The organism is Streptomyces africanus (genome assembly GCF_030816955.1).
Lineage (GTDB): Bacteria > Actinomycetota > Actinomycetes > Streptomycetales > Streptomycetaceae > Streptomyces > Streptomyces africanus.
The window spans coordinates 4431709-4488491 of the sequence record NZ_JAUSYP010000001.1 but is presented as its reverse complement, the minus strand read 5'-3'; the positions used below and the strand labels follow the sequence as shown (position 1 = coordinate 4488491).

Genomic DNA, 56783 nt, shown 5'->3' with positions numbered 1-56783 from the left:
GCCCGTCTCCAGGGCGCACTCGCCGAGCCCGAGCAGCGCGGCGGCCTGTTCCCCGGCCAGCCCCTGCGTCTCGGCCTCGACGAGCAGCTCGGCGTACTGCTCCGCCGCTGCCTCGGCGTCACCGACGGCGAAGACGCGCTGGGCCTCGGTCAGCCGCAGCCGCAGCTCGGTCACGCGCCGCGCCGAACGGCCGGTGGCGAGTTCGTCGAAGGCGACGCCGAGCCGACCGGCGAGATGCCGCAGGGCGTCGTCGGAGGGCCGCACCCGGCCCGACTCCAGGGTGGAGATGTAGGCGGGGGTGTACACGGGTTCCGCCAACTGCCGCTGGGTCAGCCCCTGTTCGACACGCAATCGCTGCACCCGGCGCCCGATGGTCCCCGGATCGTCACGCTCCCCCACGCCGGCTCCCCCTGCCCCTCTTGCCGTTCGGCTCGGACAGCCCCTAGGTTAAACCGAGAGTTAAGCGTGCTTAACACGCTGCTGTCATAGCCACCGCCCCAGTTGCGAGGTCGCCGTGCTCGAACGCACACGCACCGCCGAGCGGTACGCCCGAGGTTTCGCCGCGGCCGTCGTCGCTGTCGCGACCCTACTGCTGGCGGCGAACGCGGGGCCGGCGAGAGTCGAGGAGCCCCAACAGGGCCCGCGGACGGTCGCGGACAGCCGCTGACGCGACGATCCCGCCGCGCCCCAACCGCCCCTTCAAGCAGGCGTCTTGAAACCCGGTTCCCGTGTGTCAGTGGAGTGCTCTAGCCTGCGCAGGCTGATCACTTCTTCCTGCTGATCACTTTCGTTCCGGGGGGTTCGACACACCGTGCACAGACGCACTCTCTCGACCGCGACGGCGCTCGCGGTCCTCTTCGGCTCGGTCACGCTCGTCGCGGCCGGTGCCGGTTCGGCGGCGGCCGACTCCAGCGCGCTCCTGCCCGTGAAGTCGACCGGCGACATCGTCGTCGACGGGGTACACCAGCGCGTCTTCATCAGCGATCCGACGGCCGGCCAGGTCGTCGTCACCGACTACGCGGGCAAGGTCGTCGCCACCGTCGGCTCGCTGCCCGGCGTCCAGGGCCTGGAGCTGTCACCCGACTCGGGCACGCTGTACGCGGCCCTGCACGACGGGGACGCGGTCGTCGCGATCGACACGGCGAAGGCGACCGAGACCCGCCGCTGGTCCACGGGCCAGGGCGGCGGCCCGGCGTACGTGGCCCTGGCGGGCGGCAGGCTGTGGTTCAGCTACGGCGACGGCGGCGAGGGCAACATCGGCTCACTCGACCCGAACGCCGCCGACCAGGGCGTCACCCTGGGCCAGGACACCGGCCGTACCTTCTACGAGGCCCCGATCCTGGACGCCTCCGCGGGCGCCCCGGGCACGCTCGTCGCGGGCGCGCCGGGCCAGAGCCCGGTCGAACTCGCCGTGTACGACGTCTCCTCCGGCACGGCGAGCCGTACGGCCTACCGCTTCGACCCGGGCAACACGGGCGGCGGCAACCTCCAGGACCTGGCGGTCACGCCGGACGGCAGAGACGTCGTCACGGCCAGCGGTGCCCCGTACTACCAGGCGGTCTACAAGCTCACGGACCTGTCCGCGGACGGCAAGTACGTCACCAACACGTACCCGAACGCGGTGGACATCGCCCCGAACGGCGATGTCGCGGCGGGCACGTTCTCCTGGTACGACCCGGACGTCCATGTCTTCAAGCCGGGCACCTCGATACCGCTGAAGCAGTACGACTTCCCCAACACCGGCACCAGCAGCGGCGCCGACACCCTGGCTCCGGCGGGCCTGGCCTGGGCGCCGGACGAGAGCAGGCTGTTCGCGATCTCGGAGAACGACAGCAACGTCTACTCGCTGCGGGTCCTCGACGCCCCCACCAAGACGTCCACCACCCTCACGGCGACTGCCCCGGCCACGGCCGCCCGCGCCAAGTCCCTCACCCTCACCGGCACGCTGTCCTCGTCGGCGGCGTTCCCGGCGGGCACGAAGGTCTCCGTCACCCGCACCGACGACGAGTCCCCGTCCGGCAAGCCGCTCGGCACGGCGACGGTCGCCGCCGACGGCTCGTACTCCTTCACGGACGCGCCGCCGGCCGGCGGCAAGGTGACGTACACGGTCGTGTACGCGGGCGACTCGAACCGCGCGGGCGCCACGGCCTCGGCCTCGACGACCGTGGCGAAGACGGCGACCACGCTGACGCTGAACAACAACGGCAAGGTGTACGACTACGGCCGTGACGTCACCTTCACGGCGCACCTCGGCACGACGTACAAGAACCGCACGGTCGAGATCTGGGCCGACCCGTACGGCTCCGACAAGCCGAGCACGCTGGTGAAGAAGGGCACGGTCAACTCGGCCGGCGACCTGTCGGCGACGGTCCACCTGACCCGTGACACGAAGGTCAGCGCGAAGTTCACGGGCGACACACGGTACGCGCCGAAGACGGTCACCAACTCGGTCTACACCAGGGTCAAGATCTCGACGTCCCTGAGCGGCTACTACAAGTCGGCGACCGCCTGGAAGCAGAAGTACTACTACTTCCGGAAGTCGAAGGACCCGGTCCACAACACGACGATGTCGATGTACCCGGGCCGCAAGCACCAGCTCCAGGTCCAGCGTTACTCCGACGGCGCGTGGCGCACCACGACCGCGGAGTACTTCGCGCTCGACCGCTACGGCAAGGACGCGGTGACGCTCGACGGCACGCCGCCCGTCGGTCCGCGTTTCCGGGTCCGCTCGTCCTACATCGACTCGAAGTCGGGCGACAACGTCAACACGACGACGTACGGCGCGTGGAAGTACTTCGTCTTCACCCGCTGACGTAGCCCACGAAGGCGGCGTGAGCCTCCGAAGAGACGGTGAGGATCCCGACCTCGGGGTTCTTGGAGACCGTCGGTCATGAGGGCCACGTCCGCCCGCTCCGCGAACTCCCTGGTCGGGACCTTGTGCGCGGTCTCGATCCGGCCTACCAGCGAGCTGTGCGACCTCGCCCGTCTCGCCCTCACCGAGCTGGTCGCCGACGTCGTACGCCACACGCCCGACCGGCGTGCCGCGGTGCTGATGACGCGGCGGCCGGACGGGCGTGGGGTGCGGGTGGAGGTCACGGACACGCGCCCGCGACCGCCGCTGTCCACAGCTGTGGACGAACTCGCCGAGGACGGACGCGGCGAGCTGCTCGTCGACGCCGTCACGGACCGGTGGGGATGGACTCCCCTCCCCGACCGGCCCGGCAAGACCGTCTGGTTCGAGTGCGACGTGAGCAAGGAATTCGGCGAGTGAATTCAGCGAGCGAATTCACTCGCCCGATTCAGTCAGCGTGAATTCTCGCGGGAGCGCATATAACGCCAGCCGAAATAACAAACCCCGACCGCTCCACCGGCGGCGCCGACCGCACAGGTCGCCGTCGCCCACGTCGCCATGTCCCGCGTAATCCACAGCAGGCTCACCACGACCAGCGCTATGGAGAACAGCAGGCGTTCTCCATAGCCCGGGCCGCGCCGGCCGGTCAGTCCCCGGTCGCCGTGCACTTGTACGTCACGCCCTTCATCTTGATGTCGCGGTACCCCACCTTCACGGTCGGGTTGGCGGGTGCGACATCGCCGCCGCCACCACCGCCGGTGTCCTTCTTACGGCAGTAGTAGCCGAGTGCGTCGAGCTTCTTGATGTCGCTCATCGCCTGGTACTTCTTGTAGGACGCGATCATCGCGGCCCGCCTCTCCGCCGGCGTGGCCTCCTTGGCCTTCGTGTAGGCGTAGCACCCGATGCTGGCGCCGATGCCCACCCACGAGGCTCCCTTGGCCAGTGCCTTGGTGAGGCCCGCCGCGCCGCTGCCGATCCCGAGGACCGCGCAGATCTCGTCCGCTCCGGCACGCAGTTCCGGCTGGGCCGGAGAAGCCTGTGCCGCCTGCGCCCCGACGCCGCACAGCGCGCCGGTCATGGCGAAGGTGATGACGGCAGAAATTCCCTTGCTTCGTATCGTCACGAAGTCCATCCCCGTTTTTTTAATTGTCCGGCCGGATTGTCCGGCCGGATTGCATGGTCAGTGCGAAAACGACGCTACCCACGGGGACACACGTAAGCAATGGAGGAAATGTGAACATCACCGGGAGGAGATTCAACCGGGTAAAATTTCGTTCAGCGCCTCGTCAAGGCTTTTCGCTACCTCCGCGTCACCGGGCCGGCTTCCGCCCGGCCCCTTCGGCGGGCCGTACAGAGCGTCGAGTTCGGTGGTGATGGTGTGGGTCACCGCGCCGTAGAGCGGGGTGCGGGGGCGGTGGACCGCCTCGCTCAGGGCCGGGAGCAGGATCTCGCGGGAGTAGCTGGTGCCGTCGGCCATCCGGTCGGGGGCCAGGCGGGCGGTGCTCTCGCCGCCGGGCGACGCCGAGGGGCCCTCGGCGTACGCGGGGGCGTGCCCGCACTCCGGGGCGGTGCCGGGCTCCTCGTAGGCCGAGGTGCGGGTCGCGGCGAACCCGGCGCGCAGCAGGCAGCGTTCGCTGTCGGGGTCGGTGAGGAACGCGATCAGTTCGGCGGCCTTCGCGGCACGCTGCTCGGACGTGGAGGAGGTGACGGCGAGGTTCTGGCCGCCGAGCACGGACTTGCCGGGCAGCCGGGCCACCCCGAGATTGCCCCCGAAGGTCTCGTGCAGGGTCGGGTAGACGTACGGCCAGTGCCGCAGGAAGGTCGTGCGGCCCTCGGCGAAGGCGCTGAGCGATTCGGCCTCGCGGAACTCGGAGGACCCGTCGAGGGCGTACGGCGACGCCGTGCGCTCCCGCAGCTCGCTCACCCCCGCCGTCAACTGCTCCTCGGTCGCGACGTACTCGCCGTCGTCGTCCGTGATCCGGAAACCCGGTACGGCCGAGGCGAAGGCCTCGATCGCGTTGACGGTACGGCCCTCGTAGGGGGCGAGCTGGGTGGTCCAGATCGCCTCGTAGTCCTTGATCCCGGCGTCGTCGAGGGGACCGAGCAGTTCCCGCAGTTCGTCCCAGCTGACGTCTTCGCCGAGGTCGGTGCGGGAGGCGCTCGCCTTCACCAGATGGTCCTTGCGGTAGTACAGCAGGCCCGCGTCGCTGTTGAAGGGGACCGCGTACCGCTTGCCGTCCCAGTACGACGTGCTGTCCACGGACTTGATGAGGTCCCCGGGGTCCTTGACGGCCGTGTCGCTCAGCGGCCGGATCAGGCCGGCGTCGGCGAACTCCGGGATCCAGGTCACGTCCAGGTTCACCACGTCGTACTCGGCGCTGCCGGACTGGAGGGCGCCGAGCAGCTGGCTGCGCTGCTGGTCGGCGGAGCCGGGCAGCTCCACCAGGCGGGCCCGGTAGCCGTGTTCGCCCTCCTTGGCGTTCCAGGCGTCGATGAGCTGCTGGCGGATGCCATTCTTGCCGGTGACGTCCTGGCCGCTGGCCACCACGATCCGCGGGGAGGGGTCGGTGCCCGTCGGCTGCTGCTGCGCGTCACCGTCGGTGCAGGCCGTGAACGTCAGCAGCGACAGCAGGGACAGCGCGGCGGCCGTCAGGCGTCGGGCCATCATTCCTCCCCCGTTCCGGTGCGGGCGACCTCGTCGCGCAGGGCGGGCACGAGGTCGTCCCCGGCGTCCAGGCAGCGGCCCCGGCCGGCCTCCGCGATCCGTGTGCCGGGGCGGTCCCGGTCGCAGGCCCCGTTCTTCAGGGTCACCATGGTCATGGGCACGCCGGCGGTCCGGGCCCGGTCGATCACCCGCTCGAGTGCGTCGCCGGTCAGGCGGTTGTCGTCCTCGCCGTCGGTGAGGTACACGATCAGCTGCGGCCGCTCGTCGTCGGCGCCGCGTTCCCGCAGGAACGCCAGGGCGTCCCGCAGGGCGGCGGACGGGTCGGCTTCCGCGTCCCGCACCCGGGCGGCGTCCAGGGCCTGCTCGGCCTCCCGGCGGGCGTGCGTGCCGAACCTCAGAAGGTCGGTGTGCGTACGGCCCTTGAGACCGTACACGGCCCACACCCCGTACTCGTCCTCCCCGCCGAGCCCGGTCAGGGTCTGCTTGAGGATGCCGGGGCCGCCGCTGGGTCCGTCCCACAGACCGGCCATCGAGCCGGAGCTGTCGAGGAGGAACAGGACACGGCCGGGGCCGTGCGCGTTGCCGTAGCGCTCCAGTGCCTCGTCCATCTCCGCCGGGTCGGCGGAGCCCGCCGGCGGGACCTCGTCGATCAGCCCCTCGGGGGCCGACTTCGCAGCCAGCAGCCGTCGCTCACCGTGCGCGGACCTGAAGCCCTGCTCGCCGAGCACCCCGCGGCCCTCGTCGCCGGTCAGCCAGGAGCGGAAGCGGTCCACCTCGGCGTCCCGCGCGTCGGCGTCCCGCTCACCGTCCTCCCAGCGCACCCGCACGAACGTCGGCTCCAGACCGGGGACGTCGTCGGGGTAGACGGCGGAGCGCGGGGCGCGCGTGGCCGGGTGGCAGCCGACGCCGCTGCGCAGCAGGAACTCCGGGACCAGGGCCGCGCTGCGGTCGTCCACGGCGTCGGCGTCGGGCAGCGTGCACAGCAGCCCGGCGGCGGAGGGCTCGGGCCGGCCGGACTGGGTGAGGCGCCGTTCCGCGTTGCGCGCTTCGGCTCCGCCGCGGTACAGGCCCGTCGTCGCCAGCAGCGCCGCGTCGGCGAACTCCGGGTCGGGCCGGTGCACTTCGGCCTCGCCGGGCGCCTGTTCGAGGCCGGTGACCAGCTGCGACAGCGACTGCCCGGTGGGCTTGACGGCGTCGTCCAGGCCCTCCGGGACGGCCAGGACGACCGGCGAGTACACGAACGGCCCGGTGTCCGGGTACAGCCGGGCGAAGACGCGGTCCTCCTGGGCCGCGGTGACCCGGCGGACGTCCGCGCGGGTGCCGGGGATCCACACGTCCGGCTGCGGGCCGATGTCCCGCTGCGGGTTGTCGTCGTCGCGCGGCTGCTGCCAGGCGTCCGTCCGCTTGCCCAGCGCGGTCACCACACCGGCGGCACCGGCGCTGTAGACGGTGACGCCGCTGCGCCGGCAGCCGTCCTTCGTGGTGTTGGCGTCCGAGGCGACGTAGGCGTCCGCGGCCGCCTTCATCGCCTGCTCCAGATCGGGGTCGGTGAGCAGACGCAGCTCCAGTGCCGGGGCGCAGGAGCCCGAGTCGCCGGTCAGGACCAGGACGCCGTAGCCGCCGGCGCCGGTGGCGAGCAGCGCCAGCAGAATCGCCAGGCCGGTACGGCCGAGCCGTTCGAGGGCCTTCCGGGCCCGGTCGAGCGTGCGCTGGAACCATCTGACCTGGGGGTCCGGGTGGTCGATCACCGGGCCCGCCGCCAGCAGCACGTCCGCGTCCGGGTCCCAGGGGGGAGCCAGCGCCTGCGGCCGCTGCGAGTCGTCGTCCTCCGCCTTGTACTTCGCCTCGGCCATCCGCTGCTTCACCGCGGCGTACAGCCGGGAGAGCCACACCTCGCCGCCCTCGTCGAGGACGTGCACGAGTTCCCGGGTGAACGGCGTCGGGGCGTCGGCGTCGCCGCCCAGGATGCAGCGGTTGGGCTGCACGCTCATCAGCAGCAGGACCTTGTGCTTCTTCCGCTTCGGATCGTCGAAGCGGTGCCAGATCTCCGCGGCGTTGCCCGCGTAGCAGCAGTCGAGGATCACCACCACCTGCTGGGCGCGGCTCTCGACGAGTTCGCCCAGCACCTCGCTGAAACTCACCGAGCCGGGCAGCCCGTCGCCCGTGAGCACCCGGGCGGTACGCATCTGGAGGTGCAGCTCGTTGCCGGAGGTGGAGGTGACGGCGTGCCCGGCGAAGTAGAGCAGCAGCAGTCCCCTGGCGTCCTGGCAGGCGCGGCGCAGTGCCCCCGTGAACTCGTCCGGGGTCGGCGAGGCCAGAGCCCGCACCTCGTGCGCACCGAACACGTTGCCCCGGTGCAGCGCGTCCTCGAGTGTCCTCCGGTTGTGCCGCACGGCGGGGAGCTGGCCGGTGACGCCCTGTGGGTCCGGTGCCGTGTGGTCGTACTCGGACACACCGACCAGCAGCGCCCGGTTCACTTCGCCGCGCGGGTCGAAGCGGCTCACCGGCCTACTCCCCGTCGGTGTCCAGCGGGCGGATCTGTGGCTGGGGATCGCCGCCCTGGAGCCTGCGGCGGTTGTTCGTCCAGGTCTTCACCGCGCGTGCGGTGTACTCGGTCAGTGCCGCGATCGTGACGACGTCACCGAGCACTTTGAGGACGAGTTCGAGGTCGGGCCCCAGCCGCCCCTTGGTCCCGTCCGCGCTGGTCTGCGCCTCGATGCTCAGCTTCTTCTCGGACAGCAGTTCCGCGAGCGGCTCTTCCCGCTCCAGCCACGTCTTCAGTGCTCTGACATCGTCCACGGTCCCGCCGGCGCCCAGCCGGACGCGCACGCCTAAGACAGCCACTTCGTCCCCCTCTGTCATCCCGACATCATGACACCGGGTCAGGCCTCGGCGGCAGCCCTGTGACGCGACCTGAGCAAGCGATTACACGCCCCCTTCACGCCAGGCGCACACGGCGCACGCGTGTTCAGGCCGGGGTCTGCAACTGCCGTAGCTGCCGCTGCACATGGTCGAGCGCCCCCTCGCGGCGCCCGGGGACCCGGCCGCGCAACTCGGCGAGCGCCGCTCCCAGTTCGCGGGCGCGGGCGGGGTCGCGGATCTGGCCCCACTGGTGGTGGGCGCGGTCCACGGCGGCCTCGACGGCGGGCGCGTCCGGCGCCTGTCCGGCGTTCAGACGGAGGGTGGCCACCGTCAGCCAGGTGTGGCAGCTGCGGCCCGCGTCCCCGGCGAACATCGCCAGGTCGGCCCGGACCTCGGCCCAGTGCAGGGCCTCCTCGGAGGCGGGCCCCTGCGCGGCGACGGCCGCCTGCTCGTGCCGGGCGGCGAGCGCGTCGGCGTCGGCGTGGCGGCCGGACTGGACGGCGGCCGTGATGGCGGCGTGCGGGTCACCGGCCGCGGGGCCCGGCGTGCTCAGCACCAGGTCGGTGCCCGCGCTCTCCGGCGCGATCCGGGCCAGCGCCTGCTGGTGCAACTGCTCCAGCGGCGGCCGGAACCCGCTGCGCAGGATCGTCGCGACGGCCTTCATGTACGCCGGTGCCGCGACCGTGCGTCTGGACGGCGGGGGCGCGATGCGGCCGTGCACGGCGTTGCCGCGGCCCGCATCCAGCGGGGTGCCGCGCAGCAGCTCCCAGGTCTCGGCGTCCGCGTGCAGGTCGAGCAGGAGGGTCGTCGCGCCGGCCGGTCTGAGGCGCAGTTCGTCCCGGAACCAGTGCCAGGGGAAGGCCGTGTAACGGGCGGTGGACGCGGTGGTGCGGGCCAGCGCCAGGTGGGGCAGGCGCTGGCGGCGGTCGAGCTGCAGCTGGCCGGTGACGTACACGGTGAGCGGGCCGGGGGCCGCCGCGGCGGCGCGGAGCCGGGTGAGGACGGCCTGCGGCTCCAGCGGGTCGGCGAGTTCGACGACGTTCGCGGTGTCCGTGCCGGCCAGCACGCCGGGCGGGACGGCGGCCAGGACGGGGAGCACGGACGCGGCGTCGACCAGGCGCCCCTTGCCCACCGGCGAGGCCGCCAGCAGCAGCACGGTTCCGGGCATCTCGTCCCTCCCCCTGTCGATCACGTACGTCAGCACGGTAACTGCTGCGGCTGCAAAGGGGGGCCCCAGGCCCCTAAACGTCCGCCTTCGGGGGCTTCGCCCCCCTCCTCGGCGACGGTGCGAAGGGCACACGGCGAGCAGCGCGTCGTGTCCGCCGACTTGCCAGGCGGTTCCCGGCGGTGTGCCCTGGGAGGCAGGGGCAGGGAGAGAGGAGAGCTCTCATGGCTCATGCGGCACCCGCCTCACGCAAGGTGACCAGGCGACGCCGTACCCCCGATGTCTTCGGCCCGCGCACCCACGCCATGGCGAAGGTCGCGGTACCCGTCGTCCTCGGGCTCGTCTACGGCTACTGGGCCGCGGCCAACCGGCGCGACGCCGGGCCCATCACCGGCTGGAACCTGCTGTTCGGCTTCCTCACCGCGCTCGTGTTCGCCGTACTGTTCGCCGCCGTGTGGGAGGTCGCCCCGCGGCTGCGGCGCGAACAGCACGCGCTGCTCTGGTTCGCCTTCACCGGCTGCGCGATCGGTTTCCTCTACAGCCAGTCCGGCGTGTCCGTGCTGCGGTCCACCGGGGCGGGGGTGGTGGTCGGGGCGGGCGTCTTCATAACGATGTTCTACCGCTACTACACCCACGAGGACGCCGCCGGCCGGCGCCTGGACTGACTCGGTACCGGCACGACACGTTCGGCTCGGCACGCGGGGCCGAATGCAGTCACGCCGGTCGCGGTCCGGGCCTGTGGAGCCTTGTCTGGAAGGGTGTCCGAGCGCGACCGGGCGCCGGCCGAGCAGGCGCCCTTCCGACCGCGGAACGCCCTGTCGGCCGTTCTGCTGGCCCTCGCGTGCCTGCTCGTGCCGTTCGGGACGCTCGCCTCCTGGGCGGCGCACGGGCTGACCGACACCGGCCGCTACGTCCGTACGATGGCGCCGCTCGCCGCCGACCCGGACGTGCGGCGCGCGATCGCGGACGCCCTCGGGGACGGCGTCATGCGGGAGGCCGGGCACGAGTTCGACACCGGTCCGCTGCGCGGCGCGGTCGGACCCTTCGTGCACGACGCGGCGCGCTCCTTCACCCGGACCGAGGCGTTCCGCACCGGGTGGGACGCGGCGAACCGGGCCGTCCACGACGCCGTGCTGCGCGCCCTGCGCGACGACGGCACCCGGGCCTCCGCCGTCACCGTCGACCTCGCGCCGGTCGTCGCCCGGGTCAAACACCGGCTCACCGCCGACCACGCGCCGTTCGCCCACCGCATCCCGGTCCCGCACACCCGGATCCCGGTGCTCCCGGCCGACGACGTGGACCGACTGCGCAGGGGATACCACGTGCTGGACACCGCCGCCTTCTGGCTGCCGCTCACCGCCGCCGTGTGCGCCGTGGCCGGGACCGCCCTCGCCGCGTGCCGCCGCCGCGCGGTCACCGCGCTCGGTTTTGGCACGGCCCTGGGCGGCGGGCTGCTCGTCCTGGCCGTCGCGATCGGCCGCCGCCTCACCCTCGCCGACCTGCCCGACGCGCTCGACCGCCCGGCCGCCGGCGCCGTCTACGACGCCCTGACGGCCACCCTGTCGACGGTGTCCTGGCTGCTGCTCGCCTTGGGCCTGACGGTGGCGCTCGGCTCGTGGCTCACGGGCCGGTACGGTCCCCGGCTCGCCGCGCGGCGACGTGCCCGAGCGTCCGCAGCGCCCGCCGCAGAACCGGCTCCGGAACCGAACCGAGCCCGAGCCTGACGGCGTCGGGCGTGTGGCCGGGGGAGACCGCGAAGGCGGGGCCGGGCGTGACGGCGATGCCGTGCGCGGCGGCGGCCGCCGTGAAGGTGTCCGCGCGCCACGGGGCGGGCAGCTCCCACCAGGCGAAGTAGGCGCCCGGCTCGGACCGTACGGCGAAGCCCGCGAGTTCCTCGGCGAGGATCCGCTGCCTGCGCGCCGCGTCCGCCCGCTTGGCCGCCACCAGCCGCGCCACGACCCCCTCCCCGGCCCACCGCACGGCCGCCTCCAGCGCGAACCGCCCCGCACTCCACCCGCCCGACCGCACGGCACCGGCCACGGCCCCGACCCGGTGCGGCGGCACGACGAGGAAACCCGCGGTGAGCCCCGGGGCGACCCGCTTGGAGAGACCGTCGACGACATGAGTGAGGGCCGGCGCGTGAGCGGCGAACGGATCACCCTGCTCCCGCAGGAAGGACCAGATGCGGTCCTCCACCACCGGCAGGTTCAGGTCGTGGACCAGCTGGGCGAGCTGCAGCAGGCGAGGGCGGCTCGTGGTCAGCGACGTCGGGTTGTGCAGCGTCGGCTGCACGTACAGCGCGGACAGCGGCGCCGAACGGTGCGCGGCGGCGACGGCCTCCGGGAGCAGCCCGGCCGCGTCACCGGCCAGCGGCACCAGGGTGATGCCCAGCCGCGCCGCGATCTCCTTGACCAGCGGATACGTCAGCTGCTCCACCCCCCGACCCGGCCGCCCGGCCGGACCAGGGAGGCCAGCGCGGCGGCGATGGCCTGCCGTGCGTTGCCGGTGAACAGCAGCCGGTCCGGGGCGGGGCGCCAGCCGGGAGTGGCGAGGAGCGCGGCCACGGCCTCCCGGGCGGACTCGGTACCGGTGGCGGCGGCCGGCAGCAGCGCCTCGGCCAGCACGTCGGGACGCAGCAGCGGCGCGAGGACGGGGGCGAGGAGCTCCGGCTGGCCGGGCGCGCTGGGGTAGTTGAGCTCCAGGTTGACGAGGGCGTCGCCCGGGCCGGGCTCGGCGAGCGCCCGCCCCGCCGGCCCGTCCGGTGCGGCCCGTACGAAGGTGCCGCGCCCGACCTCGCCGACGACCAGCCCGCGCCGCACGAGTTCGCCGTACACCCGCCCGGCCGTCGACGAGGCGATTCCCCGGCGCCGGGCGAACGCCCGCTGCGGCGGCAGCCGTTGGCCGGGCTTCAGCCGCCCGCTGGCGATGTCGTCGGCGATCCTGTCCGCGATACGGCGGTAGTCACCCATCGGTCGGCCTCCCCCTTGGATTGCACCGAGAGCAAAGATCTTATTGCACTGAGTAGTTGGAGCTGCCTAGGGTCTTCACATGGCACCCTTCCTCGCATACGAGGACAAAGGCCCCGTATCCCCTCGGCAGCCCCTTGTCCCCCTGGTTCTCGTCCACGGCCACCCCTTCGACCGCACGATGTGGGCCCCGCAGCTGGGCACGTTCTCCGCGGCCCGCCGCGTCATCGCCCCCGACCTGCGCGGCTACGGCGCCTCCCCGACCGCCCCGGCCCTCACGGACTTCGCGCGGTTCGCCCGGGACATCGAGGCCCTGCTCGACGAGCTGGGCGTGGAGTCCTTCGTCCTCGCCGGGCTCTCCATGGGCGGCCAGATCGCGATGGACTGCTACCGGCAGTTCCCCGGCCGCGTCCGCGGCCTCGTCCTCGCGGACACCTTCCCGGCGGCGGAGACCCCGGACGGCGTCCGCACCCGCGACGCCATGGCGGACCGCCTGCTGCGGGAGGGCATGCGCGGCTACGCCGACGAGGTCCTGGAGCGGATGGTCGCCCCCCACGCCCCCGCCGACGTCAAGGCCCACGTCCACCGCATGATGACGGCCACCTCCCCCGAGGGCGCCGCCGCGGCCCTGCGCGCCCGCGCCCGGCGCCCCGACTACACCGCCCTGCTGACCCAGGTCCGCGTCCCGGCCCTGGTCGTCGTCGGATCCGACGACACCTACACCCCCGTCTCCGACGCCCGCGCCCTGCACGCGGCCCTCCCGGACGCGGACCTGCACATCATCGAGGGCGCGGCCCACATGCCGAACCTCGAACGCCCCGCGGAGTTCGACCAGGCACTCGGGGAATTCCTGGCCCGCGTCGACGCCCGGCAACCTTCCCCCGCCCCACCCCGTCCTTGAGGGAGGATGCGGGCATCCCACCCCGCGAACGGAAGGCCGGGCCTTGGACACCGCCGCTGCCGAGTGGACCGCCACCGACGAGCCGGACCACCGTCCGCCCCGCCGGCGGCCCGGCGCCTGGTGCGCCGCCCTGCTGCTCGCCGCGGTCAGCGTGGCCGTCGGCTTCCGGACCGCCGACAGCGACGGCATCACGCCCGTCCCGCAGATCCTCGCCTTCCTCCCCTGGCTGCTCGCCCCCACCGGCCTGGCCCTGCTGTTCGCCCTGCTGTCCCGGTGGTGGCTCGGGACGGTCTGGGGCGTGCTCCTGCTCGGCCTGCTGGCCTGGTTCATCGAGCCGTACGGCAAGGTCGGCGACCCCGTCGGCCGCCCGGTCGCCGACCTGCGCGTGCTGACCTCGAACGTCGAGTTCGGGCAGGGCACCGGGCCCCTGGTCGCCGCCGTCCGCCGCGAGAAACCGGACGTCCTCTTCGTGGAGGAGTGCGACTACGCGTGCGACGCACGCCTGAAGCAGGATCTGGCGCGGGACTATCCCCACCGCCGGGCCGTCGAGGGCGGCGGCTCCGAGGGCTCCGTCATCCTCAGCCGCTTCCCGCTGCGGCCCACCGACGGCGTCCCCGGCACCATGGGCATGCCCGGGGCGATCGCCGACGTCGACGGCCACGCCGTACGGCTCCAGCTCGCCCACCCCATGCCGCCGCTGCCCGGCCGGCTCGACCTCTGGCGCACGGAGCTGGACGCCCTGCGCGACGCGGCCGCCACCAACCCCGGCACCCCCCTCGTCCTGGCCGGCGACTTCAACGCCTCCCAGGACCACGCCGCCTTCCGCCGCATCCTCGACACCGGCCTGAGCGACGCCGCCCGTCTGGACGACGCCGATCGCACGGCCACCTGGCCGGCCCGGACCGCGCCGACGTTCGGCACGCAGATCGACCACGTCCTGGTGTCGAAGGACTTCGCGGCCGACCGCACGCGCTTCCTGGACCTGGCCGGCACGGACCACCGGGCGGTGGTCACGGACCTGACGCTGTACGGGGAGAAGTAACGGAACAAGTAAGGGGGACGCCCGACGGGCGCCCCCCCATGGATACGTCTGCGGCTCAGACGCCGATGTCGCAGCCGTCCGCGCGCCACACGGCCACGACCGCCGGCCGGACGTACGTCCCGGGACCGTCGGGCCAGCTGCTGGCCGGCTTCTCCACGGACGCGCCGTCGATCTCGCCCGGGTGCTGCACCGCGACCAGGACACGCCGGTCCTGGATGATCGGACCGCAGGTCTCCGCCCCCGTCGGCACGGTCAGGAACTGCTTCAGCTCACCGCGCCGCTCACCCCGCGTCGCCACGCCGAACAGGCCGTCGTGCGAGCCGAGCTGGGAGCCGTCGGTGGAGATCCACAGGTTGCCGTAGGGGTCGAAGGCGACGTTGTCCGGGCAGGAGATCGGGCTGACGCCGTCCTTCGGGAACCCGGCGAAGTAGGTCGCCGGGTCGTCCGGGTCACCGGCGACGAGGAACAGCGACCAGGCGAACCTCGTGCTCTCGGGCCGGTTCCACCGCTCGGTGAGCTCCAGGACGTGCCCGTGCTTGTTGGCGTTGCGCGGATTGGCCTCGTCCGCCTTGGCGTTGGAACCGACGCCGCGGTTGGAGTTGTTCGTCAGGGCGACGTACACCTTGCCGGTGACGGGATTGGGCTCGATGTCCTCGGGCCGGTCCATCTTCGTGGCGCCCACCTTGTCACCGGCGACACGGGTGAAGACGAACACCTCCTCGGCGCTCATCCCGTCCACGTGCGAGACCGCACCCTCGGCGGTGGCGGTGGCCAGCGGAATCCACTCGCCGCTCCCGTCGAACTCGCCGTCGCCCGGCAGCTTGCCCGTGCCGTCGATCTCGATGGCGGGGGAGTCACCGGTGAGCTTGGCGACGTACAGCGTCCCCTCGTCGAGCAGGGAGAGGTTGTGCTCCCGCACGGCCCTGCCGCTGCCATGCCTCATCCGCTTGCTGCCGACGAACTTGTAGAAGTAGTCGAACCGCTCGTCGTCGCCGGTGTACACGACGGGCCGCCCGTCCGCCGTCATCCTGATGTTCGCGGCCTCGTGCTTGAACCGCCCGAGGGCGGTGTGCTTGCGCGGCGTGGAGCTCGGGTCGTACGGGTCGAACTCCACGACGTACCCGAACCGGTGCACCTCGTTCGGCTCCTGCGCGACGTCGAACCGCTTGTCGAACCGTTCCCACTTCCGCTCGCTGGCCCCGGTCCCGATCCCGTACCGCTTGTCGGTCGCCCGGCTGCTGCCCGCGAAGTACTGGTTGAAGTTCTCCTCGCCGTGCAGGGTCGTGCCCCACGGGGTCACGCCGCCCGAGCAGTTGTTGAGGGTGCCGAGCACCTTGGTGCCGGTCGGGTCGGCGGAGGTCTTCACGAGCTCGGACCCGGCGACGGGCCCGGTGAGCCGGAACTCGGTGGTCGCGGTGACGCGCCGGTTGAGCTGATGGCGCGGAACGGCGGTCAGTTTCCCGGTCTTCCGGTCCCCCTCCACGACGACGGCGGACAGCCCGTGCGCGGCCCACGCCACCTCGACCTGCTCCCGGGTCGGATGGGCGGCGTCGTACCCCCGGAACATGAGCACCTCGTCGGTGTACTCGTGATTGGCGACGAGCAGCTGCCGCCCACGCTCACCCGGCAGCGGAAGCAGCGCGAGAAAGTCGCAGTTGTACCCGAACTGTCCGGCCTGGGCCTTGGCGGTCTGCTTCTCCGGATCGAAGGCGGGTGCCCCGCGCAGGATGGGCTCGCCCCAGCGGATGACGACGTTCTGCCGGTACCCCTCCGGCACGGTCACGGCGTCGGCGGTATTGGGCGCGACGGGCGCGAACCGCAGCCCGCGCGCGCCCTTGTTCTTCCGCCGGGCGGCTTCGGCGGCGGCACCGGCCGACGCGCCTCCGGCCGGAGCGGCGCCGGCCTGCGGAGCCTGCGCGACACCCACGGCCCCCGCGCCCGCCGCGGCCACGGTCACCACGGCCGCGGCCCGCATCATCGACCGCCGGCTGAGCGCACCGGCGATCACATCACCGACGTACTCGTTGGAGCTGGTGTTGGGCACCTCGTGGAAGCAGGCGTCACCACACCGGAAACGACAGGTCAGGGCGGACCGGCCGCCAGGATGCGATCCGGACGGCGTTCCGATCAACGGCAGCAGCTTGCGCACTTTGCTCTCTCCTTGGATGCCCTTGGTGTCAGCGTGACCGTAGGGGCACATATGTGCGGCAGCCGGGCGCGAGGATGAACAGCGGGTGAACCTGCGGCAGCCTTACGGCAGTTACGGCGATTCAGCACGGCGACACCTTGGCAGGCCGGATGTCCCTCTTGACAGCGCGGACCGCCCACCCCCGACCCTGCCCAAGATCACCCAGGAGGGCCGCTAACCTTACGTGTCCGTCCTGGCCAGGGATTGACGGGCTTCAACTCACGCGAAGGGTTGCGCGCACATGGGCATTCTCACTCTCTTGCGGAACGCGTTCGGACGGTCACGCAAGTCACGGACCGCCGAGGCGGAGGGTGCGGCGCAGACTGCGACGACGACGCCCGAAACCCCGACGCCCCCCGCGACGGACCCGAAGGTCCCGTCCCCCTCCCCGGAACCCACCCCCGCCGCCCCGACGGCGGACGTCCCCGAACCCCGGAACGAACACGACCTCGTGTCGTTGGCCTTCGACCGCGTGACGGTCCCGAGGCCTGCGCGGTCTGCGGAGGGGGAGCAGGAGCCTGCGGCTGCGGAGGAGCCGGCGGTGCCGGAGGCAGAGGCCGAGGCCACGTCGGTGGTCGAGGAGCCGGCGGAGACAGCGGAGTCGTCTGAATCGGCCACGGCGGAGAAGCCGACGGCGACCGAGACGGAGCAGCCGACCGTCGCCGAGCCCGCGGCGCCCGAGAAGCCGGAGTCGTCGTCGACCTCTGAGCCGACAGCACCGGAAAAGCCCGAGGACGGCCCGGAGGCCCAGGCACAGACCGAGCCCCCGGCAGCTGCAAAGCCCAGGGCCAGGGCCAAGGCCGACACACCGCAGCAGCCCTCGCCCACCGACACGCGGGCGGACGCCGAGCCCGAGCCACGGCCCGAGACCCCCGCAGCCCCGAAGCCCGACTCCGAGCCGGCTGCCGAGAGCAAGCCCACGGCAGAAGCCGAACCCAAGCCGACGGCCGCCCCCAAGGTGACGCCCGCACCGAAGGCCGCCTCCAAGACGACGCCCGCCACGGCCTCCGACGGCAAGCCGACGACGAAGGCAGACGCACCGACCGAGGCGGACCCGACGGCGAAGACAGACCCGCCGGAGGCGAAGGCGGAGCCGGAGGCGAAGGCCGAGGCGGAGCCGGAGGCGAAGGCCAAGGCGGACGCGTCGGCCAAGGCGGAGCCGGAGGCGAAGGCCAAGGCGAAGGCCCAGGCGGAGCCGAAGGCCGAAGTCGACGCGCCGGTCGAGTCGGACGCGCCGGCCAAGGCGGAGCCGGAGGCGAAGGCCAAGGCGGACGCGCCGGCCAAGGCGGACGCGCCGGCCAAGGCGGACGCGCCGGCCAAGGCGGACGCGTCGGCCAAGGCGGAGCCGAAGGCCGAAGCGGACGCGCCGGTCGAGTCGGACGCGCCGGCCAAGGCGGAACCCACGGCCAAGACAAAGCCGAAGGCCAAGGCGAAGCCGAAGGCCGAGCCCGTGGACGCTCCCGCAGCCGCCGGCGGCGAGTCCGCCCCACAGGGGCCACCCGCACCCGACGACGAAAGCAGCACGGGTGGTGCGGGTGGGAACGACACGGCCGAAGCCGAAGGCGAGGCCGAGCCGGACGTCACCCCCACCCCCGCCGTCCCCCTCACCCGCATCAAGACCCGCGCCCCAGGCCTCACCACCGCCTACAAGGCCGCCGCCGCCGCCCTCAAGCAGCACAACCTCACCGGCACCCGGGCCAAGGTCTACCTCGTCCTCGACCGCTCCGCCTCCATGCGCCCGTACTACAAGGACGGCTCAGCCCAGGCCCTCGCCGAGCAGACCCTCGCCCTCGCCGCCCACCTCGACCCCGAGGCCACCGTCCCGGTCGTCTTCTTCTCCACCGAACTCGACGGCACCGGCGAGATCGCCCTCACCGACCACGAGAACAAGATCGACGACCTGCACGCCGGCCTCGGCCGCATGGGCCGCACCAGCTACCACGCAGCCGTCGAGGCCGTCCTCGCCCACCACGACAAGGAAGCCACCACCAAAACCCCCGGCACACCCACCCTGGTGATCTTCCAGACGGACGGCGCCCCCGACGCCAAGACCCCCGCCACCCAGGCCCTCACCGAGGCCGCCAAGACGCACCCCACCGTCTTCTTCTCCTTCGTCGCCTTCGGTGACCCGGAGAACAAGGCCTTCGACTACCTCCGCAAGCTCAAGACCCCCAACACGTCCCACTTCCTCGCCGGCGAAACCCCCCGCGAGCTCACGGACAAGGAGCTCTACGAGGGCGTACTGGCGAACTGGCGCCCGTAGAACCCCTCAGGACCCGCAGAACCCCCGGGGGGTGGACAGAGGGCAGAGCCCTGTGTCCACCCCCCGAAACACGTGTGAGTCGATCTTCAACGGACCAGTAGGATTTCGACCATGGCGGCCACTGGATCCGAGAAGCAGGGGGCGAAGGCGTACTACGTCTCGACCCCCATCTACTACGTCAACGACGCTCCTCACCTGGGCCACGCCTATACGACCGTCGCAGGCGACGTGCTCACCCGCTGGCACCGCCAGCGCGGCGAGAAGGTGTGGTACCTCACCGGCACGGACGAGCACGGTCAAAAGATCATGCGCACGGCCGAGGCCAACGGGGTCACCCCCCAGGCGTGGGCCGACAAACTCGTCACCGAAGCGTGGAAGCCTCTCTGGGAGCACCTGGAGATCGCGAACGACGACTTCATCCGCACCACGCAGAAGCGGCACACGGACCGCGTCCAGGAGTTCGTCCAGGACCTGTACGACAAGGGCGAGATCTACAAGGGCGGCTACGAGGGCCCGTACTGCGTCGGCTGCGAGGAGTACAAGCTCCCCGGCGAGCTCCTCGACGGCGAGGGCGAGTACGCGGGCCAGAAGCTCTGCCCGATCCACAAGAAGCCCGTGGAGATCCTCAGCGAGGAGAACTACTTCTTCAAGCTGAGCGAGTACGGCGAGAAGCTCCTCGCCCATTACGAGGCCAACCCCGGCTTCATCCAGCCCGAGTCCGCGCGCAACGAGGTCGTGAACTTCGTACGGCAGGGCCTGCAGGACCTCTCCATCTCCCGCTCGACCTTCGACTGGGGCGTCCCGGTCCCCTGGGACGACAAGCACGTGATCTACGTGTGGGTCGACGCCCTGCTGAACTACGCCACGGCGGTCGGCTACAACGAGAACCAGGCCAAGTTCGAGGAGACCTTCCCGGCCGACGTCCACCTGGTCGGCAAGGACATCCTCCGCTTCCACGCGGTGATCTGGCCCGCGATGCTGATGGCGCAGGGCCTCCCCCTGCCCGGCAAGATCGCGGCCAACGGCTGGCTGATGGTCGGCGGCGAGAAGATGTCGAAGTCGAACCTGACCGGCATCAAGCCGCAGGACCTGACCTCGCACTTCGGCGTGGACGCGTACCGCTGGTACTTCCTGCGCGCGATCGCCTTCGGCCAGGACGGCTCGTTCTCCTGGGAGGACTTCTCCGCCCGCTACACCAGCGAGCTGGCGAACGACTACGGCAACCTGGCGTCCCGCGTCGCGGCGATGGTCGGCAAGTACTTCGGCGGCGAGCTGCCGGCGTCGGCGGCCGACGGCGCGGCGGAGCAGGCGATCCACGAGGGCCTGGCGAAGGCCGTCACGGAGGCGGACCGCCGGATCGGCGAGGAGCTGGACTTCCAGGGCGGCATCCTGGCGGTCTTCGACTTCGTCAAGCAGGTCAACGGCTACATCACGGAGCAGGAGCCGTGGAAGGTGGCCAAGGACACGTCCGACGAGGGCAAGGCCCGCCTGGCCACGATCCTCTACACGGCCGCGGAGTCCCTGCGCGCTGTGGCGGTCCTCCTCAACCCGGTCATGCCGGAGACCTCCCAGAAGCTCTGGGACTCGCTCGGCGCGGCGGCCTCCCTCGGCGCCCTCGCGGACCAGAAGATCGGCGAGGCCGGCGAGTGGGGCAGGCTCCCGGCCGGCACGACGGTCACCAAGGGCGCGGTCCTCTTCCCGCGCCTGGAGGACAAGCCGACGGCGTAACCGGCGTAACACGCTCGCTACAGCACGGGGCCCGGGAGAACGAGAACCTTCTCCCGGGCCCCGTGCTTTGCGAAGATCCCGGGAGACCGGCCACCCGGCCGCCATCACACACCCGGGGGACTCCCATGGCACTGTTCGGCAACGCCCACACCATCGACCCGGCATCGGCCCAGCACGACTACGCCCGCCTCCTCGGCCACGGCGAACAGGTCCACGCCGCGTTCCTCCTGATCCGCGACACCATCCTCTTCACCGACCGCCGCCTGATCCTGATCGACAAGCAGGGCATCACCGGCAAGAAGGTCGAGTACCACTCCGTCCCCTACCGCAGCATCACCCACTTCGCGGTGGAAACGGCCGGCACCTTCGACCTCGACGCCGAGCTGAAGATCTGGATCTCCGGCACCCCGACCCCCATCGAGAAAACCTTCACCAAGGGCGTCGACATCTACGAGGTCCAGGCGATCCTGACCCAGTTCGTGGCCAGGTAAAGGCGTCAGCTCTCCACGGCGTAGGGCACGAAGTCGGCCCATGCGCCGAGTGTGATCGCCAGCCGGGGGCCTTCGACGTTCTTGGAGTCACGAACGTGCACGGTGCCGGGGGTAACGGCAAGCTCAACGCAGGAGTTGCCGTCGTTGCCGCTGCTGTAGCTGCTCTTGAACCACGCCAGCTCAGAGGCGTCCCCGGCGGTGGTCTTGCGGATCATGTCTCTCCCAGCAGTTGTTCGATGAAGGCCAGCGACTCCCGTGGTGAGAGGGCCTGAGCCCGGATCGTGCCATACCGCAGCTCAAGGATGCGCAGGTGTTTGAGTTCCGAGGTCGGCCGGCCGTTGAACGCGCCATCGGAGCGGCCCACTGCTGAACCGTCTGCGAACTTCAGCAGCTCGATCTTGCCGTCCATGCCGGAGTGCGTCTCGCAGTTCAACGGCATCACCTGAAGAACAACGTTGTGCAGTCGACCCACCTCCAACAGACGTTCGAGCTGCTGGCGCAACACCATTGTGCCCCCGATCGGACGGCGCAGGGCTGCCTCTTCCAGGACGAAGCTGAGCGCGGGCGCGGGTGAACGCTCGAAGACCGACGCTCGAGCCACGCGCGCGGCCACCATCCGATCCACCTCATCCGGGGAGTAAGGGGGCTGCATGGCTTCGAACAACGCGCGCGCGTGGTCAGCGACCTGCAAGAGCCCATTGATGCCGTTGCTCTCGTAGATGCCGATCTCTACCGCCTGCGCCTCCAACTTGGCCAGCTCCCGAACCTTCTTCGGATACCGGACCTTCTTCACGTCCTCCCAAGCCGCCGCAACGAGCCCACCCGCTCCCAACACCTCGTCGGCCCTGTCCAGGTACTCCTTCCGAGGGATCCGCTTCCCACCCTCGACCTTGTAGACAAGGTCCTCCCCGTACCCGACGGCCACCGCGAACTCGGCGGCCCGCATCCCCACCGCCTCACGCCGCAGCCTCAACTGCCGCCCCACCGTGGTGATGACGGCCACTCCCCACTCATCGTCCGGATCCACCTCCCACCCCGGCTCGTCCGCTTCCCCACTGAGCCGACGCACCTCGCCGTCCACCGACATGCCGCACCCTCCTTCGTCCTGCCGACAGCCCGGACAACGGCCGACGAGCCCCGGACAGTCACCCTACGTATCGACGCTGTCACTGTTCACGGTAGGCAGGTGCCGCCACGCTCAGTGACGTGAATCAGGAAAAGTCCACCCAACTTCTCTCGCCCACCGAGCACTTCATCGTCCAGCTGTCATCCACACCACGCGGCGCCCGTCTCGCCCGGCTGCTCGCCACGGAGTGGATGCGCACCCGGGAGGTGCCCCACCGCATCACCGAAGCCGCCGAACATCTCGTCGCCGAACTCGCCGCGAACGCCGCCACTCACGGGCGGCTCCCCGGCCGCGACTTCCGCCTCGTGCTCCGGGCCAGCTGCGAAACCCTCCGCATCGAAGTCACGGACACCCGAGGTGACGACCTCCCCCGCCACCCCGCACCCGCCCCCGACGCCGAGTCAGGACGTGGCCTCCTCCTCGTCGAGGCCCTCGCCGACCGCTGGGGCGCGCTCGTCGCCGCCGTGGAGGTCATCTCCCGCTCGAACCCGGACAACGACTGGGTCACCAAGATGCGCGACTACCCCCTCATGGGCGTCCCCGTCTACGCGATCTTCGATCCCCGCACCGGCACCGGAACCGTGCTCACCGACATCCATGCCACCCCCGACGGCCCCCGCTACGCCACCCGCAAGGACTTCGTGTACGGGGAGGACGTCACCATCGCCGACTGGACGATCTCCACCGAGGACCTGCCGCGTTACGAAGGCGGGACCGGCGAACAGCAGTGAGCCCCTCCTCTGGACGGGGAAACGAACCACCCGCGCGGCATGCGGTCGTTCGACAAGGCAACAGCGAAGTACTGGTGCGAATGGCTGGGGCCCACTCCACAAAAGGAGCAGGCCCCAGCGCACAGTCGGCTCGAAGCGGCGTGTCTAGCTCACCGCCGTCTTCCCCGTCACCCCCGCACGATCCCCGGCTCCCGCCCGCGGCCCCCTGTTGGTGTGCCGTACGAACGCCACGCCCAGCACCGCCAGGATCGACGCCGCCGACAGGGTGTACAGGCCCCCGTTCGTGCTGCCCGTCGTGTCCTTGAGGTAGCCGAACAGGGTGGGCGACACGAAACCGCCCAGGTTGCCGATGGAGTTGACCAGTGCCAGACCCGGCGCGGCGATCTTCAGGTCGAGGCCCGACTGGGCCATCGGCCAGAACAGCGTGGCCGCGCACTTGCCGCCGACCGCGGCGAGGGTGAGGGCGGCCAGGCCGAACCAGGGCGAACCGAGTGTGGCGAGGAAGGTGCCGATGGCCGACAGGACCAGGGCGATCGCCAGGTAGGGGCGGCGGTCCCGGGCCCGGTCGGTGAAGTGGGCCATCGTGTACATCGCGATCACCGCGCAGATCCAGGGGATCGCCGACAGCAGGCCGATCTGGAAGGGCGACAGTCCGCCGATCTCCTCCACCAGGCTCGGCAGCCAGAACGTGATCGCGTAGCCGGTGAGCGCCATCGCGAAGAAGACCGCGGTCAGGACGGCGACCTGGGGATGGAAGATCAGCTTCAGCCGCGACACCGACGGCGCCCGGTCACGCGCCTCCTTGTCCCGCGCCACCGCCTCGCTCAGCGCGTCCTTCTCTTCCTGCGTCAGCCACTTCGCGTCCTGGATCCGGGAGACGAGGAAGAACCCGGCGATGAAGCCGACCAGGATCGAGAAGGCCCCCTCCAGGGCGAACATCCACCGCCAGCCCGCGACACCGCCCGCGCCGTGCAGCTCCAGCAGCGCGCCGGTGATCGGGCCCGTGACGATGTACGCCGTGGCCGAGCCGCCCAGGAAGATCGCACTGGCCCGGCCCCGGCTGGAGTCCGGCAGCCACTGGGTGAAGTAGAGGAGCACGCCGGGGAAGAAGCCGGCCTCCGCGACACCGAGCAGGAAGCGCAGGGAGTAGAACATCCACACGTTGTGGATGAAGCACATCGCCACGATCACCGCGCCCCAGGTGATCATGATCCGGGTCAGCCAGACCCGGGCTCCGAGCCGCTCCAGGAGCATGTTGCTCGGCACCTCGAACAGGGCGTACCCGATGAAGAACAGGCCCGCGCCGAGCCCGTAGGCGGTGGCGCTCACCCCGACATCGGCCCGCAGTTCGTTCTGGACGAACCCCACGTTCGTCCGGTCCATCTGGTTGACCAGCAGCATCAGGACCAGGATCGGAAGCATGCGGCGCAGGAATTTGCCGACCGCACGCTGCTCGGCCTCGGGTATGGCTGTTGCGGCGTCTGACATCGTTGTCTCCCTCGATGTGCACATACGTGAACAGCAGTCACGTACGCGTTCTCGAAGGGACTTTATGGAGGCTTAACTTCCGGGTCAACGGGTTGAGCAGAAGTACATATACGTGAATGCGGGGCGGACGGCCGTACACGTCCACCCCACACACGCCGTCAGACGTCCGTCAGCCCGTGGGATCGACACCCATGGTGAGGCCGGCGACGACGCCCTTCGCGATGGCGTTCTTCCTGTACTGGAGCTTCAGCAGCCCGCCCTGGGTGCCGTTGCCCGGGTAGATGGTGTCCTCGTCGAGGGTGGTGCGGGTCGTGGTGTTGGTGGAGTACGGCTCGACCTCGGCGGAGGCCAGCACGGACTCCTCGTCGAAGAAGAGCTGACCGGTGTGGCAGGTCGTGCCGCCCTCGTAACCGGCGTCGGTCCAGGTGCCGTTCACATGCACCTTGGTGTGGATGTGCACGCAGCGGCCCTGGTACCAGCCGGGGAAGACCGTACGGAACTCGACGAACCCCCGCTTGTCCGTCCGCCAGGTGCCGCGCAGGTAGCGCTCGTCGTCCGTGGGCTCCTGGTGCCCGCCACCACCGCCACCGTCCGGGGGCGCGCCCGTGGGAGTGCCGGTCGGCGTTCCGGTCGGCGCACCCGTGGGCGGCGTGCCGCCCCCGCCGCCTCCGCCCCCGCCGTCGCCGCTGCCCATCGCCTCGTACCCGGAGTACACACCGAGTGCGTTGCAGTGCCAGATGTCGACGGCGGCGTTCGCGAGGGGCTTGCAGGTCTCGGAGTCGATCACCTTGAGGCGCAGGGTGAGCGGGATGCCCTCCTGGTCCTCGGTGATGTCCCGGCGGAGCTTGTCCGCGTCGATGTAGTAGGGGCCTTCGGTGGTCTCCGAGGTCAGCTTGTAGCAGGCCTCGCCCGCGCTCCCGGTGGCCTTGGACCGGGCGGCGTCCGTCCCCTCGTCGGCGAACGCGCCCGTCGCGAACGTACCGCCGACGCCCGCCGCCACCACCGCGCCGACGCCCGCGGCGACGACCTTACGGCGTGTCAGATCCCGCTTGTGTTCCGGCTCTTGGGCCGCTTCGTGTCCCGTCATGGGAAGGGAAGCTAGGGACCCTGTCTGTCAGGAACCTGAGTAAGAGCTGGGCAAGAGCCCTGGGTGCGAAAGTGGCTCGGAACCGACGCCGGTTCCGAGCCACTCCCTACAGGTCGCCTACTTCGGCTGCGGCTTGCGCACCGACAGGTGCAGCTCCTTCAGCCGCGCCTCCTCCAGCTCCGTCGGCGCGCCCATCATCAGGTCCTGGGCGTTGCCGTTGAGCGGGAAGGCGATGGTCTCGCGGATGTTGGGCTCGTCGGCGAGCAGCATCACGATGCGGTCGACGCCCGGGGCGATGCCGCCGTGCGGCGGGGCGCCGAAGCGGAAGGCGCGCAGCATGCCGGCGAACTTCTCCTCGACGGTCTCGCGGTCGTACCCGGCGATCTCGAAGGCCTTGAGCATGATCTCCGGCTCGTGGTTCCGGATCGCGCCGGAGGACAGCTCGACGCCGTTGCAGACGATGTCGTACTGCCAGCCCAGGATGTCCAGCGGGTCCTGGGTCTCCAGGGCCTCCAGACCGCCCTGCGGCATGGAGAAGGGGTTGTGCGAGAAGTCGATCGCGCCGGTCTCCTCGTCCTTCTCGTACATCGGGAAGTCGACGATCCAGCAGAAGCGGAAGACGTTCTCCTCGAAGTGCCCGGCACGCTTGGCGGCTTCCACCCGCACCGCGCCCATGATCTTGGAGACCTCGTCGAACTCGCCCGCGCCGAAGAACACCGCGTGGCCGGCGGCCAGGGAGAGCCGCTTGGTGAGCTCCGCGACGTTGTCCTCCGTCAGGAACTTCGCGATCGGGCCCGACAGCGAGCCGTCCTCGGCGACGCGGACCCAGGCCAGGCCCTTGGCGCCCTGCGAGACGGCGTAGTCGCCGAGCTGGTCGAAGAACTTGCGGGGCTGGGCGGAGACGTCCGGCACCGGCAGGGCACGGACGTGCTTGCCGGCGAACGCCTTGAACTCCGAGCCCTCGAAGATGTCGGTGATGTCGACGAGTTCGAGCTGGGCGCGCAGGTCGGGCTTGTCGGAGCCGTACTTCAGCATCGCCTCGCGGAACGGGATCCGCGGGAACGGCGAGGTGACGTGACGGTCGCCGCCGAACTCCTCGAACAGCTCCGTCATCAGCTTCTCGACGGGCTGGAACACGTCCTCCTGCTCGACGAAGCTCATCTCGATGTCGAGCTGGTAGAACTCGCCCGGCGAGCGGTCGGCGCGCGCGTCCTCGTCGCGGAAGCAGGGCGCGATCTGGAAGTAGCGGTCGAACCCGGAGATCATCAGCAGCTGCTTGAACTGCTGGGGCGCCTGGGGAAGGGCGTAGAACTTGCCCGGGTGCAGGCGGGACGGGACGACGAAGTCGCGGGCGCCCTCGGGGGAGGTCGCGGACAGGATCGGCGTCGCCATCTCGTTGAAGCCGAGGGCCGTCATCTTGTGCCGGATCGCCGAGATGACCGCCGTACGCAGCATGATGTTGCGGTGCATGCGCTCGCGGCGCAGGTCCAGGAAGCGGTACTCCAGGCGCCGCTCCTCGTTGACCCCGTCCTCGGTGTTGATCGTGAACGGCAGCGGGGCGGCAGCGCCGAGCAGCTCGACCTCGCCGACCTCGACCTCGATCTCACCGGTCGGCAGGTCGGGGTTGATGTTCTCGGCGCCGCGGGAGACGACCTGGCCGTCGACACGGACGGTCGATTCCTTGGACAGCTTGTCGAGGGCCTCGTAGGCGGGGGTGCCGGGACGGGCCACGAGCTGCGTGATGCCGTAGTGGTCGCGCAGATCGATGAAGAGGATGCCGCCCAGGTCGCGCCGATTGTGCAGCCAGCCACTCAGCCGGACGTCGGTGCCGACGTCAGAGGAGCGGAGCTCGCCGCAGGTGTGGGACCTGTACCGATGCATCGTCGTTCATCCAGTCTTCGCTGATCGGGGTCTGTGTTTCACGTGAAACTGGTCCCCAGCGTACCGGCCAGGCGAAGATCGGCTCTCCTCAGTTGACGATCGAGCACACTTCCGTCTTCGGTGGCAGCGTTCAACGGCCTCTCCTTAAAGTAGGCCAATGCGCACTGGCGAGCCCCTGCCCGCCGTGGGGGAGGCTCTCGCAGCCCTCGCGACCGGCCTCTGGCACTGGGACACCGCCACCGGGCTGGTCACGGTCGACGCCGAGGCGGCACGGTTGCTCGGGCTGCCCGCCGAGCAGGTCAGCCTTACGGAGGCCCAGGCCCGGGCCCGGCTGCACCCGGTCGACTGGAACGAGATCACCGGCGTGATCCAGCTCGCCGTCGCCGAGGGCACCCTCGCCGAGGTGCGGATCCGGATCATGGACGAGCAGGGCCGTATCGTCCGGGTCGTCCGCAGCCGCTCCAAGCCGTCCTTCGACCGGGCCCGCAAGGCGTACCGGATGATCGGCACCCTCCAGGAGGTCACGGAGCCGACGCCGGGCACGCCGGCCGGGCGCAGCGCGGTCACCGGCGACTGGCGGCGCTCCCGGGAGGCGTTCCTGCTGGACGCGGGCCGGGCGCTGGCCGAGGCGCGCTCCACGCAGGAGGTCCTGCGGGTCACGGCCAATCTGTCGATGCCCGGGTTCTCGCCGGACGGGCTGGCGGTGTTCGGTGTGGAGGGCGACCGGCTGACGATCATCGGGCACCACGGGCAGCAGCAGGGCGACGACAGCCCGTTCTCCGACATGGCGCTGGACACCGACTACCCGGCCGCCGAGGTGGTGCGCACCGGCCGGGCGGTGTACCTGTCCTCCCCCGAGCAGTACAAGGCCCGCTACCCGCTGACCTGGCCGCTCGCCCAGCGCTTCGGCCGCCGGTCCTGGGCGTTCCTGCCGCTGACCGTGGCCGGCCGCACGATGGGCGCGTGGATGGCGGCCTTCACCTACCCGGTCGCCTTCACACCGGACGAGCGGTCCGTGCTGGCTACCGTGGCGCGGATGCTGGCCCAGGCGCTGACCCGGGCGGGCGTGGCCGAGAGCGAGCGGGCGCTGACCGACGGGCTCCAGCGCACGATGCTGCCGAGGCTCGGCCCGCAGCGCATCCCGGGCATGAGCGTCGCCGCCCGCTACGTCCCCACCGGCGGCGGTCTCCAGGTCGGCGGCGACTGGTACGACGTGATCCCGCTGCCGAGCGGACGGTTCGCGCTGGTCATCGGTGACGTCCAGGGGCATGACGTGCGGGCGGCGGGCCTGATGGGCCAGCTCCGCATCGCCCTGCGCGCCTACGCCTCGGAGGGGCATCGCCCCGACGCCGTCCTCTCCCGCGCGTCCCGTTTCCTGCACGGCATCAGCGACGAGGACCCTGCCGACCCGCGCTTCGCGACCTGTGTGTACGTCGAGGTCGATCCGGCGAACGGCGTGCTGGACATCGCCCGGGCCGGACATCCGGACCCGGCGATCCGGATGTCCGACGGCACGGTGCTGACGCGGCCGACGTCGGGGGGCCTGCCGCTGGGCATCGACCCGGACGCCGACTACCCCACGACCCGGCTCGCCCTGGAGGCCGGCGAGACCATGCTGATCTGCACGGACGGCCTGATCGAGACCGGCGGACACGACCTGGACTCGGGCTGGCGGCGGCTGCGCGAGGTCCTGGAGGACCACAAGGGTGATCTGGAGGAACTCGCCGACACCCTGGTGCAGGCCGTGCACGGGCCGTCGTCGCACCACACCACCGGCCCGCTGATCGACCGCCGCGAGGACGACATCGCGCTGCTGTTGCTGAGCCGGGAGGACGAAGGGTGCGGCTGCGGCGACACCGTGCTCGTGCGGGCCCCCGTGCGGCGCACGATGCTGACGGTCGCGCAGGCCGAGCCGGAGCGGATCGCGGTGGCCCGGCAGCAACTGCGCGAGCTGCTGCACGACTGGACCTCCTCCGACCAGCGCGACTCGGCGGTGCTGCTGCTGTCCGAGCTGCTGACGAACGTCCTCGTGCACACCGACTCCGACGCGCTGCTCGTCGCCGAGATCACCGGCGAGGTGGGTGAGCGGCGGCTGCGGATCGAGGTCACCGACACCGGCGACGACCTGCCGCACAAGCGCAGACCCGGGGAGCTGGCGTCCTCCGGGCGCGGCCTGGTGCTGATGGAACTGCTCGCGCACGCCTGGGGGGTGGATCCGCGCGGCGAGGGCAAGAGCATCTGGTTCGAGCTCTACGAGTCCGTGGACGGCTCGGGCGACGGTTCCTGGTCGCCGTAGCGGCCGCGGAGCTCCTGGAGGACGCCGAAGGCGGCCGCGGTGAGCGGCACGGCGAGCAGCATGCCGAGCACTCCGGCGACCGACGCCCCGGCCGTGATCGCCACCATCACCACCGCCGGGTGCATCTGCACGGTCCGGCTCTGGATCAGCGGCTGGAGCACGTGCCCTTCCAGCACCTGCACCGCGAGCACCACCCCGAGCACCCACAGCGCGATGACGAACCCCCGGTCGGCGAGCGCGACCAGTACGGCCACGGCTCCCGAGATGAAGGCGCCGAGGTAGGGGATGTAGGCCCCGACGAAGACCAGTGCCCCGAGCCCGGCCGCCCCGGGCACGTCGAGGACGAGCAGACCGACGGTGATGCAGAGCGCGTCGATGAGCGCGATGAAGGTGGTGCCGCGCATGAAGCCCTCGACGGCGTGGAAGGCCCGGCGTGCCATGGCCTCCAGGGTGTCGGCCGAGCCGCTCGGGGCCAGGGCCCGCAGCGTCCCGGCGGCCTTGTCGGAGTCGCGCAGGAAGAAGAAGACGAGCAGCAGCGCGAGCACGGCCATGGCGATGGTCTCGCCGACCACGCTGACCCCGCTGATCACGCCGGAGGCGGCGGAGCCGCCGAACTTGCCGAGGAGTTCCCGGGCGTTGGAGGCCAGGTCGTCCAGCGAGGTCCCGGCCGCCCCGAAGTGGGCGGAGACACCCCGCGCGGCGTCCTTGAGCGAGGCGACGATCTCGTCGCCCGTGTCGATGAGCGCGGCGACCACGATGTAGACGGCGCCGCCGACCACGGTCACGACGGCGACACAGGTGAGCCCGGCCGCGACCGACCGCCGCACCCCGGCCTTCACCAGCCGCCGGTGCAGGGGCCCGAGCAGGGCCGTGCCGAGCAGCGCGAGCAGCACGGGCACGACGGCGGTCCGGAACTCGTCGCACAGCCGGATCCCGACGTAGACGACTCCGGACACGAGCAGCACGAGCCCGCACCAGGCGCCGAGCCGCCGGAGGGGATCCGGGAGAAGCGGCCTGGTCCCGGAAGCGCCCGGGCCGGGGCCCGAAGCGGCGGGACCGGGGCCGGAGGCGGTCGGTTCGGAGTCCTGCACTCCTCCACCCGACCACGCCGGGAGCGGACCGTCCCGCCAGGACGGCCCGCCCGGGTGACGAAGCGTCAGCACCACCGACCCGGGTCGCCGGTTCAGGCCCTGCCGTCACCGACACGACCCTCGCGGGCTCCGCCCGCGGGCGACCGGGACCACGGGGCCACCTGGGCGCCCCGGCCACCGAACCCTGAATCGCCGGACCACCGAACCGCCGGGGCGACCGCGCCCCCCGGGCCCCCGAACCCCGAATCGCCGGACCACCGGCCACCCGGCCACCCGGCCACCCGGCCACCCGGCCACCCGGCCACCCGGCCACCGAACGATCGGACCACCGCCGACCCGGCCACCGGAACGAGCAGGCCCGGCCATCCGCGTCGGCCGCCAAGCCGCAGGCCCCGCGCCGCAAGACCGCCCGGACCGAGACCGCCCGGCATCAGGGCCGATGGGGGCGTCGCGCGTGCGGCGCCCCCGTTCGACCCGACGTCAGCCCTGAGGGCCGCTCGCCGTCATGCCGTGGACCGCCGGGACCGTTCCCAGCCGGCCCTTCTGGAAGTCCTCGAAGGCCTGCATGAGTTCTTCCTTGGTGTTCATCACGAACGGGCCGTAGTGGGCCATCGGCTCGCGGATCGGCTGCCCGCCGAGCAGGACGACCTCCAGGTCCGGCGTGTGGGAGTCCTGCTTCTCGTCCGCGCGGACGGTCAGCGAGGAACCGGCGCCGAAGACGGCGGTCTGGCCCATGTGGATCGGACGGCGCTCAGCACCGACCGAGCCCTTGCCCGCCAGGACGTACGCCAGGCCGTTGAAGTCCTCGCGCCACGGCAGGGTGAGCTCCGCACCCGGGGCGAGGGTCGCGTGGACCATCGTGATCGGGGTGTGGGTGATGCCGGGGCCCGCGTGCCCGTCCAGCTCACCGGCGATGACCCGCAGCAGCGCGCCGCCGTCGGGGGTGCTGAGCAGCTGGACCGAGCCGCCGCGGATGTCCTGGTAGCGCGGGGCCATCATCTTGTCCTTGGCGGGGAGGTTCACCCACAGCTGGAGGCCGTGGAAGAGCCCGCCGGACATGACGAGATGCTCCGGTGGTGCCTCGATGTGCAGCAGACCCGAGCCCGCGGTCATCCACTGGGTGTCCCCGTTGGTGATGGTGCCGCCACCGCCGTTGGAGTCCTGGTGGTCGAAGATCCCGTCGATGATGTACGTGACGGTCTCGAAGCCGCGGTGCGGGTGCCACGGCGTGCCCTTGGGCTCGCCCGGCGCGTACTCCACCTCACCCATCTGGTCCATCATGATGAACGGGTCGAGATGGCGGTAGTTGATCCCCGCGAACGCCCGGCGCACCGGGAAGCCCTCGCCCTCGAAACCGCTCGGGGCGGTCGTGACAGCGAGCACGGGACGTGCCACGGCATCGGTCGGCGCGGTCACCCGGGGCAGCGTCAACGGGTTCTCGACGGTCACAGCAGGCATGTCGGTTCCTCCTCGTGTACGCCCAGTTTAGTTGAGCGTTGAACTTTCTGCCACCCCTAACGGAGAAAACCGGGCGGGCATTCCCGGGCGACGGCGCAGCGAACCACGGGACAGGCCCATGACGAAAGACCGGCTCCCCGCAGCGGGGGGCCGGCCCTTCTCACGGTCCGCGTCAGGCGACCAGCTCCGGTTCGTCGCTCCCCGCCCGGACGGGCTCGGCGGGCCCGGCCCCGCGGTCCCGCATCACCACCGTGGCCACGGCCGCCGCGGCCAGGACACCGACCGCGCTGATCGTGAAGGTCGTCGACATCGAGGCCGTGAAGGCCTCCCGGGCCGCCCGCACCAGGCCCGAGTCGCCGCCCGCGAGTGCCAGGGCACCGCCGATGGACTCCCTGGCCTGCTGGGGAGCACCGGCCGGCATCTCGTCCGCGTAGCCGCCGGAGAGCAGCGAGCCGAGGATCGCGATGCCGAGGGCGGTGCCGGACTGCTGGACCGTGTCGTTGAGGGCCGAGCCGACGCCGGCCTGCTCCTGAGGGATGGTGCCCATCAGGGCGGCCACCGCGGCCGGCATCGCCAGACCGGCGCCCAGGCCCAGGATCCCCAGCGCCACGGCCGGGACCGTGAAGCCGCTGTCCGCGCCGAGCGTGGTCAGCAGCCCGAAGGAGGCGGCCATCAGCAGCATCCCGCCGAGGATGACGAACCGGTTGCCCGCCTTCACGGCGAGCTGCGCCCCGGCCGCGTTGCCCGCCAGCGCGGCCACCGCCAGCGGCAGGAAGGCCAGGCCCGCCTTGACCGCGGACCAGCCGAGGACGAACTGGAGGTACTGGGTCAGGACCAGCAGCAGGCCGGCGTTGCCGATCTGGACGAGCGCCAGGGAGAGCGAACCCCCGCTGAAGTTGCGGTGCTTGAAGAGGCCCAGCGGGACCATCGGCGAGCGGGTGACGTTCTCCCAGACCACGAAACCGGCCAGGGCGGCCACCGCGACGGCCAGGACGAGGAGGGAACGGCCGCCGAACGCGCCGTGCTGCGGAATCTCGATGATCCACCACACGAGGGCCGTCATGCCCACCGCCGACAGCACCGCGCCCAGCGGGTCCGGCTTCTGCCACGGCGCCTTCGACTCCGGCATCAGCAGCACACCGGCCAGCAGCGCGAGCCCGACGATCGGCACGTTGATCAGGAAGATCGCCTGCCAGGCGAAGTGGTCGATCAGCACCCCGCCGAGGACCGGGCTGCCGACCAGCCCCAGCATCGACACCGAACCCCATGCCGCCATCGCCTTCGGCCGCTCGTCCTCGTCGAAGACGGTGATCAGGATCGACAGCGTCGACGGCATGATCAGCGCCCCGCCGACCCCCATCGCGATCCGCACCGCGATCAGCTCACCCGGGGTGGCACAGAACACCGCCCCCAGCGAGGCCGCCCCGAACAGCAGCAGTCCGATCAGCATCACCCTCCGGCGCCCGAACCGGTCCCCGAGGCTCCCCGAGGTCAGCAGCAGCCCGGCGAAGACCAGCGTGTAGGAGTCGAGGATCCACTGCATGTCCTGGGCGCTCGCCCCGATGTCCTCGGTCAGCGCGGGCACCGCGACCGTGAGCGCCATGTTGTCGACGACCAGCACGAGCGTGCTCAGGCACAGCACGATCAGGATCCACCAGCGGCGTGGATTGCGACTGTCCATGTCCGTTTCCCCTCCCGCGAACACCGTTCCTTCGATGCGAACACTGTACGCTCAGCGGAACAGCGTGCGCAACAGTGAGGTTCTGTACGCTGACTGCGCACGCTGTTCGCACGAAGGTGCCGGAGATCCAGCAGGAGGAGCCGATGAGCCGGGGCAAGACGACGGACAAGAACCCGATCCCGTCCGTGTGGGCCCGTGAGCAGCGCCGGACCGACCAGCCCGCGCTCAGCCGCGAGGCGATCGTCCGCGAGGCGGTCGCGATGCTCGACGCGGACGGCATCGAGGCGCTCAGCATGCGCAAGCTCGGCGCCCGGCTGAACGCCGGCGCGACCTCGCTGTACCGGCACGTCGCCACGAAGGACGAACTGATGGAACTCGCGGTGGACGAGGTCGCCGCCGAGATCCACGTCCCGCCGGCCGACAGCCCCGACTGGCGCACGGCGGTGACCGAGGCCGCGGAGTCCTTCCGTACGACGGCCCTACGGCACCCCTGGCTGACCCTGGTCCTGGGCCAGGCCGGGCTCGCCTACCTCGGGCCCAACTACATGAGCTTCTCCGAGCGCCTCGCGGCCCTGTTCACCGCGGCGGGGTTCCCCGAGCCGAGCCGGGCGATCGAGACCGTCTTCTCGTACGTCATGGGCATGAGCAACGCGGAGGCCGCCTGGCTCACCACGGTCGCCCGGTCCGGCGAGACCGAGGCCGGCTTCATCGCCCGCCTCATGCCCGCGGCCCAGCGAGCCGCGGCCGACCACACCCACCTGGCCATTCCGCACGCGGAGGTCGAGGAAGCCACCACCGACCCCGCCGCCCTGCGCGACACGAAGTTCGCCTACGGCCTGGAGGTCGTCCTGGACGGCTTGGCGCTGCGCCTGCCGAAGTGAGGGCGGCGGCCAGCCGCCTCCGAAGCTATGGCGTCTAGCCGTACATCCGGCGCATCGCGAACTCGACCATCTGCTCGACGGCCTTCGCGTCGAACACCATGCGGTGCTCGCCCTCCATGTCCAGCACGAAGCCGTAGCCGGTCGGCAGCAGGTCCAGGACCTCGGCGCCGGTGATCACGAAGTACTTGGACTCCTTGCCCGCGTACCGGCGCAGCTCCTTGAGCGTGCTGAACATCGGGATCACCGGCTGCTGGGTGTTGTGCAGGGCGAGGAAGCCGGGGTTGTCGCCGCGCGGGCAGTAGACCTTCGACGTCGCGAAGACCTGCTGGAAGTCCTCGGCGGTCATCTGCCCGGTCGTGAACGCGCGCACCGCGTCCGTCAGGGAGGGCGGGGACGGCTCGGGGTACAGCGGCGGCTGCTGTCCGTACCCGCCGGACATCGGCTGCTGCGGAGGGGCGTACTGCCCTTGCGGGCCCGCTGTCTGGTCGTAGCCGTACATGAGCGCAAGAGTACCGAGCGCGGCCGGGCGATCGGGCCGGTACGGCGGGCCCGGCAAACCGACAGCGACTTGACAGCGCCGGCTCGTGGATCGCCGCGCCCGCCGCTCGTAGCGTCGGACCATGAACGGACGCCATGACGAAGGCCCGCACGAGCACGACGGCGGCCTCTCCCACGACCTGCCCGTCCTCGCCCGCCGCCGGATGATCCGGCTGATGGCGGGCGCGGGCATGGTCCCGCTGGTGGGCTGCACGGCGGAGGAGAAGACCACGCCGTCCCCCTCCTCCTCCCCGTCAGCCGCCGGGTGCGCGGAGATCCCCGAGGAGACGGCCGGGCCCTTCCCCGGTGACGGCTCGAACGGCGTGAACGTGCTGAAGGAGAGCGGGGTCGTCCGCGGCGACATCACGCGGAGCTTCGGCGACTCCGCGGGCGGCACCGCCGAGGGCGTCCCCCTGACGATCACCCTGACGGTGGTGGACGCGGCCTCCGGCTGCGACACCCCGAAGCAGGGCGCCGCCGTGTACGTGTGGCACTGCGACCGGGAGGGCGCCTACTCCCTCTACTCCGAGGGCGTCACCGAGGAGAACTACCTGCGCGGCGTCCAGGAGACGGACGACAAGGGCCAGGTCACGTTCACGAGCATCTTCCCCGGCTGCTACCAGGGCCGCTGGCCGCACCTCCACTTCGAGGTCTACGACAGCCTGGCCGACGCCACCGCGGCCACGTCGATCACGAACACCTCACAGCTCGCCTTCCCGAAGGACGTCTGCGACGCGGTGTACGCCACGGACGGCTACGGCGCGAGCGTGCGCAACCTGAGCGGCCTCTCCCTGGAGGGCGACGGCATCTTCAGCGACGGCCACGACCGGCAGCTGGCGACGATGACGGGGAGTACGGGGGACGGCTACACCGCGGCCCTGACCGTTCCGGTGTGACCTGTCACAGATGACCGGAAGGGGTTGCGTCTTATTACTGGCGGGTAGCATCATCGTAGCTACTTGTTGGTACGTGAACTAGCGCGAGGATCCAGTGCCTCGCCGATCTCTCTAGGGAGCCGGGAGCCGTCGCCATGGGGCACTACAAGTCGAATCTCCGCGACATCGAGTTCAACCTCTTCGAAGTACTCGGGCGCGACAAGGTGTACGGCACCGGCCCGTTCGAGGAGATGGACGTCGAGACCGCGAAGAGCATCCTGGAGGAGCTGACCCGCCTCTCGGAGAACGAGCTGGCCGAGTCCTTCGCCGACGCCGACCGCAACCCGCCGGTCTTCGACCCGGAGACCAACACCGCGCCGGTCCCGGCCTCCTTCAAGAAGAGCTACCAGGCCTTCATGGACTCCGAGTACTGGCGTCTCGGCCTGCCCGAGGAGATCGGCGGCACCACCGCGCCCCGCTCCCTGATCTGGGCGTACGCCGAGCTCATCCTGGGCGCCAACCCGGCCGTGTGGATGTACTCCTCGGGCCCGGCCTTCGCCGGCATCCTCTTCGAGGAGGGCAACGAGGTCCAGAAGCACATAGCCAAGATCGCCACGGAGAAGCAGTGGGGCTCCACGATGGTGCTCACCGAGCCCGACGCGGGCTCCGACGTGGGCGCCGGCCGCACCAAGGCCGTGCAGCAGGAGGACGGCTCCTGGCACATCGAGGGCGTGAAGCGCTTCATCACGTCCGGTGAGCACGACATGTCGGAGAACATCCTCCACTACGTGCTGGCCCGCCCCGAGGGCGCCGGCCCCGGCACCAAGGGCCTGTCCCTCTTCCTCGTCCCGAAGTACCTCTTCGACTTCGAGACCGGCGAGCTGGGCGAGCGCAACGGCGTCTACGCCACGAACGTCGAGCACAAGATGGGCCTGAAGGCCTCCAACACGTGCGAGATGACCTTCGGCGACCAGCACCCCGCCAAGGGCTGGCTGATCGGCGACAAGCACGACGGCATCCGCCAGATGTTCCGCATCATCGAGTTCGCCCGCATGATGGTCGGCACGAAGGCGATCTCCACGCTGTCCACGGGCTACCTGAACGCGCTGGAGTACGCCAAGGAGCGCGTCCAGGGCCCGGACCTGGCCAACTTCATGGACAAGACCGCGCCCAAGGTCACCATCACCCACCACCCGGACGTCCGCCGCGCGCTGATCACGCAGAAGGCGTACGCGGAGGGCATGCGCGCCCTGGTGATGTACACCGCCTCGATCCAGGACGCGATCCAGGTCAAGGAGGCCGCCGGCGAGGACGCCTCCACCGAGCACGCGCTGAACGACCTGCTCCTGCCCATCGTCAAGGGCTACGGCTCCGAGAAGGGCTACGAGCAGCTCGCCCAGTCGCTGCAGACCTTCGGCGGCTCCGGCTTCCTCCAGGAGTACCCGATCGAGCAGTACATCCGGGACTCCAAGATCGACACCCTCTACGAGGGCACCACGGCGATCCAGGGCCAGGACTTCTTCTTCCGGAAGATCGTCCGCAACCAGGGCGCCGCGCTGAACTCCCTCGCCGAGGACATCAAGAAGTTCCTCGCCCTCGGCACGGGCGGCGAGGAGCTGGCCGGGGCCCGCGAGCACCTCGCCAAGGCCGCGGTCGAGCTGGAGGCCATCGTCGGCCTGATGCTGACCGACCTCGCGGCCACCGAGCAGGACGTCAAGAACATCTACAAGGTCGGGCTCAACACCACCCGCCTGCTGATGGCCTCCGGTGACGTCGTCGTCGGCTACCTGCTGCTCAAGGGCGCCGCGATCGCCGCCGAGAAGCTGGAGACCGCCTCCGCCAAGGACAAGGCCTTCTACACCGGCAAGATCGCCGCGGCGAAGTTCTTCGCGGCCAACGTCCTGCCGGGCGTCACCCTGGCCCGCAAGGTCGCCGAGGGCGTCGAGCTGGACCTGATGGAGCTGGACGAGGCCGCGTTCTAGATCTCTCACGTCCTCTGTTCGAGGGCCTGTTCCCTTACGCCGGGAACGGGCCCTCGTCCGTCGTTAAGGTGAAGCCATGACCCAAGCAGCCCGCTTCGACCGCGGCCACACCGACGACCTCATGACCTTCCTGGCGGCGAGCCCCTCGCCGTACCACGCCGTGGCCACAGCTGCCGAGCGGCTGGAGAAGGCCGGCTTCAGGCAGGTCGCGGAGACGGACGCCTGGGACGGGACGCGCGGCGGCAAGTACGTGCTGCGCGGCGGCGCGATCGTCGCCTGGTACGTGCCGGAGGGCGCCGCACCGCACACGCCGTTCCGGATCGTCGGCGCCCACACCGACTCCCCCAACCTGCGCGTCAAGCCGCTCCCCGACAGCGGGGCGCACGGCTGGCGCCAGGTGGCGGTGGAGATCTACGGCGGGCCGCTGCTCAACTCCTGGCTGGACCGCGACCTGGGCCTCGCGGGCCGGCTCACCCTGCGCGACGGCTCGACCCGCCTGGTCAACGTCGACCGGCCGCTGCTGCGCGTCCCGCAGCTCGCCATCCACCTGGACCGCTCGGTGACGGCCGACGGCCTCAAGCTCGACAAGCAGCGCCACATGCAGCCGGTCTGGGGCCTGGGCCACGACGTCCGCGACGGCGACCTGATCGCCTTCCTGGAGGACACGGCCGGCATCCCGGCGGGCGAGGTCACCGGCTGGGATCTGATGACGCACTCCGTGGAACCGCCCGCCTACCTGGGCCGCGACCTCGACCTGGTGGCCGGCCCGCGCATGGACAACCTGCTGTCGGTGCACGCCGGCACGGCGGCCCTCACGGCCGTGGCCTCCGGCGCGTCCCAGCCTGCGTCCATCCCGGTCCTGGCCGCCTTCGACCACGAGGAGAACGGCTCCCAGTCCGACACGGGCGCGGACGGGCCGCTCCTCGGCAACGTGCTGGAACGCTCGGTGTTCGCGCGCGGCGGCTCCTACGAGGACCGGGCCCGCGCCTTCGCCGGTACGGTCTGCCTGTCCTCCGACACGGGTCACGCCGTCCACCCCAACTACGCGGAGCGGCACGACCCGACGCACCACCCGCTCGTCAACGGCGGCCCGATCCTCAAGGTCAACGTCAACAACCGCTACGCCACGGACGGTTCGGGCCGCGCGGAGTTCACGGCGGCCTGCGAGGCGGCCGACGTGCCCTTCCAGTCCTTCGTCTCCAACAACTCCATGCCCTGCGGCACCACGATCGGCCCGATCACCGCCGCCCGGCACGGCATCAGGACCGTCGACATCGGCGTGGCCATCCTGTCGATGCACAGCGCACGCGAACTGTGCGGCGCCGACGACCCGTTCCTGCTCGCGAACGCGCTCACCGCGTTCTTGGAGAGGTAGAACAGGCCGACACCGCATGGGTGTTCCCCTCGGGGGTACCCGGTGTGCGGACCGGAACGACCGGACCGTACAGGGAGGCGACACTCATGGGCCTCGGCGGATGCATCATCCTCATCGCCGTGGGAGCCATCCTCACGTTCGCGACCGACTGGGACATGCAGGGGGTCAACCTCGACCTCGTCGGCATCATCCTGATGATCGTCGGACTGATCGGCGTCACGACGTTCAGCAGCATCGCCAGGCGGCGGCGTGTGGTGGTGCCGCCCACGACGCCGGTCGTGGACGACGGACGACACCACACGCGCGACGGCTACAGCGACGGTTACGGGGTGTAGGGCCACCAGGGCCCGCACCCCTGGCCGTCGAGCCCGGGAAGGCTTTCGAGGAAACACCCACTCATCTCAGCAACTAACTCAGTAATGTGCTGAGTTATGGATTTCACCGTTATCGCGCACGCCGTAGAGGTGGATCACGGCATCAAACGGCTCTCGATGCGCTTCATCAAGAAGTACGCGGCGCCGGAGCGGCAGCGGCTGAGCGCCGAGCTCTGCGACGAGATCTCCAAGGAACTCGACAAGCTCGGGCTCATCACGCTGCCCCGGCGGCTGCCGACGTCCGAGAACGAGTTCGTGTTCGTGATCGAGAAGGACAGCACCCTCGGCCAGACCGTGACCGTCGCGTCGACCCTCGCCGCCCTCGACAAGCTCGGCCAGAGCCCGCTGCCCCGACTCTTCGACAACTACACCGAGGCGCGCGGCCAGTTGATTTCGTGATGCCCTGATCCAGTCGTTTTCGATCAACATGGATCAGTTTCGGCTGGATGCGGTAATGAGCTTGGTGGGCCCTCATCGGGTCAGTAGTTTTATCAGCGCGCGAAGCGAGGCGCCTGCAACGCGCGAGCACCGCCGTTGCAGCGGAGGCTCCCTGACATCCCTTGCCATGCAATGGAGTTGAGCCTTGAGCGCTTCCGAGAAGCACCCTGCCGTCCCCGCCGCCGGCGGCGGGACCGATCACATATCCCCTTTGTTCGCGAATGCGAATAATCCACCCCGGAGCGTCTATGTCGCCGCCCTGTCCGGCGGTCCGGACATGGCCATCGCCGGGTGGCTGCACCTGTCCTATGAGGCCCTGGAGTCGAAGGCACCGGTCAGTGCCTGGGCCGAGTTCCACGAGGAGCTGTACGCGGACCCCGCGCTGAACGTCAGACGCGGTGACACGCTTCGCGCCAGGAAACTCGCGGCCGGGCAGGGCAGACCGCGCCCCACGTCGGCCCAGCGCGGCCCGAACCGGGCCGAACAGAGGGGCTACCGGCATGTCCTGCGGCGCGGGCTGGAGGTCGTCGCCCGGTTGCCCGGGACCACGGCCGGGACCGCCCGCGGAGCCGGGATGAGCGCCGCCGCGACGACCGGGGCCCTCCTCGCAGGGCTGTCGTCCCGCCACCGCGGGGACGGCTCCGCCGCCCTGGCGCTCATCCGCACGAGCACGGCTGTCACCCAGTGGTACGAGCTCACCCCCCGCCCGGCCCCGACCGCCCCGGACCTGGTCCAGGGCCCGCCGTACGCCCTGGCCGCGGCGGGCGGCCTGCTGGAAGCGGCGGAGTTCGTCGCGTACTGCGCCTACCAGCACCACGCCCGGTTCCACAACCGCCGGTTCCTGTGGGAGTGGCTTCCCGAGCTGCTCCCGGACGCCCTGCGTCCCCTGCGGATCTAGGGGTGTTTCGAAAGTCCTGTGCGGTGCCCGCGGTGTCCGGTGCGTGCTCTCGGCGTGCCGAGCGCCGTGGGTGCTGTGCGGGACTTTCGAAACACCCCCTGGCGCCCCTCCGGATCCGGCGCCCGCCGAATCCGCAGGCCGGGGTCCACGGATCGAACTCCACCGGCCGAGCGCCGGGCCCGCGTCGGCGTTCCCTCGGCCGCCGGACTCGGCCACCCGCCGCCGGAACTCCCCGGCCGCCGCCTTCGACCGTCCGGCGCCGGAGTCTTCCGGCCGCCCGGCATCCGCCACCCGCCGCCGGACCCCCCGGCCGCCGGCCACCGCCCGGCGTCGGGGATCCCTCCAGGCGCCGGCCTCCGCCGCCCGCCCCTGTCACTCACCGTCTCCCGGCCCCGCCGGCCCGCCCTTTCCGCTCCCGTGTCCCGGAGGACTCACCCATGCCCGTTCATGCCGCCCCCCGCTCCTTCACCGTGCAGTGGGGTTCCGAATCCGTACTGGTGTCCAACGTCGAGCCCGAGCTGCCGGTCGCCACCGCGGACGCGGACCTCGCGAAGGTGGTCGAGGCGGGCCGGGCCAACCCGGTGACGCTGCTGCCGGAAGCCGCCTGGCAAGCCGTCGCCCGGGCCACGACCAGCCCCGACGGCGTTGCCGTGCAGCTGAGGCCCACCGCCGCGGAGCCCTCCGGACTGCTGATGGTGGAGAACGTCGACGGCGCGACCCTGCACTCGGTCGTCACCCGCGTCCACCTCAGCGAGATGCTGCCCGGCATCCAGCCCCGCACCGGGATGGAGGTCATGGAGATCCCGGACCCCCAGGTCCAGGGGATCACGGACGCCGACCGCCCCTGCGCCATCGTGCGCTACCGCTACCAGGACCTCGCCCACCTGCGGAACCACGTGTGGCAGACCATCCACGGCACGCTGTCGCTCAACAGCTACGCGCCCTCCGTCCTGGCCCGCAAGGTCACCCGCAACCTCATCGCGCACCCCGTCGAGATCGCCTTCGAGGACGGCACCGAGTCCTTCCACGCCCTGGTCGTACGGGACGGCATCACCCGGCTCGCGAGTGCCTGGGCCGTGCTCGCCGGGCCGGACGCGGACGCGGCGGAGACGGCCGGGCTCGCGGTGGACTCCCTCTTCGGCAAGAACGCCGCCGCACCGGCCGCGCAGGGCGGCAGCCCGCTCGGGCAGCGACTCGCCGCGAACCGGGAGAAGTGGCGCCGGACGCTGCGGGAGGAGTTCGCCCAGGGCATCACCGAGGAGCAGCCCGGAACACGCACCGCCCAGATCGCCCAGACCTACGTCCTCCCGGCCCAGATCGCCGTCGGGGCGGAGGGGCACCCCGGGCATCTGCTGGCCGCCGAGGACATCTTCGACGACGCGATCCGTTCCGTACTGGCCTCGGTGCACGTCGAGTTCAAGCAGTGGGACACGGCCGCCCAGAACGTCGAGGTCGCCACTCGCGCCCTCAAGCGCGTGATCCAGCTGGGCGACTCCCTGGTGCCCAAGGACGATCTGCAGATCGTCTACGGTCTGGCCGTCGGCCGCATCCCCGTGGAGGAGCTCCCGAGGGTGTTCGCCGCCGACGCGGGCTGCGAGCCGCCCGGCACCGCCCTGTGGCGCAGCGTCTACCTGGTGCACGCCCTGACCCGGCCGGAGCTGCTGGACCCCCTGAAGGATCAGGCCAAGGCCATCAAGGGCGGAAAGCGCATGGGCCTGAAGGGGTTCGCGGAACTGCTCGGTCCGCTGATCGACCTGCCGTGGCGCTCGTACAAGAAGCACGTCACCACCCAGGCGCGCAACGCCTGGAACAACGGCGGTGTCCTGACCTCCGACGTCATCCAGGAGTGGGAGCCCCGCCCCACGGACGACTTCACGAGCCTGGTGAAGCCCGCCCTGGCCGGTGACACCGACGCGCGCTGCACCCTGGCCGTGGCCGGGGGCGTGGCGCTGATCGCCGACAAACTCCTCACCCGGAACGTCGGTTCGGCGCTCATGGCCGCCAAGGAGAAGGGCGGCGTCCCGTTCCGCGCCGATGTCAACCAGGTCGTCGAGGACCTGTCCCAGCAGCACAACGAGCTGGGGCTGTGGACCCTCGCGCTGGCCGCGAACCGGTTCCGCAGCGACGCCCTGCCGGAGAACGCGGTGACGATGCGCCAGCTCATCCACAAGCAGAAGACCGAAGGGCAGGACAGTACGCCGTACGTCCATTTCAAGGTCGACCTCGACAGTCCCGACCGGATCGAGCGTGACGCCGACGGTGTGCCTGTGATGCTGCACCAGTGGGACGTCGTCTGGGCTTCCAACCCTGAGCGAGCCCTCAAGGCGCACCCTCCCAAGGCCGTCGTGATCCAGCCCCGGGGTGAGACGGACAGCAAGGGCGCGGGCACCCACCGAGCCGCCTGGCTCCCGGGCCCGGACCTGGGCGGCCGGCCGCAGGAAGACCAGCCGCAGGAAGACCGACCGCGGGAGGACCAACCGCAGGAAGTGCACCGGCCCGCCAGCCAGCGCGCCGCCGAACACCGGCAGGTCCTGCGGCAGAGCGTCACGGGCGCCCGGGACTCCCTCGACCGGCTGCTCCTCCTCGAACCGGAGGTCGGCAACCACACCCCCATCGTCCCGGTGAGCGTCCTGGACGAGCTCCACACGCTCCTCATCGGCCTGCAGACGGACGTGGAGAACCTGCGCCGGAAGGCCACCCGGGAAGAGACGGTGCCGGAGGACGAGGAGGTCACGGAGGAAGCGGGGGTGAGCTCCGTCTAGGCCTCGTCCATCCCGGCCAGGACCAGGGGAAGCCGGTCCGTCCCCGTCTCCGTGAGGCGGACGGGGACGCCCCAGTCCTGCTGGTGGACGTGACAGGCCGGGTACGCGTTGCCGGGGTCGTCGTCGCAGGAGGCGGCCATCGCCGAGACGTGCAGCACGCCCTCCCTGACGGACGGGTCGAGTTCGAGGGTGCGGGACAGGTCCGTCCCCGCGCCCTCGCCGCCGCGCAGCAGCTCCGGCGGGGTGGAGGAGACCAGCAGGCGTGTGGAGGGGCCGTACCGGGTGTCGAGCTTCTGGCCCGCCGGGGCCTGGAAGATCACGTCCAACCGGAGCCGCCCGGGGGTGACTTCGGTGGCCTCCCGCTGGGTGCGGTGGGCGACCTCGGGCACCTTCACCGCCTCTTCCGGCAGCCGCAGCCTGGTCAGCCGGTGCCGGGCCGACTCCACGACCACGATGTCGTCGCCGACGAGGACGGCGTCGCTGGGCTCGCGCAGGTCCGTGGCCAGGGTGGTGACCTCGCCGGTCGCGGGGTCGTAGCGCCGCAGGGCGTGGTTGTAGGTGTCGGCGACGGCGACGGACCCGTCCGGCAGCGCGGTGACGCCCAGGGGGTGCTGGAGCAGGGCCTGTTCGGCGGTGCCGTCCCGGTGGCCGAAGTCGAAGAGGCCGGTACCGACGGCGGTGTGGACGGAGCCGTCCGGGTCCACCCAGCGCAGGGCGGACGTCTCGGAGTCGGCGAGCCAGAGGCGGTCGGGCGTGGCGGCGAGGCCGGAGGGCTGCGCGAACCAGGCCTCGGTCCCCGGGCCGTCCACCAGCCCCTCGTTCGTCGTCCCGGCCGTGACCGAGACCGTGCCCTCGGCCGGGTCGTACGCCCACAGCTGGTGGACACCGGCCATGGCGATCCAGACCTTGCCCTGCCAGAGGGCGACGTCCCACGGGGAGGAGAGGTCTACCTCGTGGGCCGGGCCCGAGGTGGGGGAGCCCTGCCACCACTGCCGGCCCGTGCCGGCGAGGGTGGTGACCTCGCCGGTGCTGAGGTCCAGCCGCCGCAGGGCGTGGTTGACGGTGTCGGCGACGGCCACCGACCCGTCGTCGAGCAGGGCGAGCCCCTGCGGCTCGTTGAAGGCGGCCGTGTCCGCCGGCCCGTCGGCGAACCCGCGCGTGCCGGACCCGATCCGCCGTACGACGCTCTCCCCGTCCTCGGCGAGCTCCACCAGTTGATGCCGGGTGGTGTCGCTCACCAGGAAGCTGCCCGACGGCAGCAGCAGCGCCTTCCCCGGGAACCGGAGCACCGTCGGCTCCGGCTCCGGCGGCACGTACGGCCCCTCGCCTCGCCGCAGCGTCCCCTTGGCCTCGTGCTCGGCCTCCAGCTCCGCCACCAGCCGCTCGATGGCGTGCACATGCCCCTCACCGGCGTGCTGGGCGACCACGTACCCCTCGGGGTCGATCACGACGAGCGTCGGCCAGGCGCGCACGGCGTACTGCTTCCACGTGGCCAGCTCCGGGTCGTCGAGCACCGGGTGCTCCACGCCGTACCGCTCGACGGCGTCCACCACCGCCCGGTGCTCCGCCTCGTGCACGAACTTCGGCGAGTGCACCCCGATGACCACGACCGTGTCCCGGTGCTTGTCCTCCAGCTCGCGCAGCTCGTCCAGGACATGCAGGCAGTTGATGCAGCAGAACGTCCAGAAGTCCAGGATGACGATGCGTCCTCGCAGGTCGGCGAGGGTGTACTGCTGCCCGCCCGTGTTCAGCCAGCCGCCCTTGCCGGTCAGCTCGGGGGCGCGGACGCGGGCCCGTCGGGGTGCGGAGTGGTTCATGCGTCCAGGGTGTCATCCGGCACTGACAGCCGGTCCAGGGCGTGGCCGGTGGTGGCGTCCACGTGCTCGGGCACGTCGTCGTGGCGGTCGCCGACCGTGAGGGTGCCGGTGGGTTCGAACATCAGGATCGCGGTCGGCACGGGGGCGTACGGCTTGTGCTCGGTGCCGCGCGGGACGGTGAAGACGCTGCCCCTGGGGAGCACGATCGTGCGCTCACCGGCCGGCTCGCGCAGGCCGATGTGCAGCTCGCCGTCGAGGACGAGGAAGAACTCGTCGGTGTGGTCGTGGACGTGCCAGACGTGCTCGCCCTCGACCTTCGCGACGCGGACGTCGTAGTCGTTGACGGCGGTGACGATGCGCGGGCTCCACTGCTCGGAGAAGGAGGCCAGGGCGTGGGCGAGGGAGACGGGTTCCTGGGTCATGAGGTGATCTTCCGGGGTGCCGTGCGTGTCGCGCGAGTGCTAGAAATCGCACATGCCGCAAGGATCCTCGCACCGCCCGCACCGGGTCGTCCTGATGGTGGACGAGAACTCGAACCCCTTCGAGATGAGCTGCGCCATCGAGGTTTTCGGGCTGCGCAGGCCGGAGCTGGGGCGGGAGCTGTACGACTTCCGGCTGTGCGCCGCAGCGCCGCACACGCGGATGCGGGACGGCTTCTTCACGCTCACCGGCGTGGCCGGGTTGGAGGCCGCCGAAGAGGCGGACACCCTGATCGTGCCGAACCGGCCCGACACCGGCACGCCCCGCGCGCCGCGCGTCCTGGACGCCGTACGCCGGGCACACGCGCGTGGCGCGCGGCTCGTCGGGTTCTGCTCGGGTGCCTTCACGATGGCGGAGGCCGGGCTGCTGGACGGGCGGCGCGCGGCCTGCCACTGGATGTGGGCGGAGTCCTTCCGGGCGAGGTTCCCCGAGGTGCGGCTGGAGCCGGACGTGCTGTTCGTGGACGACGGCGACATCCTGACCGCCTCCGGCAGCGCCTCGGCGCTGGACCTGGGCCTGCACGTCGTACGGCGGGATCACGGCGCCGAGATCGCCAACCACGTCTCCCGGCGGCTGGTGTTCGCCGCGCACCGGGACGGCGGGCAGCGGCAGTTCGTGGAGCGGCCGGTTCCGGACGTGCGGGACGAGTCCCTGGCACCCCTGCTGGAATGGGCGCAGGAGCGGCTGGGCGAGCCGCTGACGGTGGCGGACCTGGCCGCACGCGCGCGTGTCAGCCCGGCCACGCTCCACCGGCGCTTCCGCGCCCAGCTCGGCACGACGCCGCTCGCGTGGCTGACCGGGGAGCGGGTGGCACTGGCCTGCCGGCTCATCGAGCGGGGCGAGGAACGGCTGGACGTGGTGGCGGCCCGCAGCGGGCTCGGCACGGCCGCCAACCTGCGGAACCGGCTGCGGCGGGTGACCGGGCTCAGCCCGTCGGCCTATCGGCGGCGTTTCGGCAGCGGCGCCGGGGAAGCCCTGGTGTCATGAGATTCCTCGTGTACGACCGGCTCCTCGGCTTCGGCGACGACTACTGGATCGAGGACGACCGCGGCTCCAAGGTGTTCCTCGTCGACGGCAAGGCACTGCGCCTGCGGGACACCTGGGAGCTGAAGGACACCCAGGGGCGCGTCCTGGTCGACATCCACCAGAAGATGCTCGCCCTGCGCGACACGATGGTGCTCCAGCGGGGCGGCGAGCCGCTGGCGACGATCCGCCGCAAACGGCTGTCCCTGCTGCGCAACCACTACCGGGTGTCCCTGGCCGACGGCAACGAGCTGGACGTCAGCGGCAAGATCCTCGACCGGGAGTTCGCCGTCGAGTACGACGGGGAGCTGCTGGCGGTGGTCTCCCGGCGGTGGCTGACCGTACGGGACACCTACGGCGTGGACGTCGTCCGCGAGGACGCGGATCCGGCGCTGCTGATCGCGGTGGCGGTGTGCGTGATCCACCTGGCGGAGAAGGAGCGGGAGGGCTGAGGGCGCGACCTCAGGGCCTGCGAGGAGGCTGGAGCCCCAGCACCCGGTCCTTCAGCGCCGGGAACTGCTCCCGCGTCGTCGCGACCTTGCCCGGGTCGAACTCCACCGTCAGCACCTCTTCGCCGGCGCCCGCCTCGGCCAGCACCTCGCCCCACGGGTCGACCACGATCGAGTGACCGGCCTGGGGAACTCCGGCGTGCGTCCCGGCCGTTCCACACGCGACGACGAACGACTGGTTCTCGACCGCCCGCGCCTGAGCCAGCAGCGTCCAGTGCGACCGGCGGCGCTCCGGCCAGCCCGCCGGGACCACGAGCGTCTCGGCACCGGCGTCGACGAGACCGCGGAAGAGTTCGGGGAACCGGAGGTCGTAACAGGTGCCGAGGCCCAGGGTGGTCGACGGCAGCCGGACCGTCACCAGCTCGGACCCGGCGCCCATCAGCACGGCCTCGCCCTTGTCGAAGCCGAACCGGTGGATCTTGCGGTAGGCGGCGGCCAGGTCGCCGGAGGGGGAGAAGACGAGGGAGGTGTTGTAGAGGGGACCGTCCGGATCACGCTCGGGAATGGACCCCGCGTGCAGCCACACACCCGCGTCGCTCGCGGCCTTCGCCATCGCCTCGTACGTCGGCCCTTCGAGCGGCTCGGCCTCCTGCCCGAACGCCTCGTAGGCGAAGGCACCCGTGGTCCACAGCTCCGGCAGGACGACGAGATCCGCCCCGGCCTGCTCCCGGACCATCGAGGCCACCCGCCGACGGCGCGATTCGACCGATTCGCCCTCGTCTACGGCGATCTGGATCACAGAGGCGCGCACACTACCACCGTCCTGGCATTCGACCCGTCCACATGGGGTTCCCCACGGGCCTACGATCGTCACACGAAAGCACTGCCGGGGTGCCTCACAGCAGCGTAACTTAGCTGCCAAGACACCCGCCGACAGCCGCCACCTCCCACTGGCAACCGCCACCACCTGCCCGTGCACCGACCGCCGAGGGGTCCCGTTCCGTGAGTCTGCATCCCACCCTCCAGCCCTACGCCGACGCCTGGACCCACTCCATCGAAGCGATATCCGAGCTGCTCCAGCCGCTCGCGGAGGCCGAGTGGAACCGGCGGACGCCGTGCCCCGGGTGGTCGGTGCGGGACGTGGTCTCCCATGTCATCGGCCTGGACTGCGAGATGCTGGGCGACCCGCGCCCCATCCACACGCTGCCGCGCGACCTGTTCCACGTGACGAACGACCACCAGCGCTACATGGAGATGCAGGTCGACGTCCGCCGTCACCACACGGCACCGGAGATGACCTCCGAGCTGGAGTACGTGGTCATCCGCCGCAACCGCCAGCTGCGCAACGAGTCGCGCGACCCGGGCACGAAGGTGCGCGGCCCGCTCGGCACGGAGCTGACCCTGGAGGAGTCCATGCGCCGGCACGCCTTCGACGTGTGGGTGCACGAGCAGGACCTGCGCACGGCCCTCGGCCGGCCCGGCAACCTCGACTCCCCCGGCGCGCACGTCGCCCGCGACGTGCTCCTCGGCGAACTCCCGCGCGTGGTCGCCGAGGACGCGCAGGCACCGCGCAGCTCGGCCGTCGTCTTCGACGTCCACGGCCCCGTCGAGTTCCTGCGCACGATCCGCGTCGACATCCAGGGCCGCGGCACCCTCGAAACGGCCCCCGCCCTCGGCCCCGCCGCCACGCTCACCCTCGACTGGGAGACGTACGTCCGCCTGGCCTGCGGCCGCGTGACACCGGAGTCGGTCTCCGACCGCCTGAAGACGGAGGGCGACCCGGACCTGACGACGGCGATCCTGAGGAACTTCACGGTGACGAATTGACGTGCTCCCTGGCCTGAAGTCCAGGGATTCCGGCCTGGCTCGGCTGACCCTTCCGGGGGCTTCCTGCTTCACCGCGCTGTGCGGGCACGTGTGCCCGTCTTACCGGCGCTCCACGGGCGTTTAGCGTCTCCGCCCGTCCGGCGGCGACGATACGACGTCCTTCGAAAAGGACGTTGCGAGCTGCGTTGTGATCACGGTCATGCACGGTGCCGCATCCGCCGCACGTCCACTGCCGAACGTGTAGTGGCTTGGGGCCGTCCCGGAACCCGCAGGCCGAGCAGACCTGAGAGGACGGGAAGGCCCGACCCACCTTGGCGAAGGTGCGGCCGTGCTTGACCGCTTTGTATTCCAGCATGCCGACGAATGCGGACCATCCCGCGTCGTGCACGGACTTGGCGAGCCGGGTGCGGCCGAGGCCCGACACCGCGAGGTCTTCCACATACACCGCTTGGTTGTCGCGAATGATCCGCGTGGAAGCCTTGTGGTGCCAGTCCCGGCGCCGGTTGGCCACCTTGGCGTGCTGGCGTGCGATCTTGATGCGGGCCTTGGCTCGGTTCTTCGAACCCTTGACTTTTCGGGACAGCTCCCGCCCGAGGCGCCTGAGTTTCTTCTCAGCCCGGCGCAGGAAACGAGGGCTGTCAGTCTTCCGCCCGTCGGACAGGACAGCGAAGGCGGACAACCCCAGGTCGATCCCGGCATCGGTCTCGACCTCGGGCCGGTAACCGGCGGGACCACTTGACCTTGAGGTTGCCGACCTTGGCCACATACACCGTGCCGTCGCCCTGTAAGGAGAAGGCGCTGGTGGTGAGGCGGATCGACTGCCGGGTGTCCTTCTTCGACTTGTAGCGGGGCGGCCCGACCTTCCGGCCCTGCCGCTTGCCCTTGAGACTGTCGAAAAAGTTCTTGTAGGCGGCGTCCAGGTCCCGCAGGGACTGCTGCAGGGCGACCGCTGACACGTCGGCCAGCCAGGCCCGTTCCTCGGTGCGCTTGGCCTGGGTGATGCGCATCCTGGACAAACGGTATGGATGCTCCGTAGCCGCTCGCGGTGAAAGATCACATACAACTGGAATTGCACACGATGTGAGCAGGTGTGTTCGAATTCTTCAAGCGGAGAAGGAGGCTCGGGGGAGGGGGCGCAGCGGCACCCCGCCGCGCCGAGCTGCGCACCCACCCGGCCCCGGCACCAGCGGACAGTGCGGAGAAAACCCCATGCCGCCCACCCACCGCCCCACGTACCGTCCCTGCGCATGACAATCCCGCCCCGCCACACCCGCCTCACCTTCCACGGCCCCCTGTCCGAAGCACGGGCCGACCAGCTCGTGACGCGCCTGACCGCCAACACCCCCGCAACCGTCCTGGACATCGGCTGCGGCTGGGGCGAGCTCATGCTCCGCATCCTCGCCGCCACCCCGGAGGCCACCGGCACGGGCATCGACATCAACACCGACGACCTGGCCCGCGGCCGGAAGGCAGCAGAGACACGAGGCCTGACGACCCGAGTCCGTTTCCTCGAAGAGTCCGCCACCGACACCCCCCACGGCCCCGCCGACCTCGTCCTGTGCGTAGGCGCAAGCCAAGCCCTCGGCAAGAAACTGCCCCAGGCCCTCGGCGAACTGCGCAGGCTCGTCACCGACCACGGCCGCGTCCTCCTCGGCGAGGGCTTCTGGCACCGCACCCCGACCGATGCCGAGCTGGCCCGCATGTGGCCGGACGCGAAGGCCGACGACCACCCCGACCTCGCCACCCTCGTCGGCCTGGCCGTCAACGCGGGGTTCCGGCCGGAGTGGACGGAGACCGCGAGCCTCGACGAATGGGAGGAGTTCGAGTCGGCGTACCTCGCGGACACCGAGGTGTGGCTCGCCCGGCACCCCGGCCACCCCCTGGCCGCCGAGACCCGGGAGCGCGCCGACCGGCACCGAGCCGCCTGGCTCACCTACCGCGGCGTCCTCGGGCTCGCGTACCTCACCCTCGTTCCAGCGGCGGCCCATTGACCTAGGCCGGCACGTGCACCATCTCCACCCGGCTCGCCACCAGCCGCTCCCGCTCACGCCGGGCCGCCTGCTTGCGCAGCCGCAGGATCTGCGTGACCCCGAGCGCCTGGAGGACGAACACCGCCGAGAAGGCCACGGTGTAGTCGTCGCCGGTGGCGTCCAGCAGCACCCCGACCGCGAACAGCGTGGTCATGGAGGCCACGAAGCCGCCCATGTTGGTGATGCCGGAGGCCGTGCCCTGCCGCTCGGGCGGGTTCGCCGGGCGGGCGAAGTCGAAGCCGAGCATCGACGCGGGCCCGCATGCCCCGAGCACCGTGCACAGCACGATCAGCAGCCACATCGGGGCGTGCGGGCCGGGGTAGGCCAGCGTCGCCGCCCACAGGGCCGCCGTCGTCCCGACCGTGCCGAGCGCGAGCGGCAGCCGCGCCCCGTGGTGCCGGGCGACGATCTGCCCGTAGACCAGGCCGACGACCATGTTCGACAGCACGACCAGGGTGAGGAGTTCGCCGGCCGTGGCCCGGGACAGGCCCTGTGCCTCGACGAGGAACGGCAGGCCCCACAGCAGCAGGAACACCATCGCCGGGAACTGGGTCGTGAAGTGCACCCACAGTCCGAGCCGCGTCCCCGGCTCCCGCCAGGCGGCGGCGATCTGCCGCCGTACGTAGGCCGCGCCCTGGTGCGGGAGCGGCTCCGGCTCGTGGCCCTCCGGGTGGTCCTTGAGGAACAGCAGCACCAGGACGAACACCACGGCCCCGGCGACCGCGCTGCCCGCGAAGGCCGGCGTCCAGCCGACGCCGTGCAGCAGCCGGGCCAGGACGAGCGTGGAGACGAGGTTGCCCGCCATGCCCACGAGCCCGGCGAACTGGGCGACGAGCGGCCCGCGCCGGGCCGGGAACCACCGCGTGCCGAGCCGCAGCACGCTGATGAACGTCAGCGCGTCACCGCAGCCGAGCAGCGCCCGGGAGGCGAGCGCCGTGCCGTACGACGGGGAGAACGCGAAGCCCAGCTGACCGGCCGTGAACAGCACCGCCCCGAGGGCCAGCACCTTCTTGGTGCCGAGCCGGTCGACGAGCAGGCCGACGGGTATCTGCATGCCCGCGTAGACCAGCAACTGGAGGATGGAGAAGGTGGACAGGGCGGAGGCGTTGACGTGGAAGCGGTCGGCCGCGTCGAGGCCGGCGACGCCCAGGGACGTGCGGAAGATGACCGCGACGAAGTAGACCGAGACGCCGATGCCCCAGACGGCCAGCGCGCGCCGGCCGCCGGGCGGATCGCCCGGCAGCGTCGTGCTGGTCATCGGACCTCCCCCCGGGCCAGGTGCGAGAACCAGCCGACGTGCCGGTGGACCAGCCCGACGGCCGCCTCGGCGTCCCCGGCGCGCAGCGCGTCGAGGATCTCCTCGTGCTCGGCGAGGGTCTTGGCGATCCGGTCGGGGTGGGAGTGCATGACGGCGACGCCCATCCGCAGCTGACGGTCGCGCAGCTGGTCGTAGAGCCGGGAGAGGATCTCATTGCCGCCGCTGCGGACGATCTCGGCGTGGAAGCAGCGGTCGGTGACGGCGGCCCCGGCGAGGTCTCCGGCGGCGGCCTGCTTCTTCTGCCGGGCCAGCAGCTCCTCCAGGCGCTCGATGAGCCCGGCGGGCGCGGGCACGGCCTTGCGCGCCGCGTGCTCCTCGACGAGCAGCCGCGTCTCGACGACGTCGGCGATCTCCTGCGCGGAGACCGGCAGGACGAGGGCGCCCTTCTTCGGGTAGAGCCGGATCAGCCCCTCGGCCTCCAGCCGGAGCAGCGCCTCGCGCACCGGCGTGCGCGAAACCCCGACGGCCTCGGCCAGCTCGCCCTCCGTGAGCAGGGTCCCGCCCTCGTAACGACGCTCCAGCACGCCCTGCTTGACGTGGGTGTAGACGCGGTCGGCGGCGGGGGGTTGCTTCACGGCCAAGGTCATGCCGACAGCATAGATACAACAGGGACGCATGAAGGAATTCGTCCAGAATGCGGACCTGAATGTCACACGTCTGTGGCAAACAGGGGGTCCCACTCGGCAAGGGCACAACCACGTGTGCTAGTTACGAGTCAGACACGTGCGGCCCCTTTCCCCTCGTCCTCAACTTGGCCGCACCGTTGGGGCATTCGACGCAATCGGGGTACTTCACTTGATAACCGGCATTAAGGGCACCCGTCTCCGCAGAGCTGCGGCTGTCGCCGTGACCACCGGCGCCATGCTCGCGACCGGAGCCCTCACCGTCGCGCCGGCGCAGGCCGCCACGGCGCCCACGATCGCCGCCAAGGGCGGCTACGTGATGAACAACGCGACCGGCAAGTCGCTCTACACCAAGGCTGCCGACACGCGCCGCTCCACCGGCTCGACCACCAAGATCATGACGGCCCTGGTGGTGCTGAAGCAGCCGAAGCTCAACCTGGACAGCAAGGTCACGATCCAGAAGGCGTACAGCGACTACATCGTCGACAACAACTGGGCGTCGAACGCCAAGCTGATCGTCGGTGACAAGGTCACGGTCCGCCAGCTGCTGTACGGGCTGATGCTGCCGTCCGGCTGCGACGCGGCGTACGCGCTCGCCGACAAGTTCGGCTCGGGCTCGACGCGGGCGGCGCGCGTGAAGTCGTTCATCGGCAAGATGAACACCACCGCCAAGGACCTGGGTCTGAAGAACACCCACTTCGACTCGTTCGACGGCATCGGCAAGGGCGCCAACTACTCGACACCGCGCGACCTGACGAAGCTCGCCAGCAGCGCGATGAAGAACTCCACGTTCCGCACGGTCGTCAAGACGAAGAAGTACACGGCGAAGACGACCACGAAGTCCGGCGGCACGCGGACGATGGCCCCGTGGGAGAACACCAACCCGCTGCTGAGCAGCTACACCGGCGCGATCGGTGTGAAGACCGGCTCCGGCCCGGAGGCCGGGTTCTGCCTGGTCTTCGCCGCCACCCGCAACGGCAAGACGGTCATCGGCACGGTCCTCGCGTCGACCGACAAGACCGCGCGGAAGACGGACGCCACGAAGCTGATGAACTACGGCTTCGCGAAGTAGCGGCAAGCAGGACCGGCACCACGAAGGGGGCTCACCGCCGATGGCGGTGAGCCCCCTTTCGCTCGTCACGCGGCGGCGCGCTGACGGCGCTCCAGCGCCCGGGCCGCCTTGCGCCGGCCGCCGGCCAGCACGTTCACCGGGGCGCCCGCACCGGCTCCCGGCTCCAGCTGCCAGCCCCGGATCCGCGCCGCGACCTCGGCCAGCCGCTTGTCGCCGGGCCGTACGTCGATGGAGAACAGGGACTCGTCGGGCGTGGCGTCGTCGCCGCCCCAGCGGACGACGCCGTCGAGCTCGGCGAGGATGTCGCGGATCACGACCTCCTGCTGCGGGAAGAAGCCGCCCCGGACGCCGCGCGGGTAGGAGCCCGGCCGGATCCGCACCGCCGTGCCGGACGCCAGGTTGGACTCCGGCCTGCCCTTGCCGACGCCGGACGGGTCGTGCCAGCCGGCGACGTCGCCCCGGCGCAGGGTGTCGACCTCGTAGTGGAACCGGCGCACCAGGTGGACGAGGACGGCCTCCACGTCGCCCATGCGCACGGCGATGCCCTTGAGCGGGGTGCCGGGCACGGGACGGGTGTAGACGGTGCCGCCGTCGTCCGCGACGTTCTCCATCTCCCAGCCGTTGTGGGAGCGCGAACCGGCCAGCACGCGCCGGGTCCGGTCCTGCGCGCTGCGCAGGGCGTCCCGCACGCGGCCCGGGATGGGGTTGTGCGCGTCGGCGTACGCCTGGGACAGGAAGTGCGAGACGGGCAGGGCGGCGACGCCCACGGCGCCGCCGACGGCGGCGATACGGCCGAGCAGGGCGCGGCGAGACAGGCCGCGGCGGTGCGCGGCTGCCGGTCCGGGCCGTCTGCGGGCGCGACGGGGTAGGTGGGGGAGGTTGAGGTTCAACGGGCTCTCATTCCAGCGATTCACGCGTTGCGGCGACGCTTCACGCGTTGCGGGCGATGCTGTTGTACTTCTCGAAGATCTGGTAGACGGCCAGGCTCTGGTGCGTCTGCGCCTCCACGTCGGGGTCCCAGGCCCGGTAGCGGCGCAACAGCTCGGTGATCTCGAACTCGGCGAGGTCCAGGCGCATGGACCGCGGGGTGGTGACGCGGTCGCCGGGGGGCAGTTGGCCGCCGGGCCTGCCCCGGGTGCCCCACAGGTGGACCAGGGCCGCGGTGCGCACGCTGAAGGCGTTGTCCTTGCTCAGCTGCTGCCACACCGACCAGAGGTCGGCGTCCTTGGCCGGGTCGCGACGGTCGCCGGTGGTGAAACCCCAGCCGATGCAGTGGTTCCAGGCCTGGATGGCGTCGGCGCCGCTGATCTGCCCGATGCCGGTGTGCGAGTCCCTGACCTGGCCGGAGCCGGTTTGGTGGTGGTCGGCGACCTGCTGGTCGGTGGCCTGGTCGGCGAGGCTGTAGTCGCGCAGGGCCCAGTAGACGGCCGTCTGGATCAGCGCCTTGCGCATCGTGTACGTGTGCGACAGCTCGGTGATCAGCCCGTCCTGGTCCTGGATCACCTCGACGGCCTGGGCGTTGGTGCAGAGCCGCGCGTCGCTGCCGACGCCGCCCAGGTCCGGGCGCCCGATCGACCGCATGTAGCGCGCGAGGTCGGCCCGCAGCGCCGGCACCTGGCTCTCGTCGAGGGCGACGTCCCGGGCGGCCGGCCGCGGCCGGTCGAAGGAGCCCTGCCCGGTGTCACGGCCCGAGGCGATGTCGACGTCGACCTCCAGCTGCCCGTCGCCCGAGCCGAGGGTGCGGATGACGAACTGGTCGTAGGCCCAGTCCTTCGGCAGCGGGCGCCCGGCGTTGCCGTCGAAGCCCGGGGACATGTCGGCGACGAAGCTCGCCGTCGAGTAGCCGGCCGAGCCGACCTGCGCGCAGACGTTGCGGGAGCCGTAGACGCCGATCTCGTACGGGTGGCCGGAGTCCGCCATCGCCTCCTTGATGCCCTTGAAGTGAGGCAGGACGCTCGCGGTGATCTCGGTGTCGATCGCGTCGAAGTCGACGGCGAAGAAGATCCGGGTGCCCCTCTTGAAGCCGTGGTCGAGGGCGGCGTTGACCGCCGCGTACCCGGC

The 56783-nt window shown here is 71.2% G+C and carries 50 protein-coding genes and 1 pseudogene (2 of these 51 only partly in view); 25 read left to right on the top strand and 26 right to left on the bottom strand.

The annotated features are described in order from the left end of the window. Positions 1-399: the beginning of a helix-turn-helix domain-containing protein gene (locus QF034_RS20835; protein ID WP_307176381.1), read on the bottom strand. Its footprint begins 945 nt before the window's first position; 399 of the gene's 1344 nt are visible here — the first part of the coding sequence; it begins with the start codon at positions 397-399; the stop codon falls past the left edge of the window. 115 nt (positions 400-514) lie between these two features. Here QF034_RS20835 and QF034_RS20830 point away from each other — a divergent pair, with 115 nt between their 5' ends. The 3 genes from QF034_RS20830 (at position 515) to QF034_RS20820 (ending at position 3271) form a co-directional block, all read left to right on the top strand. Further along, positions 515-667, top strand: a complete 153-nt coding sequence (locus QF034_RS20830) for a hypothetical protein (protein WP_307176380.1) — start codon at positions 515-517, stop codon at positions 665-667. Positions 668-811: 144 nt separating this feature from the next. Continuing rightward, positions 812-2812 (top strand): Ig-like domain-containing protein, encoded by a 2001-nt coding sequence (locus QF034_RS20825; protein ID WP_307176379.1) that lies wholly within the window; start codon positions 812-814, stop codon positions 2810-2812. Between the two features lie 78 nt (positions 2813-2890). Further along, positions 2891-3271: an ATP-binding protein gene (locus QF034_RS20820; RefSeq protein ID WP_307176378.1), complete on the top strand. Its 381-nt coding sequence runs from the start codon at positions 2891-2893 to the stop codon at positions 3269-3271. Between the two features lie 226 nt (positions 3272-3497). Here the strand turns inward: QF034_RS20820 and QF034_RS20815 are convergent, their stop codons facing one another. The 5 genes from QF034_RS20815 to QF034_RS20795 form a co-directional block, all read right to left on the bottom strand. Beyond that, positions 3498-3983, bottom strand: a complete 486-nt coding sequence (locus QF034_RS20815; protein WP_307176377.1) for a hypothetical protein — start codon at positions 3981-3983, stop codon at positions 3498-3500. Positions 3984-4106: 123 nt separating this feature from the next. Next, positions 4107-5516: an extracellular solute-binding protein gene (locus QF034_RS20810; protein ID WP_307176376.1), complete on the bottom strand. Its 1410-nt coding sequence runs from the start codon at positions 5514-5516 to the stop codon at positions 4107-4109. Further along, positions 5516-8020, bottom strand: coding sequence for a caspase family protein (locus tag QF034_RS20805; protein WP_307176375.1), 2505 nt, complete (start codon positions 8018-8020; stop codon positions 5516-5518). The genes QF034_RS20810 and QF034_RS20805 overlap by 1 nt, the downstream gene beginning before the upstream one ends. A 4-nt stretch (positions 8021-8024) precedes the next feature. Beyond that, on the bottom strand, positions 8025-8360 hold the full coding sequence (locus tag QF034_RS20800) for a hypothetical protein (protein ID WP_307176374.1): 336 nt from the start codon (positions 8358-8360) through the stop codon (positions 8025-8027). Between the two features lie 124 nt (positions 8361-8484). Further along, on the bottom strand, positions 8485-9546 hold the full coding sequence (locus tag QF034_RS20795) for a serine/threonine-protein kinase (RefSeq protein ID WP_307176373.1): 1062 nt from the start codon (positions 9544-9546) through the stop codon (positions 8485-8487). A 221-nt stretch (positions 9547-9767) separates the two neighbouring features. Between QF034_RS20795 and QF034_RS20790 the strand changes: the two genes are divergently transcribed. Further along, positions 9768-10208 (top strand): hypothetical protein, encoded by a 441-nt coding sequence (locus tag QF034_RS20790; RefSeq protein ID WP_307176372.1) that lies wholly within the window; start codon positions 9768-9770, stop codon positions 10206-10208. Between the two features lie 93 nt (positions 10209-10301). After that, positions 10302-11267, top strand: coding sequence for a hypothetical protein (locus QF034_RS20785; protein ID WP_307176371.1), 966 nt, complete (start codon positions 10302-10304; stop codon positions 11265-11267). On the opposite strand, the pseudogene QF034_RS20780 reads toward QF034_RS20785, so the two are convergent. Beyond that, a pseudogene (locus tag QF034_RS20780) lies at positions 11164-12512 on the bottom strand (aminotransferase-like domain-containing protein). The gene QF034_RS20785 and the pseudogene QF034_RS20780 sit on opposite strands and share 104 nt — an antisense overlap. 79 nt (positions 12513-12591) lie before the next feature. Here QF034_RS20780 and QF034_RS20775 point away from each other — a divergent pair. Both QF034_RS20775 and QF034_RS20770 read left to right on the top strand, forming a co-directional pair. Further along, positions 12592-13410, top strand: a complete 819-nt coding sequence (locus QF034_RS20775) for an alpha/beta fold hydrolase (protein WP_307176370.1) — start codon at positions 12592-12594, stop codon at positions 13408-13410. 43 nt (positions 13411-13453) lie between these two features. Further along, entirely contained in the window at positions 13454-14452 is a 999-nt protein-coding gene (locus QF034_RS20770) for an endonuclease/exonuclease/phosphatase family protein (protein WP_307176369.1), read from the top strand. 55 nt (positions 14453-14507) lie between these two features. Here QF034_RS20770 and QF034_RS20765 read toward each other — a convergent pair whose 3' ends face one another. Then, positions 14508-16601: a PhoX family protein gene (locus tag QF034_RS20765; protein WP_307176368.1), complete on the bottom strand. Its 2094-nt coding sequence runs from the start codon at positions 16599-16601 to the stop codon at positions 14508-14510. 280 nt (positions 16602-16881) lie between these two features. On the opposite strand from QF034_RS20765, the gene QF034_RS20760 reads away from it, so the two are divergent. From QF034_RS20760 to QF034_RS20750, 3 genes are all read left to right on the top strand, one after another. Continuing rightward, the gene (locus QF034_RS20760; RefSeq protein ID WP_307176367.1) at positions 16882-18903 is read left to right on the top strand and encodes a VWA domain-containing protein; all 2022 of its coding nucleotides are present in this window, start codon (positions 16882-16884) and stop codon (positions 18901-18903) included. 111 nt (positions 18904-19014) lie between these two features. Next, positions 19015-20631 carry a methionine--tRNA ligase gene (gene metG / locus QF034_RS20755; protein WP_307176366.1) on the top strand — a complete coding sequence of 539 codons (1617 nt, stop codon included), beginning with the start codon at positions 19015-19017 and terminating at the stop codon, positions 20629-20631. 125 nt (positions 20632-20756) lie between these two features. After that, entirely contained in the window at positions 20757-21122 is a 366-nt protein-coding gene (locus tag QF034_RS20750; RefSeq protein ID WP_020270419.1) for a PH domain-containing protein, read from the top strand. Positions 21123-21127: 5 nt separating this feature from the next. Here QF034_RS20750 and QF034_RS20745 read toward each other — a convergent pair whose 3' ends face one another. Next, positions 21128-21337 carry a DUF397 domain-containing protein gene (locus QF034_RS20745; protein WP_307176365.1) on the bottom strand — a complete coding sequence of 70 codons (210 nt, stop codon included), beginning with the start codon at positions 21335-21337 and terminating at the stop codon, positions 21128-21130. Then, the gene (locus QF034_RS20740; RefSeq protein ID WP_307176364.1) at positions 21334-22209 is read right to left on the bottom strand and encodes a helix-turn-helix domain-containing protein; all 876 of its coding nucleotides are present in this window, start codon (positions 22207-22209) and stop codon (positions 21334-21336) included. Before QF034_RS20740 ends, QF034_RS20745 begins: the two co-directional genes overlap by 4 nt. Positions 22210-22328: 119 nt before the next feature. On the opposite strand from QF034_RS20740, the gene QF034_RS20735 reads away from it, so the two are divergent. Then, complete coding sequence (locus QF034_RS20735; RefSeq protein WP_307176363.1) at positions 22329-22979, top strand: ATP-binding protein; 651 nt, start codon at positions 22329-22331, stop codon at positions 22977-22979. A 144-nt stretch (positions 22980-23123) separates the two neighbouring features. Here QF034_RS20735 and QF034_RS20730 read toward each other — a convergent pair whose 3' ends face one another. From QF034_RS20730 to aspS, 3 genes are all read right to left on the bottom strand, one after another. Beyond that, complete coding sequence (locus tag QF034_RS20730; RefSeq protein ID WP_307176362.1) at positions 23124-24467, bottom strand: MFS transporter; 1344 nt, start codon at positions 24465-24467, stop codon at positions 23124-23126. 169 nt (positions 24468-24636) lie between these two features. Further along, positions 24637-25554 (bottom strand): intradiol ring-cleavage dioxygenase, encoded by a 918-nt coding sequence (locus QF034_RS20725; RefSeq protein WP_307176361.1) that lies wholly within the window; start codon positions 25552-25554, stop codon positions 24637-24639. A gap of 117 nt (positions 25555-25671) precedes the next feature. Next, positions 25672-27435, bottom strand: a complete 1764-nt coding sequence (aspS, locus tag QF034_RS20720; protein WP_307176360.1) for an aspartate--tRNA ligase — start codon at positions 27433-27435, stop codon at positions 25672-25674. A 157-nt stretch (positions 27436-27592) separates the two neighbouring features. Between aspS and QF034_RS20715 the strand changes: the two genes are divergently transcribed. Continuing rightward, on the top strand, positions 27593-29731 hold the full coding sequence (locus QF034_RS20715; protein WP_307176359.1) for a SpoIIE family protein phosphatase: 2139 nt from the start codon (positions 27593-27595) through the stop codon (positions 29729-29731). Here QF034_RS20715 and QF034_RS20710 read toward each other — a convergent pair. The 3 genes from QF034_RS20710 to QF034_RS20700 form a co-directional block, all read right to left on the bottom strand. Beyond that, positions 29686-30696 carry an AI-2E family transporter gene (locus QF034_RS20710; RefSeq protein ID WP_307176358.1) on the bottom strand — a complete coding sequence of 337 codons (1011 nt, stop codon included), beginning with the start codon at positions 30694-30696 and terminating at the stop codon, positions 29686-29688. The two genes, QF034_RS20715 and QF034_RS20710, sit on opposite strands and share 46 nt — an antisense overlap. A gap of 606 nt (positions 30697-31302) precedes the next feature. Continuing rightward, positions 31303-32280, bottom strand: coding sequence for a pirin family protein (locus QF034_RS20705; protein WP_307176357.1), 978 nt, complete (start codon positions 32278-32280; stop codon positions 31303-31305). 172 nt (positions 32281-32452) lie between these two features. Then, positions 32453-33961: an MFS transporter gene (locus QF034_RS20700; protein ID WP_307176356.1), complete on the bottom strand. Its 1509-nt coding sequence runs from the start codon at positions 33959-33961 to the stop codon at positions 32453-32455. A 143-nt stretch (positions 33962-34104) separates the two neighbouring features. On the opposite strand from QF034_RS20700, the gene QF034_RS20695 reads away from it, so the two are divergent. Further along, positions 34105-34842 carry a TetR/AcrR family transcriptional regulator C-terminal domain-containing protein gene (locus tag QF034_RS20695; RefSeq protein WP_307176354.1) on the top strand — a complete coding sequence of 246 codons (738 nt, stop codon included), beginning with the start codon at positions 34105-34107 and terminating at the stop codon, positions 34840-34842. Between the two features lie 34 nt (positions 34843-34876). Here the strand turns inward: QF034_RS20695 and QF034_RS20690 are convergent, their stop codons facing one another. Next, complete coding sequence (locus QF034_RS20690; RefSeq protein WP_020270440.1) at positions 34877-35341, bottom strand: SseB family protein; 465 nt, start codon at positions 35339-35341, stop codon at positions 34877-34879. Between the two features lie 121 nt (positions 35342-35462). On the opposite strand from QF034_RS20690, the gene QF034_RS20685 reads away from it, so the two are divergent. The 7 genes from QF034_RS20685 to QF034_RS20655 all read left to right on the top strand — a co-directional run bounded on the left by QF034_RS20685 (position 35463) and on the right by QF034_RS20655 (position 44083). After that, positions 35463-36275: an intradiol ring-cleavage dioxygenase gene (locus tag QF034_RS20685; RefSeq protein WP_307176353.1), complete on the top strand. Its 813-nt coding sequence runs from the start codon at positions 35463-35465 to the stop codon at positions 36273-36275. A 134-nt stretch (positions 36276-36409) separates the two neighbouring features. Beyond that, on the top strand, positions 36410-38236 hold the full coding sequence (locus QF034_RS20680) for an acyl-CoA dehydrogenase (RefSeq protein ID WP_307176352.1): 1827 nt from the start codon (positions 36410-36412) through the stop codon (positions 38234-38236). Positions 38237-38312: 76 nt separating this feature from the next. Then, the gene (locus QF034_RS20675; protein WP_307176351.1) at positions 38313-39611 is read left to right on the top strand and encodes a M18 family aminopeptidase; all 1299 of its coding nucleotides are present in this window, start codon (positions 38313-38315) and stop codon (positions 39609-39611) included. Between the two features lie 86 nt (positions 39612-39697). Beyond that, positions 39698-39946: a DUF6458 family protein gene (locus tag QF034_RS20670; RefSeq protein ID WP_010032488.1), complete on the top strand. Its 249-nt coding sequence runs from the start codon at positions 39698-39700 to the stop codon at positions 39944-39946. 96 nt (positions 39947-40042) lie between these two features. After that, positions 40043-40384 (top strand): hypothetical protein, encoded by a 342-nt coding sequence (locus QF034_RS20665; RefSeq protein ID WP_307176350.1) that lies wholly within the window; start codon positions 40043-40045, stop codon positions 40382-40384. A 316-nt stretch (positions 40385-40700) separates the two neighbouring features. After that, a complete protein-coding gene (locus QF034_RS20660; protein ID WP_307176349.1) occupies positions 40701-41321 on the top strand; it encodes a hypothetical protein in 621 nt (206 codons plus the stop codon). A 437-nt stretch (positions 41322-41758) separates the two neighbouring features. Then, positions 41759-44083 (top strand): hypothetical protein, encoded by a 2325-nt coding sequence (locus QF034_RS20655; RefSeq protein ID WP_307176348.1) that lies wholly within the window; start codon positions 41759-41761, stop codon positions 44081-44083. On the opposite strand, the gene QF034_RS20650 is transcribed toward QF034_RS20655, so the two are convergent. Together QF034_RS20650 and QF034_RS20645 are read right to left on the bottom strand one after the other, a co-directional pair. Beyond that, positions 44080-45900, bottom strand: coding sequence for an NHL domain-containing thioredoxin family protein (locus tag QF034_RS20650; RefSeq protein WP_307176347.1), 1821 nt, complete (start codon positions 45898-45900; stop codon positions 44080-44082). The two genes, QF034_RS20655 and QF034_RS20650, sit on opposite strands and share 4 nt — an antisense overlap. Next, entirely contained in the window at positions 45897-46322 is a 426-nt protein-coding gene (locus QF034_RS20645; RefSeq protein ID WP_307176346.1) for a cupin domain-containing protein, read from the bottom strand. Before QF034_RS20645 ends, QF034_RS20650 begins: the two co-directional genes overlap by 4 nt. 52 nt (positions 46323-46374) lie before the next feature. Between QF034_RS20645 and QF034_RS20640 the strand changes: the two genes are divergently transcribed. Both QF034_RS20640 and QF034_RS20635 read left to right on the top strand, forming a co-directional pair. Then, entirely contained in the window at positions 46375-47367 is a 993-nt protein-coding gene (locus QF034_RS20640; protein ID WP_307176345.1) for a GlxA family transcriptional regulator, read from the top strand. Continuing rightward, positions 47364-47855, top strand: a complete 492-nt coding sequence (locus QF034_RS20635; protein WP_307176344.1) for an LURP-one-related/scramblase family protein — start codon at positions 47364-47366, stop codon at positions 47853-47855. The genes QF034_RS20640 and QF034_RS20635 overlap by 4 nt, the downstream gene beginning before the upstream one ends. 10 nt (positions 47856-47865) lie before the next feature. Here the strand turns inward: QF034_RS20635 and QF034_RS20630 are convergent, their stop codons facing one another. Then, complete coding sequence (locus QF034_RS20630) at positions 47866-48663, bottom strand: carbon-nitrogen family hydrolase (protein ID WP_307176343.1); 798 nt, start codon at positions 48661-48663, stop codon at positions 47866-47868. Between the two features lie 191 nt (positions 48664-48854). Here QF034_RS20630 and QF034_RS20625 point away from each other — a divergent pair, with 191 nt between their 5' ends. Continuing rightward, positions 48855-49679, top strand: coding sequence for a maleylpyruvate isomerase family mycothiol-dependent enzyme (locus tag QF034_RS20625; protein WP_307176342.1), 825 nt, complete (start codon positions 48855-48857; stop codon positions 49677-49679). On the opposite strand, the gene QF034_RS20620 is transcribed toward QF034_RS20625, so the two are convergent. Together QF034_RS20620 and QF034_RS41790 are read right to left on the bottom strand one after the other, a co-directional pair. Continuing rightward, positions 49663-50358, bottom strand: a complete 696-nt coding sequence (locus QF034_RS20620) for an RNA-guided endonuclease TnpB family protein (protein ID WP_503167794.1) — start codon at positions 50356-50358, stop codon at positions 49663-49665. The two genes, QF034_RS20625 and QF034_RS20620, sit on opposite strands and share 17 nt — an antisense overlap. Beyond that, positions 50318-50686, bottom strand: a complete 369-nt coding sequence (locus QF034_RS41790) for a hypothetical protein (RefSeq protein WP_503167793.1) — start codon at positions 50684-50686, stop codon at positions 50318-50320. The genes QF034_RS20620 and QF034_RS41790 overlap by 41 nt, the downstream gene beginning before the upstream one ends. 240 nt (positions 50687-50926) lie before the next feature. Here QF034_RS41790 and QF034_RS20615 point away from each other — a divergent pair, with 240 nt between their 5' ends. Continuing rightward, a complete protein-coding gene (locus QF034_RS20615) occupies positions 50927-51670 on the top strand; it encodes a class I SAM-dependent methyltransferase (protein ID WP_307176341.1) in 744 nt (247 codons plus the stop codon). A gap of 1 nt (position 51671) precedes the next feature. On the opposite strand, the gene QF034_RS20610 is transcribed toward QF034_RS20615, so the two are convergent. After that, the gene (locus QF034_RS20610) at positions 51672-52967 is read right to left on the bottom strand and encodes an MFS transporter (protein WP_307176340.1); all 1296 of its coding nucleotides are present in this window, start codon (positions 52965-52967) and stop codon (positions 51672-51674) included. Further along, positions 52964-53614 (bottom strand): GntR family transcriptional regulator, encoded by a 651-nt coding sequence (locus QF034_RS20605; RefSeq protein WP_184985938.1) that lies wholly within the window; start codon positions 53612-53614, stop codon positions 52964-52966. Before QF034_RS20605 ends, QF034_RS20610 begins: the two co-directional genes overlap by 4 nt. Before the next feature lie 208 nt (positions 53615-53822). On the opposite strand from QF034_RS20605, the gene QF034_RS20600 reads away from it, so the two are divergent. After that, a complete protein-coding gene (locus tag QF034_RS20600; protein WP_307176339.1) occupies positions 53823-54722 on the top strand; it encodes a D-alanyl-D-alanine carboxypeptidase family protein in 900 nt (299 codons plus the stop codon). Positions 54723-54787: 65 nt separating this feature from the next. Here QF034_RS20600 and QF034_RS20595 read toward each other — a convergent pair whose 3' ends face one another. Continuing rightward, entirely contained in the window at positions 54788-55612 is an 825-nt protein-coding gene (locus tag QF034_RS20595; protein ID WP_307176338.1) for a twin-arginine translocation signal domain-containing protein, read from the bottom strand. 40 nt (positions 55613-55652) lie between these two features. Beyond that, a protein-coding gene (locus QF034_RS20590) for a glycoside hydrolase domain-containing protein (RefSeq protein ID WP_307176337.1) crosses the window boundary here: on the bottom strand, positions 55653-56783 show its 3' portion. 1104 nt of this gene lie beyond the right edge of the window; 1131 of the gene's 2235 nt are visible here — the last part of the coding sequence; the start codon falls outside the window, past its right edge; the stop codon is at positions 55653-55655.

Bases quoted from the DNA above. Each gene is read 5' to 3' on its own strand.
- QF034_RS20795 (WP_307176373.1), bottom strand. From the start codon at position 9,546: ATGCCCGGAACCGTGCTGCTGCTGGCGGCCTCGCCGGTGGGCAAGGGG.
- QF034_RS20760 (WP_307176367.1), top strand. From the start codon at position 16,882: ATGGGCATTCTCACTCTCTTGCGGAACGCGTTCGGACGGTCACGCAAG.
- metG (WP_307176366.1), top strand. From the start codon at position 19,015: ATGGCGGCCACTGGATCCGAGAAGCAGGGGGCGAAGGCGTACTACGTC.
- QF034_RS20680 (WP_307176352.1), top strand. From the start codon at position 36,410: ATGGGGCACTACAAGTCGAATCTCCGCGACATCGAGTTCAACCTCTTC.
- QF034_RS20820 (WP_307176378.1), top strand. From the start codon at position 2,891: ATGAGGGCCACGTCCGCCCGCTCCGCGAACTCCCTGGTCGGGACCTTG.
- QF034_RS20715 (WP_307176359.1), top strand. From the start codon at position 27,593: ATGCGCACTGGCGAGCCCCTGCCCGCCGTGGGGGAGGCTCTCGCAGCC.
- QF034_RS20730 (WP_307176362.1), bottom strand. From the start codon at position 24,467: ATGTCAGACGCCGCAACAGCCATACCCGAGGCCGAGCAGCGTGCGGTC.
- QF034_RS20790 (WP_307176372.1), top strand. From the start codon at position 9,768: ATGGCTCATGCGGCACCCGCCTCACGCAAGGTGACCAGGCGACGCCGT.
- QF034_RS20655 (WP_307176348.1), top strand. From the start codon at position 41,759: ATGCCCGTTCATGCCGCCCCCCGCTCCTTCACCGTGCAGTGGGGTTCC.
- QF034_RS20675 (WP_307176351.1), top strand. From the start codon at position 38,313: ATGACCCAAGCAGCCCGCTTCGACCGCGGCCACACCGACGACCTCATG.
- QF034_RS20740 (WP_307176364.1), bottom strand. From the start codon at position 22,209: ATGTCGGTGGACGGCGAGGTGCGTCGGCTCAGTGGGGAAGCGGACGAG.
- QF034_RS41790 (WP_503167793.1), bottom strand. From the start codon at position 50,686: ATGCGCATCACCCAGGCCAAGCGCACCGAGGAACGGGCCTGGCTGGCC.
- QF034_RS20650 (WP_307176347.1), bottom strand. From the start codon at position 45,900: ATGAACCACTCCGCACCCCGACGGGCCCGCGTCCGCGCCCCCGAGCTG.
- QF034_RS20815 (WP_307176377.1), bottom strand. From the start codon at position 3,983: ATGGACTTCGTGACGATACGAAGCAAGGGAATTTCTGCCGTCATCACC.
- QF034_RS20670 (WP_010032488.1), top strand. From the start codon at position 39,698: ATGGGCCTCGGCGGATGCATCATCCTCATCGCCGTGGGAGCCATCCTC.
- QF034_RS20660 (WP_307176349.1), top strand. From the start codon at position 40,701: ATGGCCATCGCCGGGTGGCTGCACCTGTCCTATGAGGCCCTGGAGTCG.
- QF034_RS20615 (WP_307176341.1), top strand. From the start codon at position 50,927: ATGACAATCCCGCCCCGCCACACCCGCCTCACCTTCCACGGCCCCCTG.
- QF034_RS20685 (WP_307176353.1), top strand. From the start codon at position 35,463: ATGAACGGACGCCATGACGAAGGCCCGCACGAGCACGACGGCGGCCTC.
- QF034_RS20605 (WP_184985938.1), bottom strand. From the start codon at position 53,614: ATGACCTTGGCCGTGAAGCAACCCCCCGCCGCCGACCGCGTCTACACC.
- QF034_RS20635 (WP_307176344.1), top strand. From the start codon at position 47,364: ATGAGATTCCTCGTGTACGACCGGCTCCTCGGCTTCGGCGACGACTAC.
- QF034_RS20750 (WP_020270419.1), top strand. From the start codon at position 20,757: ATGGCACTGTTCGGCAACGCCCACACCATCGACCCGGCATCGGCCCAG.
- QF034_RS20705 (WP_307176357.1), bottom strand. From the start codon at position 32,280: ATGCCTGCTGTGACCGTCGAGAACCCGTTGACGCTGCCCCGGGTGACC.
- QF034_RS20725 (WP_307176361.1), bottom strand. From the start codon at position 25,554: ATGACGGGACACGAAGCGGCCCAAGAGCCGGAACACAAGCGGGATCTG.
- QF034_RS20665 (WP_307176350.1), top strand. From the start codon at position 40,043: ATGGATTTCACCGTTATCGCGCACGCCGTAGAGGTGGATCACGGCATC.
- QF034_RS20690 (WP_020270440.1), bottom strand. From the start codon at position 35,341: ATGTACGGCTACGACCAGACAGCGGGCCCGCAAGGGCAGTACGCCCCT.
- QF034_RS20640 (WP_307176345.1), top strand. From the start codon at position 46,375: ATGCCGCAAGGATCCTCGCACCGCCCGCACCGGGTCGTCCTGATGGTG.
- QF034_RS20645 (WP_307176346.1), bottom strand. From the start codon at position 46,322: ATGACCCAGGAACCCGTCTCCCTCGCCCACGCCCTGGCCTCCTTCTCC.
- QF034_RS20810 (WP_307176376.1), bottom strand. From the start codon at position 5,516: ATGGCCCGACGCCTGACGGCCGCCGCGCTGTCCCTGCTGTCGCTGCTG.
- aspS (WP_307176360.1), bottom strand. From the start codon at position 27,435: ATGCATCGGTACAGGTCCCACACCTGCGGCGAGCTCCGCTCCTCTGAC.
- QF034_RS20775 (WP_307176370.1), top strand. From the start codon at position 12,592: ATGGCACCCTTCCTCGCATACGAGGACAAAGGCCCCGTATCCCCTCGG.
- QF034_RS20700 (WP_307176356.1), bottom strand. From the start codon at position 33,961: ATGGACAGTCGCAATCCACGCCGCTGGTGGATCCTGATCGTGCTGTGC.
- QF034_RS20745 (WP_307176365.1), bottom strand. From the start codon at position 21,337: ATGATCCGCAAGACCACCGCCGGGGACGCCTCTGAGCTGGCGTGGTTC.
- QF034_RS20610 (WP_307176340.1), bottom strand. From the start codon at position 52,967: ATGACCAGCACGACGCTGCCGGGCGATCCGCCCGGCGGCCGGCGCGCG.
- QF034_RS20695 (WP_307176354.1), top strand. From the start codon at position 34,105: ATGAGCCGGGGCAAGACGACGGACAAGAACCCGATCCCGTCCGTGTGG.